General features: G+C 69.9%; 47 protein-coding genes and 7 pseudogenes (2 of these 54 cut by a window edge). 29 read left to right on the forward strand and 25 right to left on the reverse strand.

Features of this window, described 5'->3' with window-relative positions; genetic code table 11:
• Both ACIBJB_RS12660 and ACIBJB_RS12665 read left to right on the forward strand, forming a co-directional pair.
• A protein-coding gene (locus tag ACIBJB_RS12660) for a hypothetical protein (RefSeq protein ID WP_398929522.1) crosses the window boundary here: on the forward strand, positions 1-871 show its 3' portion. 470 nt of this gene lie to the left of the window's left edge; 871 of the gene's 1,341 nt are visible here — the last part of the coding sequence; the start codon falls outside the window, past its left edge; the stop codon is at positions 869-871.
• Positions 871-2,247 carry an acyl-CoA reductase gene (locus ACIBJB_RS12665; protein ID WP_398929524.1) on the forward strand — a complete coding sequence of 459 codons (1,377 nt, stop codon included), beginning with the start codon at positions 871-873 and terminating at the stop codon, positions 2,245-2,247. Before ACIBJB_RS12660 ends, ACIBJB_RS12665 begins: the two co-directional genes overlap by 1 nt.
• A gap of 831 nt (positions 2,248-3,078) precedes the next feature.
• Here ACIBJB_RS12665 and ACIBJB_RS12670 read toward each other — a convergent pair.
• Positions 3,079-4,128 carry a LacI family DNA-binding transcriptional regulator gene (locus tag ACIBJB_RS12670; RefSeq protein WP_398929526.1) on the reverse strand — a complete coding sequence of 350 codons (1,050 nt, stop codon included), beginning with the start codon at positions 4,126-4,128 and terminating at the stop codon, positions 3,079-3,081.
• 98 nt (positions 4,129-4,226) lie between these two features.
• On the opposite strand from ACIBJB_RS12670, the gene ACIBJB_RS12675 reads away from it, so the two are divergent.
• The 6 genes from ACIBJB_RS12675 (at position 4,227) to ACIBJB_RS12700 (ending at position 14,191) form a co-directional block, all read left to right on the forward strand.
• Complete coding sequence (locus ACIBJB_RS12675; RefSeq protein ID WP_398929528.1) at positions 4,227-5,537, forward strand: ABC transporter substrate-binding protein; 1,311 nt, start codon at positions 4,227-4,229, stop codon at positions 5,535-5,537.
• On the forward strand, positions 5,534-6,478 hold the full coding sequence (locus tag ACIBJB_RS12680) for a carbohydrate ABC transporter permease (protein WP_398929530.1): 945 nt from the start codon (positions 5,534-5,536) through the stop codon (positions 6,476-6,478). Before ACIBJB_RS12675 ends, ACIBJB_RS12680 begins: the two co-directional genes overlap by 4 nt.
• Before the next feature lie 7 nt (positions 6,479-6,485).
• Positions 6,486-7,352, forward strand: a complete 867-nt coding sequence (locus tag ACIBJB_RS12685) for a carbohydrate ABC transporter permease (protein WP_280882359.1) — start codon at positions 6,486-6,488, stop codon at positions 7,350-7,352.
• On the forward strand, positions 7,352-9,118 hold the full coding sequence (locus ACIBJB_RS12690; protein WP_398929532.1) for a DUF2264 domain-containing protein: 1,767 nt from the start codon (positions 7,352-7,354) through the stop codon (positions 9,116-9,118). The genes ACIBJB_RS12685 and ACIBJB_RS12690 overlap by 1 nt, the downstream gene beginning before the upstream one ends.
• Positions 9,115-11,772 (forward strand): discoidin domain-containing protein, encoded by a 2,658-nt coding sequence (locus ACIBJB_RS12695; protein ID WP_398929534.1) that lies wholly within the window; start codon positions 9,115-9,117, stop codon positions 11,770-11,772. The genes ACIBJB_RS12690 and ACIBJB_RS12695 overlap by 4 nt, the downstream gene beginning before the upstream one ends.
• A 241-nt stretch (positions 11,773-12,013) precedes the next feature.
• Positions 12,014-14,191: a glycosyl hydrolase family 95 catalytic domain-containing protein gene (locus ACIBJB_RS12700; protein ID WP_398929536.1), complete on the forward strand. Its 2,178-nt coding sequence runs from the start codon at positions 12,014-12,016 to the stop codon at positions 14,189-14,191.
• A 580-nt stretch (positions 14,192-14,771) separates the two neighbouring features.
• Here ACIBJB_RS12700 and ACIBJB_RS12705 read toward each other — a convergent pair.
• Entirely contained in the window at positions 14,772-15,341 is a 570-nt protein-coding gene (locus tag ACIBJB_RS12705; protein WP_398929538.1) for a TetR/AcrR family transcriptional regulator, read from the reverse strand.
• Between the two features lie 109 nt (positions 15,342-15,450).
• Between ACIBJB_RS12705 and ACIBJB_RS12710 the strand changes: the two genes are divergently transcribed.
• The 5 genes and pseudogenes from ACIBJB_RS12710 (at position 15,451) to ACIBJB_RS12730 (ending at position 20,154) form a co-directional block, all read left to right on the forward strand.
• On the forward strand, positions 15,451-16,371 hold the full coding sequence (locus tag ACIBJB_RS12710; RefSeq protein ID WP_398929540.1) for an NADP-dependent oxidoreductase: 921 nt from the start codon (positions 15,451-15,453) through the stop codon (positions 16,369-16,371).
• Between the two features lie 449 nt (positions 16,372-16,820).
• Positions 16,821-17,063 (forward strand): annotated as a pseudogene (locus ACIBJB_RS12715) (transposase); the annotation flags it as partial.
• Between the two features lie 248 nt (positions 17,064-17,311).
• Positions 17,312-18,523 (forward strand): PP2C family protein-serine/threonine phosphatase, encoded by a 1,212-nt coding sequence (locus tag ACIBJB_RS12720; protein WP_398929542.1) that lies wholly within the window; start codon positions 17,312-17,314, stop codon positions 18,521-18,523.
• Between the two features lie 264 nt (positions 18,524-18,787).
• Positions 18,788-19,276 carry an SPW repeat protein gene (locus ACIBJB_RS12725; protein WP_398929544.1) on the forward strand — a complete coding sequence of 163 codons (489 nt, stop codon included), beginning with the start codon at positions 18,788-18,790 and terminating at the stop codon, positions 19,274-19,276.
• Positions 19,277-19,581: 305 nt separating this feature from the next.
• Positions 19,582-20,154 (forward strand): hypothetical protein, encoded by a 573-nt coding sequence (locus tag ACIBJB_RS12730; protein WP_398929546.1) that lies wholly within the window; start codon positions 19,582-19,584, stop codon positions 20,152-20,154.
• A 225-nt stretch (positions 20,155-20,379) separates the two neighbouring features.
• On the opposite strand, the pseudogene ACIBJB_RS12735 reads toward ACIBJB_RS12730, so the two are convergent.
• The 6 genes and pseudogenes from ACIBJB_RS12735 to ACIBJB_RS12760 all read right to left on the reverse strand — a co-directional run.
• Positions 20,380-20,853, reverse strand: a pseudogene (locus ACIBJB_RS12735) (MBL fold metallo-hydrolase); the annotation flags it as partial.
• A 132-nt stretch (positions 20,854-20,985) separates the two neighbouring features.
• On the reverse strand, positions 20,986-21,543 hold the full coding sequence (locus ACIBJB_RS12740) for a DUF1097 domain-containing protein (protein ID WP_398929548.1): 558 nt from the start codon (positions 21,541-21,543) through the stop codon (positions 20,986-20,988).
• Positions 21,544-21,545: 2 nt separating this feature from the next.
• The gene (locus ACIBJB_RS12745; RefSeq protein ID WP_398929550.1) at positions 21,546-22,580 is read right to left on the reverse strand and encodes an alpha/beta fold hydrolase; all 1,035 of its coding nucleotides are present in this window, start codon (positions 22,578-22,580) and stop codon (positions 21,546-21,548) included.
• Positions 22,581-22,608: 28 nt separating this feature from the next.
• Positions 22,609-23,856, reverse strand: a complete 1,248-nt coding sequence (fmdA, locus tag ACIBJB_RS12750) for a formamidase (protein WP_398929552.1) — start codon at positions 23,854-23,856, stop codon at positions 22,609-22,611.
• Between the two features lie 58 nt (positions 23,857-23,914).
• On the reverse strand, positions 23,915-24,196 hold the full coding sequence (locus tag ACIBJB_RS12755; RefSeq protein WP_398929554.1) for a zinc ribbon domain-containing protein: 282 nt from the start codon (positions 24,194-24,196) through the stop codon (positions 23,915-23,917).
• Between the two features lie 102 nt (positions 24,197-24,298).
• Positions 24,299-25,396 carry a substrate-binding domain-containing protein gene (locus ACIBJB_RS12760; RefSeq protein WP_398929556.1) on the reverse strand — a complete coding sequence of 366 codons (1,098 nt, stop codon included), beginning with the start codon at positions 25,394-25,396 and terminating at the stop codon, positions 24,299-24,301.
• A 108-nt stretch (positions 25,397-25,504) separates the two neighbouring features.
• Between ACIBJB_RS12760 and ACIBJB_RS12765 the strand changes: the two genes are divergently transcribed.
• The 3 genes and pseudogenes from ACIBJB_RS12765 to ACIBJB_RS12775 all read left to right on the forward strand — a co-directional run bounded on the left by ACIBJB_RS12765 (position 25,505) and on the right by ACIBJB_RS12775 (position 27,773).
• On the forward strand, positions 25,505-25,945 hold the full coding sequence (locus ACIBJB_RS12765) for a MarR family winged helix-turn-helix transcriptional regulator (RefSeq protein ID WP_398929558.1): 441 nt from the start codon (positions 25,505-25,507) through the stop codon (positions 25,943-25,945).
• Between the two features lie 451 nt (positions 25,946-26,396).
• A pseudogene (locus ACIBJB_RS12770) lies at positions 26,397-26,663 on the forward strand (DUF3291 domain-containing protein); the annotation flags it as partial.
• A 183-nt stretch (positions 26,664-26,846) separates the two neighbouring features.
• A complete protein-coding gene (locus tag ACIBJB_RS12775) occupies positions 26,847-27,773 on the forward strand; it encodes an ArsR/SmtB family transcription factor (RefSeq protein WP_398929854.1) in 927 nt (308 codons plus the stop codon).
• 71 nt (positions 27,774-27,844) lie between these two features.
• On the opposite strand, the gene ACIBJB_RS12780 is transcribed toward ACIBJB_RS12775, so the two are convergent.
• Positions 27,845-28,351: a hypothetical protein gene (locus ACIBJB_RS12780; RefSeq protein WP_398929560.1), complete on the reverse strand. Its 507-nt coding sequence runs from the start codon at positions 28,349-28,351 to the stop codon at positions 27,845-27,847.
• A 698-nt stretch (positions 28,352-29,049) separates the two neighbouring features.
• Between ACIBJB_RS12780 and ACIBJB_RS12785 the strand changes: the two genes are divergently transcribed.
• The 6 genes from ACIBJB_RS12785 to ACIBJB_RS12810 all read left to right on the forward strand — a co-directional run bounded on the left by ACIBJB_RS12785 (position 29,050) and on the right by ACIBJB_RS12810 (position 35,336).
• Positions 29,050-29,472, forward strand: coding sequence for an Hsp20/alpha crystallin family protein (locus ACIBJB_RS12785; RefSeq protein WP_398929562.1), 423 nt, complete (start codon positions 29,050-29,052; stop codon positions 29,470-29,472).
• Positions 29,473-29,978: 506 nt separating this feature from the next.
• Positions 29,979-30,347, forward strand: coding sequence for a J domain-containing protein (locus ACIBJB_RS12790; RefSeq protein WP_398929564.1), 369 nt, complete (start codon positions 29,979-29,981; stop codon positions 30,345-30,347).
• 49 nt (positions 30,348-30,396) lie between these two features.
• The gene (dnaK, locus tag ACIBJB_RS12795) at positions 30,397-32,268 is read left to right on the forward strand and encodes a molecular chaperone DnaK (protein ID WP_398929566.1); all 1,872 of its coding nucleotides are present in this window, start codon (positions 30,397-30,399) and stop codon (positions 32,266-32,268) included.
• Positions 32,269-32,270: 2 nt separating this feature from the next.
• Positions 32,271-32,810 carry a nucleotide exchange factor GrpE gene (gene grpE, locus ACIBJB_RS12800; RefSeq protein ID WP_398929568.1) on the forward strand — a complete coding sequence of 180 codons (540 nt, stop codon included), beginning with the start codon at positions 32,271-32,273 and terminating at the stop codon, positions 32,808-32,810.
• A 209-nt stretch (positions 32,811-33,019) separates the two neighbouring features.
• Positions 33,020-34,639: a chaperonin GroEL gene (gene groL / locus ACIBJB_RS12805; RefSeq protein WP_398929570.1), complete on the forward strand. Its 1,620-nt coding sequence runs from the start codon at positions 33,020-33,022 to the stop codon at positions 34,637-34,639.
• Between the two features lie 301 nt (positions 34,640-34,940).
• Positions 34,941-35,336, forward strand: coding sequence for a DUF2267 domain-containing protein (locus tag ACIBJB_RS12810; RefSeq protein ID WP_398929572.1), 396 nt, complete (start codon positions 34,941-34,943; stop codon positions 35,334-35,336).
• A 22-nt stretch (positions 35,337-35,358) separates the two neighbouring features.
• Here the strand turns inward: ACIBJB_RS12810 and ACIBJB_RS12815 are convergent, their stop codons facing one another.
• The 7 genes from ACIBJB_RS12815 to ACIBJB_RS12845 all read right to left on the reverse strand — a co-directional run bounded on the left by ACIBJB_RS12815 (position 35,359) and on the right by ACIBJB_RS12845 (position 39,634).
• Positions 35,359-35,736 carry a hypothetical protein gene (locus tag ACIBJB_RS12815; RefSeq protein WP_398929574.1) on the reverse strand — a complete coding sequence of 126 codons (378 nt, stop codon included), beginning with the start codon at positions 35,734-35,736 and terminating at the stop codon, positions 35,359-35,361.
• 115 nt (positions 35,737-35,851) lie between these two features.
• Positions 35,852-36,118 carry a DUF4235 domain-containing protein gene (locus ACIBJB_RS12820; protein ID WP_398929576.1) on the reverse strand — a complete coding sequence of 89 codons (267 nt, stop codon included), beginning with the start codon at positions 36,116-36,118 and terminating at the stop codon, positions 35,852-35,854.
• Positions 36,115-36,585 carry a DUF3618 domain-containing protein gene (locus tag ACIBJB_RS12825; RefSeq protein WP_398929579.1) on the reverse strand — a complete coding sequence of 157 codons (471 nt, stop codon included), beginning with the start codon at positions 36,583-36,585 and terminating at the stop codon, positions 36,115-36,117. Before ACIBJB_RS12825 ends, ACIBJB_RS12820 begins: the two co-directional genes overlap by 4 nt.
• Positions 36,582-37,001, reverse strand: a complete 420-nt coding sequence (locus ACIBJB_RS12830) for a phage holin family protein (protein WP_398929581.1) — start codon at positions 36,999-37,001, stop codon at positions 36,582-36,584. Before ACIBJB_RS12830 ends, ACIBJB_RS12825 begins: the two co-directional genes overlap by 4 nt.
• Before the next feature lie 105 nt (positions 37,002-37,106).
• A complete protein-coding gene (locus ACIBJB_RS12835) occupies positions 37,107-37,490 on the reverse strand; it encodes a hypothetical protein (RefSeq protein ID WP_398929583.1) in 384 nt (127 codons plus the stop codon).
• Positions 37,491-37,586: 96 nt separating this feature from the next.
• Positions 37,587-38,645, reverse strand: coding sequence for a YihY/virulence factor BrkB family protein (locus ACIBJB_RS12840; RefSeq protein WP_398929585.1), 1,059 nt, complete (start codon positions 38,643-38,645; stop codon positions 37,587-37,589).
• 92 nt (positions 38,646-38,737) lie between these two features.
• Entirely contained in the window at positions 38,738-39,634 is an 897-nt protein-coding gene (locus ACIBJB_RS12845; RefSeq protein ID WP_398929586.1) for a helix-turn-helix transcriptional regulator, read from the reverse strand.
• Between the two features lie 137 nt (positions 39,635-39,771).
• On the opposite strand from ACIBJB_RS12845, the gene ACIBJB_RS12850 reads away from it, so the two are divergent.
• Both ACIBJB_RS12850 and ACIBJB_RS12855 read left to right on the forward strand, forming a co-directional pair.
• A complete protein-coding gene (locus ACIBJB_RS12850) occupies positions 39,772-41,010 on the forward strand; it encodes an MFS transporter (protein WP_398929589.1) in 1,239 nt (412 codons plus the stop codon).
• A gap of 92 nt (positions 41,011-41,102) precedes the next feature.
• Positions 41,103-42,125, forward strand: coding sequence for a zinc-dependent alcohol dehydrogenase family protein (locus ACIBJB_RS12855; RefSeq protein WP_398929591.1), 1,023 nt, complete (start codon positions 41,103-41,105; stop codon positions 42,123-42,125).
• Positions 42,126-42,206: 81 nt separating this feature from the next.
• Here ACIBJB_RS12855 and ACIBJB_RS12860 read toward each other — a convergent pair.
• Positions 42,207-42,624: pseudogene (locus ACIBJB_RS12860) on the reverse strand (GTP 3',8-cyclase MoaA); the annotation flags it as partial.
• A gap of 170 nt (positions 42,625-42,794) precedes the next feature.
• Positions 42,795-43,559 carry a VOC family protein gene (locus tag ACIBJB_RS12865; protein ID WP_398929593.1) on the reverse strand — a complete coding sequence of 255 codons (765 nt, stop codon included), beginning with the start codon at positions 43,557-43,559 and terminating at the stop codon, positions 42,795-42,797.
• Positions 43,560-43,739: 180 nt separating this feature from the next.
• Between ACIBJB_RS12865 and ACIBJB_RS12870 the strand changes: the two genes are divergently transcribed.
• Complete coding sequence (locus tag ACIBJB_RS12870) at positions 43,740-44,654, forward strand: GNAT family N-acetyltransferase (RefSeq protein WP_398929595.1); 915 nt, start codon at positions 43,740-43,742, stop codon at positions 44,652-44,654.
• A gap of 110 nt (positions 44,655-44,764) precedes the next feature.
• Here the strand turns inward: ACIBJB_RS12870 and ACIBJB_RS12875 are convergent, their stop codons facing one another.
• From ACIBJB_RS12875 to ACIBJB_RS12885, 3 genes are all read right to left on the reverse strand, one after another.
• A complete protein-coding gene (locus ACIBJB_RS12875; protein WP_398929597.1) occupies positions 44,765-45,400 on the reverse strand; it encodes a hypothetical protein in 636 nt (211 codons plus the stop codon).
• On the reverse strand, positions 45,390-46,016 hold the full coding sequence (locus ACIBJB_RS12880) for a hypothetical protein (RefSeq protein ID WP_398929599.1): 627 nt from the start codon (positions 46,014-46,016) through the stop codon (positions 45,390-45,392). The genes ACIBJB_RS12875 and ACIBJB_RS12880 overlap by 11 nt, the downstream gene beginning before the upstream one ends.
• Positions 46,017-46,258: 242 nt before the next feature.
• Positions 46,259-46,627, reverse strand: a complete 369-nt coding sequence (locus ACIBJB_RS12885) for a VOC family protein (RefSeq protein ID WP_079661999.1) — start codon at positions 46,625-46,627, stop codon at positions 46,259-46,261.
• A 63-nt stretch (positions 46,628-46,690) separates the two neighbouring features.
• Between ACIBJB_RS12885 and ACIBJB_RS12890 the strand changes: the two genes are divergently transcribed.
• Positions 46,691-47,143, forward strand: coding sequence for a MarR family winged helix-turn-helix transcriptional regulator (locus ACIBJB_RS12890; RefSeq protein ID WP_398929602.1), 453 nt, complete (start codon positions 46,691-46,693; stop codon positions 47,141-47,143).
• A 150-nt stretch (positions 47,144-47,293) separates the two neighbouring features.
• The gene (locus ACIBJB_RS12895) at positions 47,294-48,283 is read left to right on the forward strand and encodes an SDR family oxidoreductase (RefSeq protein WP_398929604.1); all 990 of its coding nucleotides are present in this window, start codon (positions 47,294-47,296) and stop codon (positions 48,281-48,283) included.
• 678 nt (positions 48,284-48,961) lie between these two features.
• Here ACIBJB_RS12895 and ACIBJB_RS12900 read toward each other — a convergent pair.
• From ACIBJB_RS12900 to ACIBJB_RS12910, 3 genes and pseudogenes are all read right to left on the reverse strand, one after another.
• Positions 48,962-49,067, reverse strand: a pseudogene (locus tag ACIBJB_RS12900) (XdhC family protein); the annotation flags it as partial.
• A 205-nt stretch (positions 49,068-49,272) separates the two neighbouring features.
• Positions 49,273-49,465, reverse strand: a pseudogene (locus ACIBJB_RS12905) (hypothetical protein).
• Between the two features lie 1,654 nt (positions 49,466-51,119).
• Entirely contained in the window at positions 51,120-51,470 is a 351-nt protein-coding gene (locus ACIBJB_RS12910) for a VOC family protein (RefSeq protein WP_398929606.1), read from the reverse strand.
• Between the two features lie 791 nt (positions 51,471-52,261).
• Here ACIBJB_RS12910 and ACIBJB_RS12915 point away from each other — a divergent pair.
• Complete coding sequence (locus ACIBJB_RS12915) at positions 52,262-52,477, forward strand: hypothetical protein (protein WP_398929608.1); 216 nt, start codon at positions 52,262-52,264, stop codon at positions 52,475-52,477.
• A 933-nt stretch (positions 52,478-53,410) separates the two neighbouring features.
• On the opposite strand, the gene ACIBJB_RS12920 is transcribed toward ACIBJB_RS12915, so the two are convergent.
• Positions 53,411-55,123, reverse strand: a complete 1,713-nt coding sequence (locus ACIBJB_RS12920) for a SulP family inorganic anion transporter (RefSeq protein WP_398929610.1) — start codon at positions 55,121-55,123, stop codon at positions 53,411-53,413.
• A gap of 193 nt (positions 55,124-55,316) precedes the next feature.
• On the opposite strand from ACIBJB_RS12920, the pseudogene ACIBJB_RS12925 reads away from it, so the two are divergent.
• Positions 55,317-55,745, forward strand: a pseudogene (locus ACIBJB_RS12925) (glycine radical domain-containing protein) (its annotated part continues 30 nt past the right edge of the window); the annotation flags it as partial.

The raw sequence follows: 55,745 nt of genomic DNA on the forward strand, positions 1-55,745 counted from the left end.
CCTCACCTGCTGGCCCGACCCCCTGCCGCCGAAACCCACCCGCCGCGGCTATCTGCTCGCACCCGCGAGCGGCCCGATGCGCTCCATCGACGGCTTCCGCCGGCACGCCGACGTCTTCGCCCAACCCGGCGAGACCCGGCTGCTCACCGAGGACCCGATGCGGGTGTCCGAGCTGCTGAGCAGCGCGCTGCTGCGCCGCCGGATCGCGGAGGGCGCCGCCACCCCGCAGGAGATCAGCGCCTTCGAGTCCGTGTCCGAGTCCCGCGAGGGGGAACTGGGCACGGCCATGACCGCGATCGTCGACGACATCGCCGCACACCGCGACGAGCCGCTGCTGATCGCCGGCATGAACAACCAGCAGTTCACCCTCATCCAGGCCCTGCGTGCCCGCGGCGTCCCCGACGGCAGCCTGCACCCGGACACGCTGGTCCTCAGCGGCGGCGGCAACAAGGGCCGCGCCCTGCCCGACGACTACCAGCAGCAGCTCACCGCCTTCTACGACGGTGTCCGCCGCGTCCGCAGCTACGGCATGACCGAACTCCAGGGCTCCTGCCTCGCCTGCGAGCAGGGCAACTACCACGTGCCGCCCTGGGTGATCCCCCTGGTGCTCGACGAGCCCGGCGAGAGGCTCCTCAACCCCGAACACGGTGTCGTGGAGGGACGGTTCGCCTTCCTTGACGTCTCCCTGGAGGGCCGCTGGGGCGGGCTGATCAGCGGCGACCGGGTCTTCGTGGACTTCTCGCCGTGCGCCTGCGGCCGCCCGGGACCGGCGGTCCTGCCGGACATCCGGCGCTACGGCGACCTCGGCGGCGACGACAAGATCACGTGCGCCGCGACACTCGACTCCTATGTGCGGGGGATGATCCACTGATGAGCGGCACCACACTCGACGACACCACGGCCGTCGTCCACGTGATCCGGGGCGAGGTCGATCAGAGCGCCCCGGTCGATCTCGGCCGGTTCACCGCACCGGCGCTCGACCTGGACCGCCTCGTGTGGCCCCGCACCGAACCGGGCCCCGCCTTCCACGTGCCCGTGGCCGAGATCGTCGACCTGCTCGTGGAGACCGGCGAGGCCCTCAAGGCGGACCGCGACGGCCTGCTCGCCGAGGCCCTGGAACGGATGGTCCCGGTCAGTCCGCTGCCCGCGGAGGTGCTGGAGCGCGCCTACGCCGTGCTGTGGCGCAGCTTCCAACGCCCCGGCCTGTACGCCCAGATCGACCACGAACTCGGCGGTGCGGACGTGCTCGACGGCTGGCGCGAGGTACGCCTGCCCGACGACCGCATCGCGGCCACCCGCGCGTTCCCGCCCCGCCTGGTGCACATCATCGCCGGCAACGCACCCGGAGTCGCGGCGATGTCCGTCGTGCGCGGCGCGCTCACCAAGGGCGTCAACCTGCTGAAACTGCCTTCGAACGACCTGTTCACCGCGACCGCGATCCTGCGGACCATGGCCGCGGTCGCCCCCGGTCACCCGGTGGTGCGCTCGTTCTCCGCGGTGTACTGGCGCGGCGGTGACGAGACGGTGGAGAGTGCGCTGTTCCGACCGCAGTTCTTCGACAAGCTGGTCGCCTGGGGCGGCGAGGCCACCATCCGCAGCGCGGTGAAGTACGTCGGCCCGGGGTTCGAGCTCGTCTCCTTCGACCCCAAGACCTCCATCTCGATGATCGGCCGCGAGGCGTTCGCGTCCGAGGAGTCCCTGGCCCGGGCGGCCGACGCGGGCGCGGCCGACGCCACGTTCTTCAACCAGCAGGCCTGCGTGGCCAGTCGCTTCCAGTTCGTCGAGGGAACCTGGGACGACGCCGACCGCTACGCCGCCCTGCTGTGCGAACGGCTGGGAGTGGCACGGGAGTTCAGCTCGGCCGGCGGTCCACGGGTCGCCGGGGAACTCCGCGAGGAGATCGACGTCCTGCGCTCGATGGATCCCGAGTACCGGGTGTGGGGCGGCTACGACGGCCGGGGCCTGGTCATCCGCTCACCGGAACCCGTGGACTTCCACCCCGACGGAAAGATCGTCGACGTCGTCCCGGTCGCCGCCCTGGCCGACGCGGTCACCCACGCCGGCGTCGCCACGCAGACGGTCGGCGTGTACCCCGACGCCCGCAAGGCGGAACTGCGCGACGCCCTCGCCTGCGCGGGCGTACAACGCGTGGTTTCCCTCGGCAAGGCGGGCGGCATGCCGCCGGGCCTCTCCCACGACGGCTTCTATCCCCTGCAACGGCTCATGCGGTGGGTGAACGACGAGTGACGGCTTCCGCCGCGGAGAACCCGGCGCCCTGCGGTACACCCGGACCGCGAGACCGGCCGGCCGGACGAGACCGGACAGCCGGAAGAACGCGACCACCGGCGCCGGTCTGACCTTGCGCGGGGCGAAGAGTTCTGGACGACCGCGGGACGGGTACCAGTAGGCGGTCGATCCGGTGGGGAGGGTGCCTCCAGCGCCCACACCGGCGATCCGACGCGGTGAGGGCTGTCTGCCCGCCTCGCCCGTCGCAGGGCGGCCCTCGGTCAGAGGTCGAGCGCCAGCCGCAGGTCGAACCTCCCCGTCGCCGGGGCGGCGCTCATGACCCGGCGCCTCGCCAGCTGCCGACCCGAGCCTGGGCCCGCGGTCAGAGGTCGAGCGCCAGCCGCAGGTCGAACCTCCCCGTCGCCGGGGCGGCGCTCATGACCCGGCGCCTTGCCAGCTGCCGGCCCGCCTCGCCCGTCGCCGAGCGAGCCTCGGTCCGCGGTCAGAGGTCGAGCGTCAGCGGCAGGTCGAACCTGCCCGTCGCCGGGGCGGCGCTCATGACCCGGCGCCTCGCCAGCTGCCGGCCTGCCCCGCCCGTCGCCGGGCGGGCCTGGGCCCGCGGTCAGAGGTCGAGCGTCAGCGGCAGGTCGAACCTGCCCGTCGCCGGGGCGGCGCTCATGACCCGGCGCCTCGCCAGCTGCCGGCCTGCCCCGCCCGTCGCCGGCCCGCCTCGCCCGTCGCCGGCCCGCCCCGCCAAGGTCAGAGGTCGTGCACCAGCCGCGGGTCGACCCCCATCACCGGGACCGGACCGAGCACCACCTCGCCGAGTGGACCCGCGCCCGCACAACCGGCTCACTGCGCCGGACGGCGTCCGCTGCTCTCCCGCACCACCAGTTCCGTCGCCACCTCCACCCGCGTCGTCTCCGGCTGCTCCCCGGACAGCAGCCGCAACACCATCCGGGCCGCGAGTGCCGTCATGTCGGCCAGGGGAGTGCGGACCGTCGTCAGGCGTGGGGTCACCCAGTCCGCGAACGGCAGATCGTCGAAGCCGACCACACTGACGTCGGCCGGGATGCGCAGGCCCAGTTCGGCGGCCGCCCGGTAGGTGCCCAGCGCCTGGTGGTCGCTGCCGGCGAAGATCGCCGTCGGACGGTCCGGCAACGCCAGGAGCTCCAGGGCGTGTTGGTGCGCGAGGTTGTGGGTGAAGTCGCCGTAGCGCACCAGCTCGGCGTCGAAGGGGAGACCGGCCTCGGCCAGCGCGGAGCGGTAGCCGTCGACCCGGGCCCGGGAGGTGAGCCGGCGCTCCGGACCGCTGATGATCGCGATGCGCCGGTGGCCCAGCTCGATGAGGTGGCGGGTCGCGGCCAGTCCGCCGGGCCAGTTGGTCGCACCCACCCACGGCGTGCCCGGAGCGGGCTCGTCGATCGGCATCACCAGCGCGAACGGGATGCCGAGCCGGCTCAGCTCCTCGTGCTGCTCGGGCGTCAGTTCGGGCACCACGAGAATCGCCCCGCGCGTGGAGCGGGTGGCCAGCGAGTCCAGCCACTGACGGGCGCGTTTCGTCCGGCCGTGGGTGGAGGAGACGACCAGCCCCATGCCCGCGTCGTGCAGAACGTCCTCCGCGCCCCGGATCAACTCGACCGCCCAGGGGCTGTCCAGTTCGTTGATGACGAAGTCGATCAGCCCGCCGGGCGGGGCCGCGGTGGCCGCCAGGCGGTGTTTCGCCAGATAGCCGTGCTGCCCCAGCAGACGCTGCACCTTGGCCCGCGTTTCTGCCGATACATCGGATCTGTCGTGGAGAACCTTGGAGACCGTGGACACCGAGACGCCTGCCTGATCGGCGATTTCGGCCAGGGTGCGCCGTCTTGCCTCACCGGATCCTGTCCGAACCGTTGACGTCATCGGATGAATCTCCTACGTTGCCGGGCGATCGAGGTTTGCGAAAACTATCGCAATCCATGCTCCCGACGTAAGACTCCTCGGCGAAAAGGCGGTCCCCCATGAAGAGATGGCGCGCGGCTTCCCTGACCACGGCCGCCGCGGCCCTGGCTCTGGTCCTCTCCGGCTGCGGAGGAACCGGCGGCGGTTCCGGCGGCGGATCGGGTGGCGGCAAGGGCGAGTTGCTGGTCTGGGTGGACAACACCCGGATGCCCGCGGCCCAGCAGTACAAGAAGGCCCACCCCGACCTGAAGATGCGCATCGTCACCATCCCGCCCGACGCGGGCTACGTGCCCACCAAGATCTCGCTCGCCAACCGCACCAAGAGCGGCTGGCCCGACGTCGTCTTCCTGGCCAACCCGGCCGAGGCGGCGACCCTCGCCAGCGAGAAGTTCGGCTACGCGGCCCCGCTCGACGACCTCGTCCCGAAGCCCGTCCGGGACGGCTTCACCCCCGGCTCCCTCGACACCTGCACCTTCGGCGGCAAGACGTACTGCCTGCGCAACGACATCGCCCCCACCGTTCTCTGGTACGACGCGACGCTGATGAAGCGCTACGGCTACCAGGTCCCCAAGACCTGGGCCGAGTACCAGCAGACCGGTCTGAAGGCGGCCCAGGAACACCCCGGGACCATCGTCGGAGCCGTCAACGGCAAGTACGGCGCCGGCATCTACTTCGGCAGTAGCGGCTGCGCCACCCGCGACACACTCAGCCTCACCGAGGTCCACATCGACCTGGGCCAGGCCAACTGCACCCGGGTCGCCGATCTGCTCCAGCCGCTCGCCCGCGAGAAGGCCGTCACCACCGTCGTGCCCATCGACCCGGGCTTCGCCAAGTTCGGCAAGGGCGACAAGATCCTGATGCTGCCCGCCCCGGCCTGGTTCGGCGACTTCATGTTCGCACCCGCCTTCAAGGTGCCCAAGGGCCGGATCGCCGCCGCCCCCATGCCCACCTGGCCCGGCGAGAACAAGCCCTACGCCGGACAGGTCGGCGGCGGCGCCTTCCTCGTCTCCGCACACGCCGGCGGACGTACCAAGGAGGCGGCGGACCTGGTGCGCTGGATGACCACCGACGTGACCCTCCAGGCGAAGCAGCCCACCTACCCCGCCTTCACGGCAGCCGCGACGAAATGGGGCGAGGCCAAGTCGAAGGACCCGTACTACGCCTCCGACCCGATGCCCGCCCTCAGCGCGGCCGCGAACGCCCTGCGTCCCGGTTTCGGCGCGGTCCGCTACGAGGCCGACTGGCAGAGCAGCTTCAACGACACGCTCGTCAAGGCGGTCGACTCGGGCGGCAACCTCCGCAGCGCACTGGCTAGTTGGCAGGACAAGCTGGAGGCGGCGGCCAAGACCACGGGGTACACCGTCGGATGAAAACGCTCACGACACCCCGCCCGCCCACCGTCGCGGCCACACAACCGGTGACACCCCGCCGTCGGCGCCGCCCCGCCCGCAGGGCCGCCGTCTGGATCCTCGTCGGCCCGTACACCGTGTTCCTCGTGGTGTTCGGGCTCGCACCCGCCGGATACGCCCTGTGGACCTCGTTCGTCGATAACGGCTCCTTCACCGGCGGGCGGGACTGGGCGACCGTGTTCGAGGACTACCGGCTTGCCGACGCGGCCGCCAACGTGGCGACCTATCTGCTGCTCTGGCTGCCGATCCTGCTGCTGACCGTCCTGTCCCTCGCCTTCACCCTGCACGCCCGCCCCGGCCGCACGACGAGCGCGCTCCAACTCGTCTACTACCTGCCCGGCGCGGTCACCGGCTCGGCCGCCGCCCTGCTCTGGCTGTTCATGGTCAGCCCGGACAGCAGCCCGTTCTCACCCCTGCTCAAGCTGCTGGACGTCCAGAGCGCCACGGACGCGCTGTCCGGCGGCAGCGTCATCGCCGTCCTCACCGTGATGGGCGTCGCGGTGCACGCCGGCGGCTGGATCGTCGTCCTGTACGGGGCGCTCAACGCGCTCCCGCGAGACGTCCTGGAGGCCGCTCAGGTCGACGGCGCATCGGCCTGGCGGACCATGTGGCACGTCAAGCTGCCGATGGTCCGCACGTACGTCGCCTTCGTACTGATCTCCAGCTTCGCCTCCGGCAGCCAGGTGTTCGTCGAGCCGACCGTGCTGTCCACCGGCGCCCCCGGCCAGATCAGCCCCACCTGGTCCGTCAACCAGCTCGCCTACACCTACGCCACCCAGGACGGCGACTTCGGCAAGGCCGCCGCGCTGTCCCTGGCCATGCTCGCGGTCGGCGTACTGGCCGCCTGGATCGTGATCACCCGCACCCGTATGTACGCCACCGACTCCTCCGACTCCCGGTGAGTGAGGCATGACCGCACTGTCACGCGGCGCCCGCGCCCTGTTCCTGCTCGGCGCGGCCGTCTTCTTCGGACTGCCCCTGCTCTGGCTGCTCCTCGCGCCCACCCGCACGGCCGACGACCTGACCACCGGCTCACCCCTCGGCTTCGGCTCGCTCGGCAACGTGGGCGACGCCTGGTCGCACCTGACGTCGTACAACGACGGCCAGATCACCCTGTGGATCGGCAACTCGATCATCTACGCGGCGGCCAGCGTCGCCATCTCGCTGCTGCTGTGCGTCCCCGCGGGCTACGCACTCGCCAAGCACGACTTCGCCGGCCGCCGGGCCCTGCTCACCTTGTCGATCGTGACGATGATCCTTCCCCCGGCCGCGCTGGTGCTCCCGCTGTACCTGGAGATGTCGGCACTCGACCTCACCGGCACGGTCTGGTCGGTGATCCTTCCGCTGTCGTTCTACCCCTTCGGCGTCTACCTCGCCTTCCTGCACTTCCAGGCGAACCTGCCCGACAGCCTGCTGGACGCCGGACGCGTCGACGGGGCGAGCGAACTGCGGCTGTTCTGGTCCGTCGCGGTGCCGCTGGCCCGCCCCGCCATCGCGCTGATCGCCTTCTTCGGCTTCGTCCGCTGCTGGACCGACTTCTTCCTGCCCTTCGTGATGCTCTCCGACGACCGCACGTTCACCCTCCAGCTCGGCCTGATGTCCCTGCTGCAGTCCACCGGCGCGGTCAACAACTCCAGCGGCTTCGCCGACCTCGACATCCATCAACCGGAGGCGGCCCTGGCCGGACTCGTGGCCTGCGCGCCGCTGCTGATCGGTTTCGTCCTCGCTCAGCGCTTCCTGCGGACTGGGCTGCTGGCAGGAGCGGAGAAGGGCTGATGGACGACGACGCACGCACTGAAATGGCCTTGGAAGTAAGCGACGTGGTGGATCCTCTGGTGTCCCGCTTCAGCGCGGGCCGGGCACGCGTACGGCTCGGCGTGAACACCGCGATCCACGACGACACGGCCGCCGAACTGGAGGCGTTCGCCCGGCCGCTGTGGGGACTGGCGCCTCTCGCGGCGGGCGGACAGGCCGTACCGCACTCCGAGTTGTGGGTCCAAGGGCTCGCCCACGGCAGCGATCCCGCGCACCCCGAGTACTGGGGCGAGCCGGTCGACCACGACCAGCGCATCGTCGAGATGGCCGCCATCGGCTTCGCGCTCGCCCTCGCCCCCGAGCAGTGGTGGGACCCGCTGAGCGGCCCTGAACGCGACCGGCTCGCACGCTGGCTGCTCAGCGCGCTGCCCCGGGAGACCACCGACAACAACTGGCTCTTCTTCCCGGTGCTGATCGGCCTCGGCCTCGACCGGGTGGGCGTGCCCTACGACCGCTCGCTGATCACCACACGCCTCGACCGCCTGGAGACCTTCTGGCTCGGCGACGGCTGGTACGCGGACGGCCCCACCGAACGCCGTGACTACTACGTCCCGTGGGCCATGCACTTCTACGGGCTGCTCCACGACACGCTCACCGGCGGCGGCCGATTCAAGGAGCGGGCGGCCCGGTTCGCCGGTGACTTCCGGCACTGGTTCGCCGACGACGGCGCCGCCGTCCCGTACGGCCGCAGCCTGACCTATCGCTGGGCGCAGGCCGCCTTCTGGGGCGCGCTGCCCTTCGCGGGCGTCGACGTACTGCCGTGGGGCGAGGTGAAGGGGTACCTGCTGCGGCATCTGCGCTGGTGGCAGGGGCGGCCGGTGACCGGGCCCGACGGACTCCTGTCCATCGGATACGGCTATCCGCAGCCCGCGCTGGCCGAGCAGTACAACGCGCCGGGCTCGCCCTACTGGTCGCTGAAGGCGTATCTGCCACTCGCGCTACCGGAACAGCACGCGTTCTGGACCGCGAAGGAGGAACCGGCACCCGCCGCCCTGCCTGCCGTCACCGCCCAGCCGCACGCCGGGGCGGTGCTGATGCGCACACACGGCGACGTCACCCTTCTCGCCGGACGCCAGCACCACCCGTGGGTACGCCATGGCGCCGAGAAGTACGCCAAGTTCGCGTACTCGACCCGCTTCGGCTTCAGCCTGCCGAACGGCACGCTCGGGCTGGAACAGGGCGCGTACGACTCGATGCTGGCGCTGAGCGACGACGGCGGGGCGCACTACCGGGTGCGAGAGGAGCCGGCCGCGCACTACGTCACCGGCGACACGGTCCTCAGCACCTGGCACCCGTGGCCCGACGTGGAGATCACCACCTGGCTGACGGCCGCCGCGCCCTGGCACGTGCGCACCCACCGCGTCCGCACCGCTCGCGCCCTGCACACCGCCGAGGGCGGCTTCGCCGTCGACCGGGACGCGGGCACGGACCGCGGGACCGGGCCGGCGTACGCGCGGGTGTCGGCGCCCGCCGGACTCACCGGACTGCGCGACCTCGACGGCCGGCGCGAGGGCGAGGTCGTCGACTGTCTGCCCGGCACGAACGTCCTCGCCCGACGCACCGCCCTGCCCGTACTCGTAGGCCGACTCCCGCCCGGCGAGCACTGGTTGAGGTGTGCCGTGCTCGGTGCCCCGGCCGGAAGCGAAGCGGAGACGGCGTGGCGAGAGCCCCCGCCCCTCACACACCCGACGACCACCGCACATCCGACGACTGGAGACGGGACTTGAGACTCAGACATCTGTCCGTACTGGCCGCCGCGGCCGCGCTGCTGACCACCCCGGTGCAGGCGCAGGCGGCACAGTCCGGCCACACGTACCACGTCGCCCCGCAGGGCAGCGACCACGCCCACGGCACGCAGGCAAGCCCGCTGCGGACCATCGGCGCCTGCCTCGACCTCGTCCGCCCCGGCGACACCTGCCTGATCCACAAGGGCACCTACCGCGAACAGCTCACCCCTCCCTCCGGTACCGAGGGTGCCCCGGTCACGATCGCCGCGTACGGCGACGGCCCGGTGACCGTCGACGGGACCGAGAAGGTGACCGGCTGGAAGGACGCGGGCGGCGGACTGATCGCCGCCGACACGGACCTGCCGCCCGACCCCGACTTCAACGCGGTGTTCGTGGACAACGCCCGCGCAGCGGAAGGCCGTTGGCCCAACTCCGGCGCCGATCCGCTGAACGCGACCTGGGCCGAGGCCGACACCACCTCCACCGACCAGCACATCGACGACACCGACCTGCCCGACGCCGACTGGACGGGCGCCACCGTGCACCTCTGGGCGGGCTCCAACCCCTGGGCCCAGCAGACCGGCACGGCCAAGGCCTCGGCACCCGGCAAGCTGGACTTCAAGGGCGGCAACTACCGCTGCACCCCGTTGTGCATGGGCAACCAGCCCTACCGCAACTACTACCTCGTCGGGTCGAAGGCCGCCCTCGACCAGCCGGGGGAGTGGTATTACGACAGGACCGCGCACCGGCTCTACCTGGTCCCCCCGAAGGGCGGCATCGCCGGACACACGGTGACCGCCAAGCACCGGCTGTGGGGCGTCGACCTGAGCGACAGCTCGTACGTCACCCTGCGCGGCCTGGACCTGTGGGGAACCTCCCTGCGCACGGGCAAGTCCAGTACGGGAGTCGTGGTCGACCGACTGCACGCCACGTACATCTCCGAGTACTCCACCCTGCCCATGCCGCCGGACAGCGACCTCGCGATCGAGCCGGCCGAGGGACACATCGTCGCCTCCCGCATCCTCGACTCCGGCGTGCAGATCCTCGGCACCGGCAACACCCTGAAGAACAGCGAGATCGCGCAGTCGGCCGGTGACGGCGTCCTGGTGCGCGGCAACGGCAACACCGTCACCAACAACTACATCCACGACGTCGGCTGGATGGGCAGCTACACACCCGGCATCGAGATCAACGGCAACGGCCATACGGTCACCCACAACACGATCCGCCGCACCGGACGGGCGGCCATCGACACCGCCTACCAGATCAACGGCACCGAGTACCACGACAACCGCATCGCCTACAACGACATCTCCGAAGCGATGCGCACCTCCCGCGACGGTTCACCCTTCTACGTGTGCTGCTACCTGAACGGCACCGGAAGCTCCATCGACCACAACACCGCGCACGACTCCAGCGGCCAGAACGGCTACTACGTCGACAACTACTCCGGCCACTTCAAGCTGCACCACAACGTGGCCTGGAACACCGGCGCCCGTGGCGTCTACTTCAACGGCCACACCGGGCCCAGCATCGCCAACGAGGACCACAACTCCAGCTACGGCGTGGGCATCGGTACCGCCTCGTCCGCCCTCGGCGGCGCGACGGACGCGTCCGGCTCGTACTTCAGCAACATCATCGGCCCCAAGCCGGTCACCGCGACCCAGACCGGCAACCCGCTGCCGATCGTCCGCTCCAACCTGATCAGCGCCACCCCCGGCTACACGAACGCCGTCAACGGCGAGCTGTGGCTGACGCCCGGATCGCTGGCCATCGACGCGGGTGAGGTGGTCGACGGCATCACCACCGACACCCTGGGCACGGCTCCGGACCAGGGCGCCTACGAGTACGGCGCGCCCATCTGGTCCACCGGCTGCGACCTGCCCGGCTGCCAGCAGCGGGTGCGGCACGGCAACTGGAGCGCCACCGCCAGCGACGGAAGCAACGCCGCCGTCACCGTGGACGGCGACATCAACAGCCGCTGGACGGGCACCGCCCCGCAGGCCGCCGGCCAGTCCCTGACCGTCGACCTCGGCGAGAGCAAGACGTTCAGCCGGCTCTCCCTCGACGCGGGCCGCGACACCGGCGGCCAGCAGCCATACGGCTTCACGGTCTCCGCCAGCACTGACGGCACGCACTGGGGCGAGCCGCTCGCCCGTGTCTCCGGCCGCTCCTTCACCCAGGACGCGGTGTTCCCCCGGCAGACCACCGCCCGCTATGTGCGCATCACGCTCACCGCGAGCGGACCCACGCCCTGGGTCGTCAACGACATCCGGCTGTACGGCGACGGGCCCGACGCCGCCTCGACGCTCCAGGCCGAAAAGGCCACGACCGTACACGGCGTGGGGCGCGGAACGGCGGCCACCGGAGTCCTCGGCTCCGGTGACTGGGTGGCCTTCCGCAAGGCGAACATCAGCGGAAAGCACCTCACCGTACGACTCAACTCCACCTGCACAAAGGGCTGCTCGCTCCAACTGCGCCTGGACGCACCGGACGGCCCGCTGGCCGCATCGGTGCCCGTCACAGGCACGGGCGACTGGCAGGAGCAGACCGTGACCCTGAAGCGCGAGGTCACCGGCACGCACGACCTCTACCTCGTGGCGAAGGGCACGAGCCGGGTCGCCGCGCTCGACTGGCTGACGATCAGGCCCTGACCCCCGACGACCGGCCGGGCAGCGGGATACGCAATCCCGCTGCCCGGCCACCCCGCCGAATCCGTATCCACGACCAGAAATGGGAGGCAGCCAGGTGACCGCGCCAACAGGGAACGGGATCTCTCGAAGAGGTGTGATCGGCACGGCAGCCGCAGTCGCCGCCGCCGGCTGGACAACAGGGTCAGGCACCGCCTGGGCAGCGCCACCCTCGCCCGAAGGCGCGGAGGATGTGTACGAACGCATGGCCAGAGCCGCCGCCCTGCGCTGGCGGCGGATGCCCGGCGACTGGAAGGACGGCCCCTTCCTCGGCAACGGTCTGCTCGGGGTGCAGGTCTACCGAGGCGCGACGGCCAACTCCGTGAAGGTCATGGTCAGTCACAGTCAGGTGCAGGACCAGCGACCTCAGTGGCGTGCCCCGTACGGCTTCTCCCGTCTGCCCATCGGGCATTTCAACCTCACGCTCGCCGGTGAGGTGACCGGAGTCGACTGGACCCTGGACCTCTGGGACGCGGAGCTGCGCGGCACCGTCACCACCACCCGCGGCAGCGTCCGCTTCTCGATGCTGGTGCACAACGCCCGTACCGCGCTGCTGATCTCCACCCGGCCCAGCGCCGGCGAGGAGACCGCGGCCTGGTCGTTCACGTGGCTGCCCGCCATCTCGCCCCGCGAGAAGGACAAACCCGCCGACTACACGGGCAACCCGGACCCCAGCACCGGATCCGCCGGCACCACCCACTACGTCGAGCAGCCGCTGATCGCGGGCGGCGGATGGACCACCGCCTGGCGCGAACGGCGCGTCGGCAGTGGCAGGTTGCTGGCAGCGCACATCGTCTACGGCTTCCCCGAGGCCCTCTCGCGCACCACGGAGCGGGCCGTCGCCGACGTAGGACGCACGCTCTCCGCGGACCCGGACGAGCTGGTGCGCGTCCACCGCGCCTGGTGGCACCGCTTCTACCGGCGCAGCCTGCTGTCGGTACCGGACAAACGCATTCAGGACTTCTACTGGATCCAGCTCTACAAGGCTGCCTGCGCCACCCGCGCCGGCGGGCCCTCGATGTCCGAGTGGGGACCGTGGTACCCGGAGACGGGCGGCAGTTGGAGCGCCGTCTGGTGGAACCTCAACGTGCAGATCGCCACCTGGCTGATCCAGGGATCCGCTCACCCCGAACTCGACTCCGTCACCTCCACCTTCAAGAACTTCGAGAAGTACCTGCCGCAGTCCGTCCCGCCGGAGTACCAGGACGGCGACACCTACGCCCTCGCCCACCCCTCGGACTGGATGCTGCGCCCCGGCGCCAAGACGGTCGGCATCCCCGGCACCGCCACGAAGACCGACAACAACGGCAACCTCATCTGGGCCATGCACAACGTCTGGCTCAGCTACCGCCACACCATGGACGTGTCGATCGTGCGTGACGTCCTCTACCCGATCCTCGCCAAGGCGGTGAACTTCTACGACCACTTCCTGTACGAGGGCGGCGACGGCAAGCTGCACCTGCCGCTCACCCGGTCGCCCGAGTGGGCCGACGCCACCGACTGCACCTACGACCTCTCCCTGATCCGCTGGGGCTGCGCCACCCTCCTCGACTGCCTGCGCATTCTCCGTACGGACCATCCGCGCGCCGGACGCTGGCGCGAGATCCTCCAGCGCCTGGTGGCCTACCCGCGTGATGAGACCGGCATCAACATCGGCGCAGGCAAGCCGCTCACCGAGTCGCACCGGCACTTCTCGCACATGCTGTGGCTCTTCCCGCTGCACGAGTTGAACTGGGACCGCCCCGCCGACCAGGACACCATCCGGACGACCTTCGACCACTGGGTCAAGGACCGGAGCCTGTGGGCCGGTTACAGCTACGCCGCCGCGTCCTCGATGGCCTCGTTGCTGGAACGGCCGGAGGACGCCCTCGACTTCCTGACCTTCTTCACCGACGGCAACCTCATCAAGAACGCGTGGATGACCCCGAACACCATGTACGTGGAGGGCGGCAACCTGGCCATCGAGAGCCCGCTGACGGCGGCCCAGTCCGTCCTCGACATGGCCGTGCAGAGTCACGGCGGCGTCGTACGGACCTTCCCCTCCGTGTCACAGCGCTGGCCCGACCTGTCGGTCCAAGGCCTGCGTACCCAGGGAGCGTTCCTCGTCGACGCCGACCGATCAGGTGGCCGGACCCGATGGGTGCGCGTCCACAGTGAGGTGGGCGCGCCGCTCGTTCTCGACCACGGCATCGACGGTGCCATCGACGTACGGGACGAACGCGGGCGGCGGCTGCGGTACCGGGAGACGGGACCCGGTCGCATCGAGATCCCGCTCGGCCGAGACGAAACGGCCGTCGTCCTGCCGCGCGGCACAGACCCGGACCTGCGTCCGCGGGACGTGCCGGCCGTCGGCGACGCAAAGCCGTGGGGGCTGCCGGACTGAGTCGTGGCAGCCACGTCGGTGTCGGCCTGTCGTACAGGCCGACACCGAAGAGTTCTGCCGATCATCGGGTGGATCGGCGCCTTCTTTCACCACGTGAGGGCGCACGTCGACGGGCCGAACAGCAGCACTACGCCGAAGTACCCTCAGGGGCTCGGCTCCTCGGGGCGGTCGGACCGTTCTGTTCCCTGATTCAGAGGGGGCCAGGGTGGGGGCGTCCAGGAATCTTGTTCCGGGCAACGCCGCCGGCCTGATCCCGCACCTGCTGGCGGATGGTGGGCAGCCGCAGAGTGCGGCATGCCTGGACCCCATGCCGAGCAAACCCCCGGATCAGGTCGAACCCGTGGGTCATCTCCATGGATGCCAGCGGCGGCGTAGTCGTCGGTGGCCGGCTTCCAGGGACGCCCCGCACCACCGGTAACCCACGCTGACGGCACAGGCCTCGAGCACCACGAGGACCCTGCATGATCGACCAGGTGCCGCCCGGCCACGCCTGCGAGACCACCTCGGCGCGCAGTCGGCCAGGCGGCACGGTCTGCGCGTCACGGCACCCGCCTCCGGCCGGTGCGAGGCAGTCGCCGCCTCAGCACGACGCTGTGGACGTTTGTACGTCGGCGAGCGCTTGGCGCGCGATCTCGCTGAAGTCGTCGCCGGCGGTCGTCTGGCTCCAGCGTTCGAACGCGATGGCGGCGGCGAGCGCGCCGAGTTCTGCGGCCACGCGAGCGGTCAGGTCGGGAATGCCGCGCTCTTTGAGCGCGTCGGTCATGGAGGCGATGAGGGCGAGGTTCTTCAGCGCTTCGCGTTCCTGCAGTTCGGGGTTGGCGGCGATCACCGCCTGTCTACGGGCGATGAGTTCGCGGCGTGCGGGCGTGAAGACTTCCCTGCCGGCCGCTTCCAGCGCGTGAGCGATCGCTTCGAGTGGAGTGGCCGTTTCCGGTGCTGCGGCAATCGCTTCGGTGAGCAGTCCGCTGATCGCGCGGCCGCCGAAGAGTACTTCTCTCTTGTCCTGGAAGTGCCGGAAAAAGGTGCTCTTCCCCAGCCCCGCACGCTGCGCGATGTCGATCACGGTCGTGTTCTCGTAGCCGCGCTCGGCAAAGAGGTCAAGGGCGGCGTGAGCGAGCCGTTCTGCCGCGTTCGGTTCCCAGCGAGCCATGAAAACAGTGTACGGGACTTGGTCCCATCACCCGTGCTACCGTGATGGGACTAAGTCCCGTCATGTGCCCGCCATGTGTCCCGCCATCTCTCTCGTCAGGAGTCCGACAGTGAGCCGAGCTGTGATCTACGAAGCGTTCGGTGGCCCCGAAGTACTGGAGCTGCAGGAAGTTCCCGAGCCGCATGCCGGCCCGGGTGAGGTGCGCGTGCGCGTGACGGCCGCCGGGCTGAACCCGATGGACTGGGGTATCGCCTCGCGACCGGAGGCGGCGGCGCGGTTCGGTATCACCGTGCCGTCCGGCTTCGGGTTCGATTTCGCCGGTGTGATCGACGAGATCGGTGACGCCGCCACGGGCTTTGCCGTGGGTGACCGTGTCTACGGCGGCGCCCTGGGCCGGGCGGTCGCCGACTTCGTGGTGCTGAGGCCCTCTGCCGATTCTCTGTGGCTTACGCCCAAGGGCATCAGCGATGAGGTGGCGAGCACGCTTCCGGTGGCAGGCCAGACCGCTGCCGCCGCCTTGGCGGCGATCGACCCGCGCCCCGGCGACACCGTCCTGATCGGGGGAGCCGCCGGCGGCGTAGGCGTGTTCGCCGTGCAGCTCGCCAGGCTCGCCGGTGCCACCGTGATCGGCACCGCCTCGCCGGGAACCTTCGCGTTCCTGCGGCAGCTGGGGGCCGAACCGGTGGCCTACGGCGCCGGGCTGGCGGACCGGGTCCGGGCAGTGGCGCCCGGCGGAGTGACAGCCGCTACCGACCTGTTCGGCACGGAGGCGGCCGAGGCCGCGCTGGCGCTCGGCGTGACACCCGAGCGCATCTCCACGGTCGCCGCGGGTCCCAACCCTCCCGGCGGCGTACGCGCCACCGGCGGCATCGACGCAGCGCCGGACGCCTCTCAGCTGATCACTGACGCGATCCTCGCCGGCAAGCTCACCGTCCCCATCGCCGCGTCCTTCCCGGTCGAGAAGATCCGCGACGCCGTGACGCTGCAGGCCGGACGCCACGTCCACGGCAAAGTCGTGGTCACGCTGTGACCCACCTCGAAGACCTCATAGGCAAGCGATAAAGGGGTGACGAAGAAGGGGTGACGAAGAAGGGGTTCGGAGATCTCAGGGACAGCAAGCGACTGTCTGCGTCCGGTCCTTGTTCCGACCCGTCAGCAAGGCGCGGCCCAGTGCCGCGGCGACGACCTGGCAGGCCGCTGTGCCCAGCAGCAGAGAGGTGGCCCCCTGGCCGTTGAGGGCACCGGCCGCCGCCCCGGCAGCGGCGAACGTACTTTTGAGACCCGCGTGCTGCGCTTCGGCTGACGGGCCACCGGCGTCAGGTGTCAGGTGTCAGGCATGAGGGTGTCAGGCATGAGCATGCTGACCTCCTGCCCGTTCAGCGATCAAGGCACGTTGGCGACGGCGTTGCGGATGCGGCAGCAGTGGTTACTGCCAGGAACGCCGGCAGGAGTGCTGCGGCTGTGCCGGGGTTCCCCTTGAAGATCATTCCCGGCCGGCTGGAGTCGTTCGTGGCCGCGCTGGAGGCGGGCCGCACCTCGTGGTGCCAGCCGCTGGACGCGGTCCGTCTCGGCCTCGACGATGATGTCGCCGAGGCCACCGCCCGGCAGGCCCGCCGCGTCGTGAACCACTTGATCGGCCAGGGCCAGTGGGAGGACGGCGACCCGGACATCCTGGTCGTTTTCGACGTCGGTCCAACGGGTGTCGCCGTGCTGCTGAGCGGCTGGTGTCTGCGCTCGGAAGCTCTGAGCATCCCCTGCACGACCGCGCCGAGCGAGTGGGTTCAGGGGGTTGCGAGATTTGTGCACCTCTGCGCTGAGTGTTCGAGTGTGGATGTCCGCCACGGGGATATATGTGGTGGCGAATGTCCGTTTCGGGCTTCTCGATGCGTCGGCCGACGCAAGGGCCTCTCGGGGCAGTGGGTCGGTGGGGATGGCGGCTGCGGGAGGTCCCCGCCTGTCAGGTTGACCGCATGGCTTCGCTCGAGGACTCGGCCCGCATGCTCCACGCCTTGCTGCGGGGAAGTCACCTGTCCGCGTTCGAGGAGCTGCCGGGCCTGGTGGCCCACCACGCCGACGAGGCCGGGCTGCGCCGGGCAGGTATCTACGTGGCGGACATCCAGGAACTGGTGCTGCGGGAGGCCACCGGGCAGGGCCTGGACGCCGGAGCGGGTGGGCGGGAGCTGCGGATCGACGCCACGCTGGCAGGCCGGGTCTTTCGCGATGCGCAGTCGTACTCCACGCCCGTCGACGACCGGATGCAGCACTGGCTGCCGGTGCTGGACGGCACCGAACGCCTCGGTGTCCTGCGCGTCGAAACTGACGATGAACCGGACGAGCCCACGCGGGCGGCGATGGAGGGCCTGGCTTCGCTGGTGGGCCTGCTGCTGGTCTCCAAGCGTCACCACAGCGACTCCTACGCCCGTCTCACCCGTATCAGTCCGATGACGGTGTCCGCGGAGATGCAGTGGACACTGATGCCACCCCGGGCGTTCGCGAACAAGCGGGTGACCATCGCCGCGACGATGGAACCGGCCTACGCCACCGCCGGTGACGCCTTCGACTACGCCCTGGCCGGAGACACCGTTCACCTCGCGGTCTTCGACGCCATGGGACACGACACCTCAGCCGGGCTGACCGCGAACCTCGCCATGGCCACCTGCCGCAACCAGCGACGCCAGGGCAACAGCCTCGCCGAAGCCCGGGACGCCATCGAAGCCACGCTGATCGAGCAGTTCGCCCAATCCCGCTACGCCACCGCGGTGCTGGCCGACCTCGACCTCAACACCGGTGTCCTGACCTGGGTCAACTGCGGCCACCACCCGCCGGTCCTGATCCGCGGCCGACGCTGGACCACCCACCTGACCTGCACCCCCACCCACCCGGTCGGCACCAACCTCGGCCTTCCCGCGACCTTGTGCCGCGAGCACCTGGAGCCCGGCGACCAGCTGCTTCTCTACACCGACGGCATCATCGAAGCCCGTGACGCCAAAGGGCGCGAGTTCGGCCGTGACCGTTTCGTCGACTTCGTCATCCGCCACCAGGCCGACGGTCTGCCGGCCCCTGAAACCCTGCGCCGTCTGGTCCGGGCTGTGCTCGAGCATCACGACGGGCACCTCAGTGACGACGCCACCGTCCTGCTGTGCGAATGGCACGGCGCCTCTGAGACGGCGGCACCCGTATAGGCAGAGGCACATGTGACGTACGTTCGGTACGTCGGCCTCCGGTAGCCCTGGGGCCGTTACGGTTGTCGGTGGCGCGGTGGAGTGTCGCGGGGTGCCGAGCCGAAGCGGAACCGCCTGATGGGTGTCGGCCATGACGGGGAGAGCCCTTCGCGTGGGGGCGGCCGCGAACCGTTGCCGACATGATGCGAAATCGACGGTTGATCCGGTCGCCGGGGTACTCGCGGCTGACCATCAACCATCAGTCCACTCTGGGAGGTGGCGGGAATGACTACCTCGCCTCACTCGTCGATGGAAACGCATCCCGACATCCTGGACATGCACTGGCGCCACGAGATGGCGGAGCGTGCCACCACTACTCCGCAGGCGCAGGCGGTCGAAGCACTTGCCTTCCTCACGGGGGTGTACCTGGCGGCTTCCCCGTGGATCGCGGGGTTCAACGGCCTGTCGACGCTCGCCGTCAACAACCTGATCGTCGGCATCGCCTACGCCCTCCTGCTGAGCGGAGGCTTCGGCCGCGCCTACGAACGCACGCACAGCATGGCGTGGGCCGCCTGCGCCCTCGGGGTGTGGACCATCATCGCCCCATGGGCGGTGGCCGGTGACGTCAGCACCACCAGGTCGGTGGTGAACAACATCATCGTCGGTGCCGTCGCCCTGCTGCTGGGCCTGGCGGCCAGCGCGCTCGCCGGCCGTGGCACGCCGGCCGGCGCGGAGCGGGGCACGTCGGCGCCGTATGGAGTCGGCCGGAGCTGACTCCCGGCCGGGTCCAGGCCCTGGGCAAGCGCCGTGGGCGTCCGAACACACAGGGGGCTGGTGCCTGCGGGCCCGCAAACAGCGCGCGGCGCCCGGGCACCGGCCGTACCGGCGCCGGGAACGAGCCCCAGGCGGTTGAGAAGGACACAGAACCCCGTCGGGGCAGGTGATCTCCTGTGATCCGTTTGGTCGACGACGCGGCGGGCACCCGGCACGCCCACACGAGGATCCGCACGCACCGGTCCCGGCACTCGTGCCCGGCGGATCACCCTGCCGTGACGCCTGATGATCCTGTAGGGGCCCCGATGAGCGAGTACACACCTTCCCAGGCCGAGGGCGAACGGGACGAGGACACGTCGACCGATCCCGCCCGGACCACGCCCTCTCAGGCAGAGGGGGAACGCGAGGACGCATCCGAAGAGGGACGACCGCTGCCCGGCGCCCCGGACCGGTACGCCCGGGCGCGCGGCGAGGAGGAGCCGGGAGCCCACTCCGGTGGGGAGAGCCAGGCCCGCAGCCGGCTGGTGCCGGGTACGGCAAGTGCCGTCGAGGGCTACGGAACGCGGGGCGGCACGGCCGACGACGAGCCCCTGGCCGGAGTCGAGAGCACCGACGATCCCGAGACGCCCGGCCCGGTCACCCGCGACCACGTACGAGAACTGCTCGCGGCGCCCGACTCCTCCACACTGGTGGTTCTGGAGGGCCGTGCCCAGGTGATCGCCACCGAGGAGACGAACTCCGACCGGTACGCGGGAGCCATGGACGTCATCTCCGGCGAGGAACTCGCCCGCCGGATCGACACGGGCCCTCCCACGGACCGGGAACTCGACGCGCTGGCCGGAACGCTGAACACCACGGTGGCCAAGCTCGGGGCCTGAGCCGACAGCGGCGACGGCGCGGCCCAGCTGAGAGCCGGTGCGGTACACGCCTGCCCGGCGGTTTTGTGGTGACCATGGACGGCGCCCAGGGAGCGGAACTGGCCCGGCGCCTCGACCCCCGGCTGATCCTTCCCGTCCATTACCACGACTACACCGTGATGCGCTCCCCACTCGACGCGTTCCTCGCCGAGGTCGACGCCGCCCGCGCTCGGCGAACGACTCGTCCACTGCCGTCACGCCCAGGTGCAGTACGGCCAGATCGGCGGCCGGGAACCGCCGGGCGACCTCGTTCAGGCCGTCGTACGCCAGTGTGTCGCCCGAGATACAGCCGCAGTCGAGGTGGGCTTCCCGTGGGGCCGAACTCGAGCATGCTGCCCATCACCGGGGGCAGCAGGCCAGCAGGGGATGTCCGGCGTGCCGGCCGGGCAGCGCGGTGACACGGACCTGTACGTCGCCGCGCCGGAGGGTGTGGCCCTGCCAGGTGCACAGCCCCGCCGTGCGCCGGAAGCCGTGCAGCGTCCTGAGACGGCGCGCGGCGTGCGGTGTGGTCAGCACCGGAACCGTGTGGTCCAGGTGCCGTCGGGCCTGCCGGTCTCAGTGGTCGCCGTGCAGGTGGGACAGGACGACCGCGTCCAGCCGGGGAAGGCCGCCGAGGTCGAAGGCCGATTGGGTCAGACGGCGGCTGAGCAGCCCGTTCCCGGACCATCGCGAAGTGGGCTGCGCCGCGTGCGGTGACAGGCCACGCAAGAGCCCCGAACGGCTCGGGAAGGGCCGTCCGGGGCGATATACCCCGATGCACCGGCCGCACGGGAGGTGCGGTGGTGCCGGTGCTTAAGTTGTCGATGGCGCCACCTCCTCGGTCAGGTGCTGCTCCGGCTCGGGGGCGGGAGGCGGCGCGAACATCAGGCGCAGTCCCAGGACGGCGCAGAGTGGGCCGAGGGCGCACATCGCGGCGGCGCTGACGAAGGCGGCGCCCAGATTCCCCGCGTCGTAGCCGAATCCGCCGAAGTACGTGGCGAAGGTCGACGCGAAGCCGAAGAACATCCCCGGGATGAGAGCGAACGGCTTCAGCCGGCCGGCCGCCAGCAGGGTGCCGTTGACGAAGAAGATCACCACGCCCAGTGCCATGGTCTGGGCGAACTCCCCGGTGCCGAACATGGTGCCCGTCTCCCGGTTGAGGAGTACGGCCGCCACCGCGAACCCCGCGCCCGTCGTGGTGGCGGTGATCATGGAGATGGCGTTGGCGATGCTCGGGCCGCCCTGCAGGAACGTTCCGGCCCAGGTGATGAAGATGGCCCAGGTCGGCATGTGGAGCGGGCTCAGGAGCAGGAGGACCGTGGCGAAGGCGACGATCGAGGCGCTGACCTCGTGCGGCAGTCTGCCCTTCATGGCTACGCCAACCCGCCGGGCTTGGCGAGCAGTTCCCTGATGCCCGTGTCGATGAACGCGGTGTCCGCGGGGCTGCTGCCGCCGCCGGCGAAGTGGCCCCAGATGCCCGGGATCACGCGGAGTTCGGCGCCCGGTATGTGGCTGACGGCCCAGGCCTCGTCCTCCGGTGGGAAGTAGAGGTCCTTCTCGGCGGGCATGTCGAGCGTGGTCGCCTTGATGGAGCCCAGCGCCGCCTCCGTGTCCCCGTCGAAGCCGGGGGTGAGTCCGACGTCGCCGTTCTGCCAGGTCCAGAGCATGGTGAGCAGGTTGTTGGGGTCGCGGCCGTCGAGGAAGAAGCCCTCCCAGAAGCCGACCAGGAAGTCCTCGAGGGAGGTGTAGCCGAGCTTCTCGTACTCCTTCTCCCAGTAGAACGCCTGCGAGAAGCCCCACCCCGCGTACACCCGGGCGAGCGCGCGCAGTCCGGTGGTCGGCCACTTGTCCTTGTCGTACCAGCCGCCGTTGAAGACCGCGTCGGCGGTGAGCGCGGCCTTGACGCCCTCCAGGAAGACCTTGTTGTGGGCGCTGGTGCGGGGGGAGCCGCAGAAGGGGGCGATCCGTTCGACCATCTCCGGGTGGCTGACGGCCCACTGGAAGGTCTGCCCGGCGCCCATCGACCAGCCGGTCACGAGGGCGATCTTCTCGATGCCGAACTCTTCGGTGACCAGTTTGTACTGGGCCTCGATCTGGTCGTACACCGTGATGTGCGGGAAGCGGGCGCGGTCGTACGGCGGCGGGGTGTTGCTCGGCGACGTCGACAGGCCGTTGCCGAGCATGTTCGGGACGATGATGAAGTACTCGGCCGGGTCGAGAGCCATGCCCGGGCCGATGAGCCACTCGTTGTCCCAGTGCCGGCCGGAGTACCAGGTGGGGTAGACGATCGCGTTGGACTTGTCGGCGTTGAGTTCGCCGTACGTGGTGTAGGCGAGGTGGGCGCCGCGCAGGGTGGCGCCGTGCTGGGTGGTGAAGTCGCCCAGGTGGAAGGTGAGATGGTCGCTCATGGGGCTGCCTTTCGGAACGTACGGGCTCTCAGGAGGTGACGGCGCACTGGCCGCGGTCGGCTTTTCGCGGGCCCTCGGCGGTCGGCCGGATGTCGAAGTCGAAGATCGCCGTAGGGAGGTAGAGGGTGCTGCACGCGTTCGGGATGTCCACGACGCCGCTGAGGCGGCCCTCGATCGGGGCGGAGCCGAGCAGCAGGTAGGCCTGTTCGCCGCTGTAGCCGAAGGTCTTCAGGTACTCGACGGCGTTGAGGCAGGCGTTGCGGTAGGCCATGGTCGCGTCGAGGTAGTGGTTGGTGTCGCTGGCGTGGTCGACGGAGATTCCGACGAACGAGATGAACTCGGTGTACTGCGGGGCGACGTTGCCGGGCATGAAGATCGGATTGGTCGTGACGCCGTACTTCTCCATGCCGCCCTTGATGAGGTCGACATGCAGATCGATGAAGCCGCCCATCTCGATGGCGCCGCAGAAGGTGATCTCGCCGTCGCCCTGGCTGAAGTGCAGGTCGCCGCCGGAGAGCAGGGCACCGGGGACGAGGACGGGGTAGAAGACCCGGGAGCCGCGGGTGAAGTTCTTGATGTCGTGGTTGCCGCCGTTCTCGCGGGCCGGGACCGTGCGGGCGCCTTCGGCGGCGATGAGGGAGGCGGTCTCGCCGGTCGCCGTGCCGGCCAGCGCGTTGTCGGCGAGCGGGGGCAGGGCGAGGGCCGGCACCCGGTGCGGGTCAGTGTCGATGAGGGCCTGCTCGCGGGCGTTCCAGCGGGCCAGCAGCTCGGCCGAGGGGGCGGTACCGAAGAGGCCGGGATGGGTGATCCCGGTGTAGCGGACGCCGGGAATGTGCCGGGAAGTGGCCTGCTGGCCGTGGAAGTCCCAGACGGCCTTGTACGAGTCGGGGAAGTGGTCGGTGAGGAAGCCGCCGCCGTTGTCCTTGGCGAAGACGCCGGTGTAGCCCCAGCCCTGACCCGAGCCCTCGCCCTCCGCCTGCGGCACGGGGCCCAGGTCGAGGATGTCCACGACGAGCAGGTCACCGGGTTCGGCGCCCTCTACGGCGATGGGGCCACTGAGCATGTGCGCGTGGGTGAGGTCGACGTCGCGGACGTCGTTGGCGGAGTCGTTGTTGCCGATCTGGTTGTCGGTCCAGTCCCGGCACTCGATACGGAACTCCGAGCCGGGCCGCACGGTGACGGCGGGCGGGATGTCGGGGTGCCAGCGGTTGTGGCCCGGCACTTTCTGGTCACGCATGGACAGGGCCTGGTCGACACTGAAGACGACTTCGGGCATGGACTGCCTCCGTAATCCGGTACTTCCGTGATCGGGTACTTCGCGGTGCGGGTGGGGATCAGCGCTTGGGGAGCCCGGCCTGCCGGGGGTCGGCCGGCGGGGTCGGCCGACGGCGGGCCGGGGGTACGCCGGTGACGACCCGCGGCTCATGTGCGCTGGCCTCCTGGGCGTGCAGGGCACGGGCCAGGGGAGCGGAGGTGCGGGCGAGCATCGGGGCGGTGAAGACCCGGCGGGCCGGGCCTGCGCAGCTTCCGCACGGCTCCTCGGCGAGAGCCCGGCCCATCGGCCGGATCACGTCGAAGGGGCCGCAGCCCGCACAGCGGTACTGATAGGTGGCCATGGGCTATCAACCTCCAAAAGCTTCGAGAAAAAAGTATTTCTAGCCGAAGCAATTGGACAAGGGTCGAGTGTTACGCACAGGTAAAAAAGAACTCCCCGCGGGTCAGGGAAGTTGCTGCAGCACATCCCACTGCAGCCCGTCGGCCGCCGCGAGGAAAACCCGCTGCTCGAGGTGGCGGTCACGGATCTGGACCGTGCCGCGGGGGCTCTCGTACTCCAGCCCCTCGGCGGTCGCCTGGATGCGCCGGACATCCGTGTCGCCGGCCCGGCGCAGCAGTTCGGTGAGCATGCGCACGCCCTCGTAGCACGACTCGCCGAGGCTGTTGAGCACCGGTGCGCCGGGGCCGAACCGGCGGAAGTAGGCGGCGGCGAAGTCGAGCCCGGACGCGGTCGGCAGGTCCTCGAAGTAGCCGGCCGAGGTCATCAGGCCCCGGGTGTTCTCCGGTCCGGTGGCCAGCAGGACGTTCTCCTCGATGAGGGAACTGAACCGGACGAGGTCGCGGTCCAGCCCGGCCGCGGTGAACGCGCGGTTGAAGAGGACGGCGTCCTGCCCGATCAGCAGCATCAGCACGGCCTCGCAGCCGCTTGCCGCGACGCGCGCGAGGACGGGCCCGAAGTCCTGGGTGCCCAGCGGCACATACATCTCGTCGCAGACCTCGCCGCCCAGTTCGCGCAGATAGCGGTGGGCGGCGCGGGCCGACGAGCGGGGCCAGACGTAGTCGTCGCCGACGATCGTCCAACGGCGGATGTCCAGTTCGCTCGCGAACCACCGCAGCGCGGGCCGCAGTTGACGGTTCGGAGTCTCACCGGTGAGGAACACGCCCGGGGAGCGCTCGCCGCCCTCGTACAGCGCCGTGTAGACGTACGGCACCCGGCCGTCGATGCGCGGGGCGACGACCTCGCGGACGGCGGAGATGTGCCAGCCGGCCACCGCGTCGACGACGCCTCCGGAGATCAGTGCGTCGACCTCCATGGCCACCTGCTCGGGCGGCGCGCCGCCGTCGACGAGCACCAGGCGCACCTCGCGGCCCAGCACGCCCGACTCGGCGTTGACCTCCTCGGCAGCGAGTTGGGCGCAGCATTCGCAGGAGGGGCCGAAGATGCCGGCCGGGCCCTGGAGCGGTATCACCAGGGCGACATCCAGTGCGTCACGGGCCCGGCTCGCCGGGGCGCCGATCCGGACAGACGCCTTCTCGATCATAGGCGCTCACCCTAGCCATTGCTTGCTACGGGAATATTTCACAGCGATAAGGAAAGACTGTATCGTGGAATCACTCCACCCGTAGATCACGACGACTCTGGCAGGGCGATGACCACGACCACCCCGGCGGCCGTAGCCGATCTCGACCTCGCACGTGCGCTCACACTCGTCGAGCGCAGCGTCGTCCTACGGCTCGGTGAAGCGCTGAAGGCCGAGGGCGGCACGCTCGAGGAGTGGCGGGTGCTGTCGTTCCTGGGCGACGGCGAGGGTCGTGCCATGACCGAGATCGCCGAGTTCGCGCTGCTGTCCGCGCCCACCCTGACCAAGGTCGTCGACCGCATGGTCTCCCTGAACCTCGTCCTGCGCCGGGTCGACGACCAGGACCGGCGGCGCGTGCTGGTCTTCGCGTCCGAGCGGGGCAAGGAGGCACTGACCCGCTGGACGGCGGCGGTCGACCAGGAGCAGGAGAGCATCGTGTCCGCTCTCGGTGCGGAGGAGACGGCCCTGCTGAGGGCACTGCTCCAGCGGGCCTCCCGACGCCTCGGCTGAACGGTGGCGCCGCGCCGGAGGTCTTCTCGGCCTCGCTGATCACGTACCCGTCATAACCGAGCTGTTCGCCCTGCCAGGTGGGGCGTACATGTCCAGCACCCAGGGGCCTTCAGCTGGAAGCCGGGGCCGCCGGGTGACCTCGCGGGCCAGGTCCGGGCACGACCAGCGTGAGTGCGGTGCTTCACTCTCGGCAGGCAGTCGGCAGGCCAGCGGTGTGACGAGGCGGGACCGCCGCAACGCTGACGGTCTTTGAGCCGGGCAGGCCCGCTGGGCGGAACGGCCGCGCCGGCGGGGCACGGTGTCCGAACGCAGCCCCGTCTCCGGGGCGATGCATGCGTTGGAGCGTCCACGCGCGATGTGCAGCACGACCTGCGCGTGCCCCGCCCGTCACCGCCCCAGCCCCGCAAATGACCGGTGCAAGAGGCCACTTGCACAAGGAAAACGCAACTTATACCTCGCGCGTGCTGAAGCGGCGGACGGTGACCGGGACATGCTCTTCGACGCGGACTGGGGTGCATGGGGAGAGTTCGCCGTACCGACCTGATACGGCAAAGGTCGTACGGTGGAAACCACCGCCCTGTTCTGGTGGGTCTCCGACGGCGTGATCCCCACCTGGCAGGACGGGGTTTCCAGGCTGGAAGACCTCCACGACCACGGCTCCGCGCCGCACGCCTTCACCTTCCACCACTCGTTCGCCCCGGACGGAACTCCGACCAGACTTGATGCCGCAGCTATTCGGACAACTCCTGCCGCCTCCGCAACCGTCCGCCCGCGCCTGCCCGTCTGCCCCAACGGCACGTCCTGGGGGCGGACGTATCACGGGGAGCGTGGGGACATGCTGCGTATCGGCTTCGGCACGGACGACCTCAGTCGGCTGCGGGTGGCGGCGGGCAGCGACTTCATGTGGGAGGTGGTCCTCAGCCTCCACCTGCTCCAGAACCGGCACGCTGCTTTGGTCTTCGACCCCTGGCGCAGGCAGGTGCGCGAGGATCTCGCGCGAGCGGGGCTGATCCGGACGACCCGGGCGCTGATCGAGGTCAACCCGTGCGCCGCCTACTTCCCGGACTTCCTCACCCCCGGCCTCGGCAACTCCGACCCGGACGCCGGACTGGACGCGGTGCTCTCCACCCCCCGCAGACGCCTACGGTACGAACTCGCCCGCCTCTACCCGAACCGGCCGATGCCCTCGGGCGCCCGACGGCTCGCGGAGGGCGGAAGCGAGGCACTGCACCGGTTGGGGAGGGCGGTGCGCGCCTATCACGCGGTGGCTGTGGCGCCGTACAGGACGGTCATCGACCGGGCCGTCGGCGCGGACCTGGTCAGACGCGCCGACGCGGCGCTGGCGGCGGGGGCGGAAGGGCTGCTGGGCAGCTACCAGCCGGATGTGCTGTCCTGGCGGGACGGCCGGCTCGAATGCGGCTACCCCTTCGACCGGGGCCTGGAGCTGAACGGCCGCCCGCTGACCCTGATCCCGTCCTTCTTCTGCGTCCGGCAGCCCGTCGCCCTCACCGCCCGCGAACTCTCTCCGGTACTGGTGTATCCGCTTCCGCTCGCGCCGGGCTGCCTCACGGTGGCCGAGCCCGGCGGCCCACCAGGCCTGCACCGATTGCTGGGCCCTACCCGGGCTCGCGTGCTGGAGCTGCTCGGCCGTCCGATGTCCACCAGCGGCATCGCTGCCGCCCTGCACCTCTCACCGGCCAATGCCAGCCGCCACGCCACCGTGCTGCGGGAGGCGGGGCTGATCGGCTCGTTCCGGGACGGGCAGCGGATGCTGCACCGGCGCACGGGGCTGGGAGAAGCATTGCTGAACGGGAACGCGGGCGTGTGAGGGGCGCGGGAGCGCCCGCCTCGGGCCGGCGGACGGCCGTGCGGCGGGCGCAGTGTGGCGCGGTACGTGGATCAGCAGTTCTTGATCTTCCAGATCGGGTCCCAGGTCCACGACGCGGGGGCCACGCTGTACGCGGTCGAGCTGTGGACGACTCCGCCGCTCTGGTTGTAGAACCGGGCCACTGTGCCAGTGGTCTGGTTGTTGTAGAAGCCACCGCCGTCGCCGCCCCCGCCCCAATAGGACAGCGAGTAGGTGCGGCAGGCATACAGGTCGAACACCTTGTACCTGCCGACGGTCGGATCCCACACGCGGGCGCACAGCCGTCCGTAGGAGCAGTCGTAAGTGTCGCCGTCGACGTACCGAATGCGTTCGGCGGCCGGCGAGATTCCCGGTGAGTTCGCCAGCACACCAGCTTCCGCGTGCGCGCCCACCTGCTGCGCGGTGGAACCGACCGCCCGGGGAGCCGAGTCGGCCGCCTGCGCCGGTGCTGCACCCAGCAGCATGGTGAGCACCAGACCCGCCCCTGCGACGAGTCCCGCCAGCTTTCTGGGCATCAGATGTGTCAGACGTAAGTGCATGTACTGTCCTCCGTGTCCTGGTCCCGCTCCGCGAAGCGAACGGCCGTCCGCCCGCGCCCCATGGTGGGGCGGTTGGCACCGTGCGGACGAACCATTCGACGGACACGCAATCAAGGCGGCGGATACGAGGTCGCCGAGGACGGTGTGTTCAGGTTCCGGCTCGCTGTCGGGGTACTCAGCACGGTTCGCAGCCGCTGATAGCGGTCGAGGTCCTCCCAGGTGTGGTGACCGGGCGGGCCGGGATGGCGGCGTCCGGTCCACCAGGCCCAGACACTGGCGGCGGTGCCGGCGCAGAGAGGGAAGAGCAGCCACAGCAGGGCGCCCGCGAGTGAGCCTCCTTTCGTAGCTGTGCCGAGCGACGGTCGTCACGGCGTGAGCTGCTGGTAGGTGTGGCTCTGCAGGAACCGCATATCTATATAGTCGATCGCAAAAGTTTGACAATCTAGGACTGGATTAAGTTGACGCTAGTCGACTCAATCTTCAGGCCTGTGCGGGCACCGGTGCACTCGGCATCGTGGCCGGACTGGTCACAGCTCACAGAACCTTCATCCCTGGCGAGCCCGACGATCGGTCGTCGTAGTGTCGATCGTCGGCCGACCGCCCCGCAAAAAGTTGAGCCGATGGCTGTCAACTTTCCGGTGGGGCGGTATAGCATAGGTGCAGCGAAGGACCTGGAGACGATGACAGGAGGGATGAACATGCTGATGCGTACGGATCCCTTCCGCGAACTTGACCAGCTTGTCGAGCGGGTCTGGGGCACGGCCGCGCACCCGGCCGGTATGCCGATGGATGCCTGGCGTGAGAACGACACGTTCTTCGTCGAGCTGGATCTGCCGGGCGTGAACCCGGATTCCATCGACCTCGATGTCGAGCGCAACGTCCTGACCGTCAAGGCCGAACGCAAGCCGACGTACGGCGAGGGCACCGACACGGTGATCACTGAGCGGCCTGCGGGGACGTTCAGCCGGCAGCTGTTCCTCGGGGAGACGCTCGACACCGAGCGCATCGAAGCCGCCTACGAGGCAGGCGTTCTCAAGCTGCAGATCCCGGTCGCCGAGCAGGCCAAGCCTCGCAAGATCGCGATCAGCGGCGGCGGTGACCGCAAGGAACTCGGCAGCTGAGCCCGCGACCCGTCGCCTCAGGCCCCGGCGCCCAAGCCGGGGCCTCGCTCTGTCCGAGGCCTGGTGCGGCGCTTGGGAACAGGATGCGGCCCGGTCGGGTTACTCCGGCTCCCCGCCGTCGGCGTCGAACACCTTGGTGAACGTGGCACCGCACCGGCACCGCGAGTACTCGACCAGTTCCCCTTCTTCGGACACGCTCAGCCCCTGACTGAGTCTCACATGCACATGATCACCCATGACAAGCTGCTTTCCTTGACGCCTGCAGTCCGCCTCATCGTGTGGGCCAACCGCTCCCACCCGCAATGCCGCAGCTCACACAGTTCGCGGATGCGACGCCCATGCCGGCCGAAGTCGCCTGCCAGGCGGGCTCCGGGACCCCCGAATGCCTCTCCGAACCCCTGCATCTGCCCGAGCCAATCTTGACAATAGGCGACTCAAGTTTTATCTCATTGGTAGAGGCATTCGAGCGCGAAGTCGCAGCTCGCAGCAGGGGAGGAGGTGGTGAGATGCAGGCGCGCGGCGAGGGCGCGGACCTGTATGTGGTGCTGGGAGTGGAGCCTTCGGCGACGGCCGAGGTGATCACCTCGGCCTTCCGCGCCCGGGTGCGGGAACTGCGCCCCGACACCCGCGTGGACGCGGCTACCGCCGAGCGGTTCGGCGAGGTGCGGGCAGCGTACGAGACGCTCCGCGATCCGGTCCTGCGCGCGGCCTACGACCAGACGTACCAGCGGACGGCCGAGCGGACAGACGACCGCGGGCCCGTCATTACGCCGACGGTCAGGCTGGCGCCTGGCTACCTCGCGGTGCTCGGGGGCGCCCGTCCCGAGCCGCCGCTGCGGGCCGGTCCCGTCCGGTGGCAGCGGACATTTCGATGAGGCCCGACCAGAAACGTGAAGCAGAGCATGGCTGAGGAGGGAGAACCAGATGGCGCGCTCGGTCGGTATCGACCTGGGAACGACGAACTCGGTCGTCTCGGTCCTCGAGGGCGGCGAGCCCACGGTCATCACGAACACGGAAGGCGCTCGGACCACCCCGTCGGTGGTGGCTTTCGCCAAGAACGGCGAGGTGCTGGTCGGCGAGGTCGCGAAGCGGCAGGCCGTCACGAACGTGGAGCGCACCGCGCGCTCCGTGAAGCGGCATGTGGGCGACCACAGTTGGCGATTCCCGGAGCACGGCAGCATCGACGGCAAGCGGTACACGGCACAGGAGATCTCCGCGCGCGTGCTGCAGAAGCTGAAGCGGGACGCGGAGGCGTACCTCGGCGAGGACGTCACGGACGCGGTGATCACCGTACCCGCGTACTTCGACGACGCCCAGCGGCAGGCGACGAAGGAGGCCGGTGAGATCGCGGGCCTGAACGTCCTGCGGATCATCAACGAGCCGACGGCGGCCGCGCTGGCCTACGGGCTGGACAAGGAGAACGACCAGACGGTCCTCGTCTTCGACCTGGGCGGCGGCACCTTCGACGTGTCGCTCTTGGAGATGGGCGAGGGCGTCATCGAGGTGAAGGCCACCAACGGCGACACGCACCTGGGCGGTGACGACTGGGACCAGCGGATCGTGGACCACCTGGTCAAGCAGGTCAAGAACCACTACGGCGTCGACCTGTCGAAGGACAAGATGGCGCTCCAGCGGCTGCGGGAGGCGGCGGAGAAGGCCAAGATCGAGCTGTCCTCCTCGTCGGAGACCACGATCAACCTGCCGTACATCACGGCGTCCGCCGAGGGGCCGCTGCATCTGGACGAGAAGCTGACCCGGGCCCAGTTCGAGCAGCTGACATCCGATCTGCTGGAGCGGTGCAAGGCGCCGTTCCACAACGCGATCAAGGACGCCGGGATCAAGGTCTCCGACATCGACCACGTGGTCCTGGTGGGCGGCTCGACCCGCATGCCTGCGGTGACCGGGCTGGTGAAGGAGCTGACCGGCAAGGACCCGCACAAGGGCGTCAACCCGGACGAGGTGGTGGCCGTCGGTGCCTCGCTGCAGGCCGGTGTCCTCAAGGGCGAGGTCAAGGACGTCCTGCTGCTCGACGTCACACCGCTGTCCCTCGGCATCGAGACCAAGGGCGGCATCATGACCAAGCTCATCGAGCGCAACACCACGATCCCCACCCGCCGTTCGGAGATCTTCACCACCGCCGACGACAACCAGCCGTCGGTGACGATCCAGGTCTACCAGGGCGAACGGGAGATCGCGGCCTACAACAAGAAGCTCGGCATGTTCGAGCTGACCGGCATCGCACCGGCTCCGCGCGGGGTGCCGCAGATCGAGGTGACCTTCGACATCGACGCCAACGGCATCATGCACGTCTCGGCCAAGGACCTCGGCACCGGCAAGGAACAGAAGATGACCGTCACCGGCGGCTCCGCGCTGCCCAAGGACGACATCGACCGCATGGTCCGTGAGGCCGAGCAGCACGCCGAGGAGGACCGCCGGCGCCGGGAGGCGGCCGAGACCCGCAACCAGGGGGAGCAGCTCGTGTACTCCACCGAGAAGCTCCTCAAGGACAACGCCGAGCAGATCCCGGCGGAGGCGAAGAGCGAGACGGAGGCGGCGCTGGCCGACCTGAAGGAGAAGCTGAAGGAGGAGAGCGCGGACACGGCGGCGATCCGGCAGGCGATCGACCGTACGGCGCAGGCAGCGCAGAGGATCGGCACGGCTCTGTACGAGAAGGCGCGGGCCGAGCAGCCGGCGGGTGCGGCCGGGGCGTCCGCGGGCGACACGTCCGGCGGCTTGTCCGAGGATGAGGTGGTGGACGCCGAAATCGTCGACGAGGACAAGGCGGAGGCTGGCTGACGATGACCGGGAGTGGGCCGCAGAGCACCGAGCTGGAACAGCTGCGGCGCCTGGTGGAGGAGCGGACCGCCGACCTGCATCGGGTGAAGGCCGAGTACGACAACTACCGCAAGCGGATCCGGCGGGACCGCTTGGCCGTCCGCGAGATCGCGGTGGCCAACGTGCTCCGGGCACTGATGCCCGTGCTGGACGCCGTGGACCGGGCGTGTGCGCACGAGCCGCTCACGCCCGGTCTGAAGGACATCGCCGACAGCTTGCGGGACCAGCTCGGTTCGCTGGGCGTCCGGTCGTTCGGCGAGGTGGGTGATCCGTTCGATCCCGCCTGTCACGACGCCCTGGCCCACCACGTCTTCCCCGGCCAGGACGGGCTGGTCTGCTCGGCGGTCCTGCGTCCCGGCTACCGCCTCCGTGATTGTCTGCTGCGCCCGGCCACCGTGGAGGTCACCGGCCCGGCCCCACCGGCGAGGAACCCACTCGACAGTTTCCGGCCCCCCGGCCCGCCACCGGATGTGCATGGCCCTTCGCTGACCGGGCGCAGCTGACCGGGACCCCCCGGCGGCCGCTTGTCCGCGGGCAGGCCTGGGTGCTAAAGAAGAATTGGCACTCTCCCATCGAGAGTGCCAACGGCTGGGTCGGGTGGCGTACTCGCGCGCCGGTGGGTGAATCCCCTGGCCGCGCGGGTGAACGTCGCGGGCGTCACCCCGGTCCACCGTCATCGGCTCAGAGATGCGATGCGGAGGAGACCGTACCGATGACTGCGAAGATCATCACGTACGAGGAGGAGGCGCGCCGCGCGCTGGAGCGCGGCATGAATCAGCTCGCGGACGCCGTCAAGGTGACGCTCGGTCCCAAGGGCCGCAACGTGGTTCTGGACAAGAAGTGGGGCGCTCCCACGATCACCAACGATGGTGTGTCCATCGCCAAGGAGATCGAACTGGAGGACCCGTACGAGAAGATCGGCGCGGAGCTGGTCAAGGAAGTCGCCAAGAAGACGGACGACGTCGCCGGTGACGGTACGACCACCGCGACCGTGCTCGCCCAGGCCCTGGTCAGGGAAGGCCTGCGCAACATCGCGGCCGGTGCCAATCCCATGGCCCTCAAGCGCGGTATCGACAAGGCCGTCGAGGCGGTCTCCGCGGCCGTGCTGGAAGAGGCCAAGGAGCTGGAGACCCAGGAGGAGATCGCCAACACCGCGGCCGTGTCGGCGGGCGGCGACCGGATGATCGGTGAGCTGATCGCCGAGGCCATGGACAGGGTCGGCAAGGAAGGCGTCATCACCGTCGAGGAGTCGAACACCTTCGGCCTGGAGCTGGAACTCACCGAGGGCATGCGCTGGGACAAGGGCTACATCTCGCCCTACTTCGTCACCGACACCGAGCGTATGGAGGCGGTCCTGGAGGACCCGTACATCCTGCTGGTCGGCTCCAAGGTCTCTGCGGTGAAGGACCTGCTGCCCCTGCTGGAGCAGGTGATGCGGGAGAGCCGACCCTTGCTGATCGTCGCCGAGGACGTCGAGGGCGAGGCGCTGGCGACCCTGGTCGTCAACAAGATCCGCGGCACCTTCAAGTCGGTTGCCGTCAAGGCCCCGGGCTTCGGCGACCGACGCAAGGCCATGCTCGGCGACATGGCGGTCCTCACCGGCGCCACCGTCGTCTCCGACGAGGTCGGCCTGAAGCTGGAGCACGCCGGCCTGGACGTACTGGGCCGCGCCCGCAAGGTGGTCGTCACCAAGGACGACACCACCATCGTGGAGGGCGCCGGGGACGCCGCCGCGATCGAGGGACGGGTGAAGCAGATCCGCGCCGAGATCGACCGCTCGGACTCCGACTACGACCGCGAGAAGCTGCAGGAGCGCCTGGCCAAGCTCGCCGGCGGGGTGGCCGTGATCAAGGCCGGTGCAGCCACCGAGGTGGAACTGAAGGAGCGCAAGCACCGCATCGAGGACGCCGTGCGCAACGCCAAGGCGGCCGTCGAGGAGGGCATCGTCGCCGGTGGCGGGGTGGCCCTGCTGCACGCGTCGGAGACGGCGTTCGAGAAGCTGGAGGTGGACGAGGAGGAGTGGACCGGTGTGGAGATGGTGCGGCGCGCCCTGAGCGCCCCGCTGAAGCAGATCGCCCACAACGCCGGGCTCGAAGGCGGCGTGGTGGCGGAGAAGGTGCGCACCCTGCCCGTCGGCCACGGCCTGAACGCCGCGACCGGTGACTACGTCGACATGCTGGCCGCCGGCATCATCGACCCGGCGAAGGTGACCCGCTCCGCCCTGCAGAACGCCGCTTCCATCGCCGGCCTGTTCCTCACCACCGAGGCGGTCATCGCCGACAAGCCCGAGGAGAAGGAGATGGCCGCCGCGGGGGCCGGCGCCGAACTCTGATCGCCGCGGCCCTGCGGACGGACCGAGGCGGGCGCCGGTGGCCTCAACGGCAGACTGCCGGCGCCCGCCCGGCGGCGCACATCGGTACTGGGGGGCTCGCCTCCCCGCCCCCGCGCCGTCCCACACCCCGGACGAAGGCGGGCACCTGCTACTCGTCGGGACACTCTCCAACCGTTGGGGGCCCGCCACACCCCCAGCGGAAAGACCGTCCGGACTGACCAAGGACATTCGCTTCACGCCGCCACTGCCCCCTGACACCAGCGGGCATCCGCCGGCGGCCGGTTACGTTACGGAGGACGCCATGCGCATGCACTGGGACGCCTTCATCGCCGCCGTCCGAGAGCGCGGTGAATACCCCACGCGGGAGGAGGCGGAACGAGTCTCCCGGGTCGTGCTGGCCCTGCTCGGCGCTCATCTGGTGGGCGAGGTGCGCGCCGAACTGGCCGCCCGGCTCCCTGAAACGATGGCATTCGTCCTGCTCAACCCGCTCCAGGCACACGAGCCCCTGACGCCCGAGCGGTTCATCCGGGCAACCGCGGCCTGGATCGAAGGCGCCACGGAGACAACCGCCACATGGGACGTCAGCGCTGCACTCAGCGTCGTGGCCGACATCGCGGGGGAGGACCTGATGAACCGCATTCTGCTCCAGCTCCCACCGGGCTACGACCTGCTCTTCGGACACCCGGGACCGAACTGATGCAAGCCGCTTAGCACCCTGGTCACCCGATCCAGCGGGCAGCGGACTCGTAGGTGGTGTCCGGGGTGCTGTTGAACGCGATGGCCGCATCGGGTGCGTGCCGCCGGATCAGGTTGATGACCTGCTCGAGGAGTTCGACCTGGTCGTCCGAGTGCCGCAGGCCACCGCCGACGGTGACGCACTCCCACGGGTGGGTCCGCAGCGCGTTCCCGACGACCGCTTCCACGTCGTCACTTCCATCAAGGCCGATGAGGCAGGTCTCGACGCCCACGCCGTGTTCGGCGAACTTGGTCAGTCCCGCCTCGATCGCCTTGGCCGCCGGCTCGGGATCCCACGGCCCGGGCACCCGATACGGATCAAGTCCGATGACGAGAACGCGGGGTGAAGCAGTGGTGTCCATGTCTGGACGATACGCGCCGAACGACACATGAATCAGAAGGTGACCGGACGTGCCGTGCCGACGGGGGGGGTGGTGGTGAGAGCACTGGCGGTGTGCGGCGGACGCCGACGGTCGGTCAGCCGGGCCAGGCGCCGGTCAGACGGCGGGTGGCGGTGGCGCCACCGCGGTCGACGGCGGCTTTCACACCGGCGAAGATCGCGCCCTGCAGGACGGCCGCGGATACCACCTCGCGCCAGGTGCGGTGCTCATCGGTGGCGTCGGGGGCGTCCTCCTCGTGCCCGAGCTGTTTCCAGACCTGCTTGAACATCGCGCCGGCCAGGATGCCGCTGAGGGCACCCATGGCCATGCCGACCGGCTTGTAGACGACTTTCGAGGCTTTCATCGGTACCTCCTGGCACGTCGGATGACCAGCAGCGCGATGAGCGCGCCGGCTGCGGCAAGCAGCGGGCCGCGGTTGGCCCGCGCCGCCTGCATGCCCTGGTCGGCCTTTTCCCGCACCGGCTGCGGGGTCTTGTCCCGGGCCAGCTCGGCGACGTGCACAGCCCTGTCGTGGACCTGCTCCGTGGCTGCGGCGGCCTTGGCGCGCACCGGCTCCGGTGTCCGGTCCTGCACCGTGTGGGCCGCGTGCGCGGCCTTGTCCTTCAGCTGAGACCTGACCTGTGTGGTCTTCTCGGCGACCTGCTCCTTGACGGCCGTCGTCTTCTCCCGGGCACGGGTCTTGACGTCGGCCTTGGCCGCGAGCGCCTCGACGGTCTCGCCGAGGTCCTCACGGGTCGCCTCCACCCGTTCACGCAATTCCTCGGAGGAAGGGGTCGCCTCATCGCCAGGCTGCGGCTTGTCCTCGGTCATCGCTCTGCCCTCTCCTTGATCTCGGCCACATCGGCCTTGACGCTGTCCACGGTCTGCTCGGGTTTCGGCGGGGACGCCTTGCTGACCTGCTGCTTGCCGAGCGCCGCCATCAGCGCGGTGACGGCGGCCAGGACGCCGGTGACGATCAGCGCCGCCACCCATACGTCCACGGCGAGCGACAACGCGGCGATCACGGTGGCCACCAGTGCCTGCAGGGTGAGCACACCCACCAGGCCGGCGCCGCCGAACAGGCCACCGCCCTTGCCGAACCGCTTGCCCTTCTCGGTCATCTCCGCCTGGGCCAGGCGCATTTCGTCGCGGACCAGCTGCGACAACTGCTGGGAGGCACGCTGCACCAGGTCACCCACCGGTTCCTGCGCCGGGCTGCCCGGGCGGGGGGAGCCATCTGCTGCCATGAGTGCTCACCTTCCCTGCGGCTGCCCGGGTGACCGAGCGGCCGGCTCTGCTTGCATGATCTGATGGGTTGTCCGGGTACCCGTGTCAGCGCGCATCACCGCCCGTCAGGGCATTCGTCGCCACGGCAGACGGGGTGGCCACGGCAGACGGGGTGCGGCCCGGACCAGGGCGGCCGCGGCCGAGACCGATCCTCCGCCGGCGGTCACGCCGGAGGGGTGGTGGGCACCGCTGCCATGGCCGCCGCGGTGTACCTGGAGGGGAAGGATCATCTGCGCCGTCGTCATGGCCGCCGGCCCCGCGGCGGCGGCCGTGCAGCCGCGCCACCCGCCGAAGGTGGCCATCGCAGCGGCTACGGCCCACCACAGCTCGGTGTGCTCGGCCGCCTCCTGCACCGCCGGCGCTGCCCGCCGCACCCAGGGCGGCCCCGACGCCATCGCCCGCTTGGCCGGCCGATGATCCCCGTCGTCCAGATCCGCCGTCGTCCCCATGATCAGCTGCGCTTCCCGTCCAGAGCCCTCGCACACCGGTATGGATCGGCTTCGCCGTCGCCCGCCGCCTCAGGCGAGGCGCCGGGCGACGGCGCCTCAGTCGAGGCGGCGGTGGTCCTCCTCGTCCCACTTGCGGGTGTCCCGCGGCTCCACGTACGGCTCCTGTTGGGCCGGGTGACCGCCGGTCACGGCGCGCTGGCGGTGCATTTCGGCGTCGAATTCCAGGCCGAGCAGGATCGCCAGGTTCGTGATCCACAGCCAGACCAGGAAGATGATCACTCCGGCGAAGGTGCCGTAGGTCTTGTTGTAGGAGGCGAAGTTCGCCACGTACAGGGCGAACCCGGCCGAGGCGACCATCCAGATCACCAGTGCCAGGAAGCTGCCCGGGGTGATCCACCGGAAGCCGCGCACCCGCGCGTTCGGCGTCGCCCAGTACAGGATCGCGATCATGGTCGTGACGAGGACCGCCAGCACCGGCCACTTCGCGATCGACCACACCGTCAGCGCCGTGTCGCCCACCCCCAGAGCGGAACCGATCTGCTGGGCCAGGCCGCCGGTGAACACGACGATCACCGCGCTGACCACGGCCAGGACCATCAGGACCACCGTCACACCGACGCGCACGGGCAGCACCTTCCACACCGGGCGGCCCTCCGGGATGTCGTACACCGCGTTGGCGGACCGGATGAACGCGGCGACATAGCCGGAGGCCGACCACACCGCGAGCACCAGACCCACGATCGCCATGACCGAGCCGATCCCGGCGTTGCCCTGCATCTGCTTCACCGCGTTGCTCAGCACATCCCGCGCCGCGCCCGGAGCCAGTTTCTGGATGTTGTCCAGCACCTGCTGGGACGCAGACTGCCCGACGACTCCGAGTAGCGAGATCAACGCCAGCAAGGCCGGAAACAGCGCCAGGATCCCGTAATAGGTCAGCGCCGCCGCCCGGTCGGTCAGCTCGTCCTTCTTGAATTCCTTCAAGGTGCCTTTCAGCACCGCACCCCAGGAACGCTTGGGCAGATCCGTCGGAGTGTCCGGCGCCTGCCGCTCCACCTGCTCGTTCGGCCCGGCCTCAGGTGCCCGCGCGGTCTCGGCCTTCTGGTCGGTCGCGCTGTACCCGCCGTGCCTTCCATGCCGTTTCAACGTCCGTACCATTCCACCCGTGTATCCGGCTGAGCGTCGCCTATACACGCATTCGCCACATATGCCGCGAGCGGTGCTGGCCTGCGGCGGGCCCGCGCCCACGGTTATGGACAGGGTTTGATGGTGTCCGAGGGGGTGGCCGTCCAGCTGGCGAGGAGTGTGAGTCGTTCTTCGTCGGGGGTGCCCGGCTGGGCGGTGTAGATGGTCAAGGAGTGTGCCTCGTGCGCTGACATGGGCAGGTCCAGCGGCTGGTAGGTCAGTTCCAAGGGGCCCGCGTCGGGGTGGTGGAAGCGTTTGATCCCGCCGTGGTGGATGCGCACGTTGTGGGCGGCCCACCGGGTGCGGAATTCAGTACTGACGGTGGACAGTTCGCCGACGAGTTCGCGCAGCGCCTTGTCGCCCGGGTAGCGGCCGGCTTCGGCGCGCAGCAGTGCGACGGTGGTGTTGGCGGCGCGGTCCCAGTCGTCGACGAAGTCGTGGGAGGCGTCGTCGAGGAAGTAGTACCGGGCGAAGTTGGCGCGATGGTGCCCGCCGGTGGTGTGGCTGTCGAACAGCGGCGCGAACAGGGCGCGGGCGAGTGCGTTGGCGGCCACGATGTCCAGGCGGCTGTTGCTGACGAACGCCGCGGACAGCGTCATGGAGTCGAGCAGCCACTGGACGCGGGGCGGGACGTCGACGGGCTTGCGGCGGCGCCGGGTGGCGGGGCTGGGATGGGCGGCCTTGGCCAGGTCGAACAGGTAGGTGCGTTCGTCCTCGCTCAGCTGCAGGGTGCGGGCCACCGCGTCGAGGACATCCTCGGACACGCCGCTGATGTGGCCCTTCTCCAGCCGTGTGTACCACTCGGTGCTCACCCCCGCGAGGACGGCGACCTCCTCGCGGCGCAGCCCGGGGACCCGGCGCCGGCCGCTGGTGGGCAGGCCGACCTGTTCGGGGGTGAGCTGGGCGCGCCGACGGGCGAGGAAGTCACGGATGTCGGCGCGGTTGTCCAAGCGGCGTTCCATGCGCTCCACGCTACGGCCGGCGACCCCGGGCAGGGGGGTTGAGCTTGTACCCCCGATAAACGCAGCCTCCCGCGCGGGTGACGAGAGCGGTTTTCGTGGGATGCGCACCCAGATCTCGATCCCTGCGGAGATGAAGCATGGCCACGCGAGGAGGAAACCTCCACGCCCCCGCCGATGTACGCGTCGGTGACCGCGAACGTCCGGCCACCCGGCTTCCGCTCGTCGTGTACGTGCTAGCCCTGGGTACGTTCCTGATGGGCACCACCGAATTAGTGGTGACGGGCCTGCTGCCGGAGATCGCGGGTGACGTACAGGTCAGTGTGGCCCGGGCCGGCCTGCTGATCACGGTCTTCGCGGTCGGGATGATCGTCGGCGCACCGTTGATGGCGATGCTGACGCTGCGGCTGCCCCAGCGGCTGACGCTGATCCTCGCCCTGGGCGTCTTCGCGGCCGGCCACGTCATCGTCGCGCTCGGCTCCAGCTTCGCGCTGCTGCTGGCCGCGCGGTTCCTGACGGCGTTGGCGACCGGAGCGTTCTGGGCGGTGGCCAACGTGGTGGCCGCCCGCGCCGCCGGTCCCGCCGCGAGCTCCCGCGCTCTGGGGGTCGTGGGCGCAGGCGCCATGCTCGCCAGCGTCGTCGGTGTGCCGCTGGGTGCTTTCGCCGGACAGGTCATGGGCTGGCGGGGACCGTTCTGGGCCCTGGCCGTCTTGGGAGCGGCCGCCGTGGCACTCATCGCCCGCCAGGTCCCGCGCGACGCCGGCACCGACGGCGGCCAGGCGATCTCCGTGCGCTCCGAGCTGTCGGCTCTGCGCTCGGGGCGTCTGTGGCTGGCACTGGCGGCCTGCACGACCACGACCGGCGGCGTGCTGTCGACGTACACGTACATCTCGCCGTTGCTGACCGACCGGGCCCATCTGGCGGCTCGCCTCGTGCCGCTGGTGCTGGTCGGTTTCGGTGTCGGTGCCCTGGCAGGTTTCCTGGTGGGAGGCCGCCTGGGGGACCGTCGTCCGCACGCGACGACGATCCTGGCTCCCGCGGTGACCACGTTCCTGCTGCTGGCGGTCTGCCTGCTGTCCGCCCACGCCGTACCCACGGTCGCACTGATCGCCCTGCTGGGACTGTTCGGGCTGGGCGCGAACCCGGTCCTCATCTCCCTGGGGGTGCGCTTCGCAGGCCGGGCACCCACGCTGGGATCAGCACTGACCGTGTCGGCGTTCAACCTCGGCACCGCCATCGGCTCCTGGATCGCCGGACTCGCCCTCGCATCCCCCTTGGGGGCCACCGGTCCCGCCCTCTTCGGCACCGCCATCGCCGCGCTGACCCTGATCCCCACGATCGCCATCGCCCTCATCCAGCGCCGGCGTCCGGCGGCGTGAGCCGCGCAGACCGTGGAGGTCGCGGTGCTGCCGTCCCCCTGAACACGAACCGGCGCCGCAGGTGCCGGAACAACCGAGCAAGGAGAATCACCATGCGTGGAGTAGTGATGTACACGGCCGGCGACGTCCGCGTGGAGGAGCGCGAGGATCCGAAGATCATCGAGCCCACCGACGCGATCGTGAAGCTGACCGCGACCTGTATCTGCGGCTCCGACCTGTGGCCGTACCGCGGCATCGAGCCCGCCGACCACCAGGTCATGGGACACGAGTACGTCGGCGTCGTCGAGGATGTCGGCTCCGAGGTCAAGAACGTCAAGGTCGGCGACTTCGTCGTCGGATCGTTCGTCATCTCCGACAACACCTGCGAGATCTGCCAGGCCGGCTTCCAGTCCAAGTGCGTGCACGCCGAGTTCGTCGCGCAGACCATCGGCACACAGGCCGAGAAGGCCCGCATCCCGCACGCCGACGGCACCCTCGTCGCCACCCCCGGCCAGCCCGATCCCGAACTGATCCCCTCCCTGCTGGCCGCCTCCGACGTGCTCGGCACCGGCTGGTACGCCGCCGTCGCCGCCGAGGCCGGGCCCGGCAAGACCGTCGCGGTCGTCGGCGACGGGGCGGTCGGCCTGATGGCCGTCCTCGCCGCCAGGCAACTGGGCGCGGACCGCATCATCGCGATGTCCCGCCACCCCGAGCGGCAGAAGCTGGCCCGCTACTACGGTGCCACCGACATCGTCGAGGAACGCGGCGACGACGGCGTCGCGAAGATCAAGGAGCTCACGGGCGGCCTCGGAGCGCACTCCGTGGTCGAGGCCGTCGGCACGCAGGAGTCCTTCATGCAGGCCGTCGGCGCCACCCGCGGCGGCGGGCACCTCGGCTACGTGGGCGTCAACTACGACGTGAAGATCCCCGGCATCGAGCTGTTCTTCGCCGGCATCCACACGCTCGGCGGTCCCGCCCCGGTGCGCCGGTTCCTGCCGGACCTGATCCAGCTCATCTGGGACCGCACCATCGACCCCGGGAAGGTCTTCGACCTCACCCTGCCGCTGGAGCAGGCCGCCGAGGGCTACAAGGCGATGGACGAGCGACGCGCCACCAAAGTGATCCTCACCTTCTGACCGGACTTTCGCCTCTCTCTGCCCGCTCCACATCGCCGCAGCAGCCGGGGCGGGCTGAGGAGACGGCGGTCAGGTCGAGGCGCGCGGGGAGGTGACGATGTCGTTGGCCGTGATCATGCCGTCGCGCTTCCAGCCGTGCTGGGCGTCCAGGGGCATCGGCTCGATGAAGCGCAGCTTGCAGTCCAGGACCGAGTTGACCTCGACCTAGGTGAGGCCCGCGCCGCGGGCGCGTGCAAGCCCTCGGTGACGTCGTGGTGGCGGTCGCTGCGGGGGCGGGGCTTGAAGACGTCCGGACGGAGTGTGTCGAGGGAGACGTTGTCCCGGTCCAGGCCCGCCACCTTCGCAGGGGTTCGCCGCCGGTGAAGCGGATCTCCTCGATCCTGAGGAACCTGACCGCGATGTCGATCAGGCGGACGGTCTCGTCGTCCGTGAGCAGGGCGGGCTTGGCCGGCCACAGCAAGCCCTCCTCGGGCATGCAGCACGTGCAGCACAGGTGCAGTGGTCGGTTAGAAGTCGCGGACCGACCTTGCCGTCGTTCCGACGAGAGGTGGCCGCTTCGTCCGCGGCGGTCGTGTGCCGCCGTACCGAGGATCAACGCACGCCTGGGACGCCATACCGCCCCGGTGACCGTCCGCGTATCGCCATTCCGTTGCCGCGTGTGCCCGTCTCTCAGCCGTCGTCCCCCGCGAGGTACACGCCGAACACCGATCCCTGCGGGTCCCGCAGAACGGCGATCCGCGGGCCGTCGGGGACCGAGGTGGGTTCCATGAGGACCGTGCCGCCCGCTGAGGTCGCGGTGGCCGTGGTGGCGTCCACGTCCTCGACGGCGAAGTAGGGCAGCCAGTGCGGCGGCACCTCGGGCGGGAACTTCTCGTCCATGGTCACCATGCCGCCGAAGTCGGCGCCGTCCAGACCCCACTGCGTGTAGTGCTCCGAGGCGTTGACGCTCCAGCCGAACACCGTCGTGTAGAAGGCCTCGGCCCGCTCGGGAGCCCGGGTCATCAGCTCCACCCAGCCCAGCGAACCGGGCGCGTTGAACAGTCCCGCGCCCGGGAAGGACCGGGCCTGCCAGAGCTGGAAGGCCGCGCCCGCCGGATCGAGGGCCACCGTGAAGCGGCCCACGTCCAACACGTCCATCGGTCCGACCAGGACCGTGCCCCCGGCCTCGGTCACCTTCCGCGCGGCGGCGTCGGCATCCGTCACCGCGAACGACACGTTCCAGGCCACCGGCTGCGACTCCTGGTACAGCGGGGTCAGTGCCGCGACCGCCGCGTCACCGAGGTGCGCCACGGTGTAGCCCCCGGCCTCCGCGCGCGGATCCGTCTCGGGGCGCCAGCCGAACAGCTCCGCGTAGAAGCCCTTGGCCGCCTCCACGTCGTCGGTCCCCAGCTCCGTCCAGCAGGGGCCACCGGTCACCGGCTTGTCGAACTTCATGGTGTTCCTCCCGGAGCGAGTTGCTCTGCGGCCCCCTCCAGCACGCTAAGCCCGGGCCAAGGTCCCGGCCATCCGGCGGCAACGGGGTGGCGCGCGGCGCGCGGACCGCCGTACCCTCGCCCCGTACCGCACCGCATGGCGGCCTCCAGCGCACACCACTCATCACCCGGAGGTCCCCGCATGTCCGCGCTCACGGTGCGCCCCTTCCGCCGCGACGACCGCGACCAGCTCACCGACCTGGTCAACGCGCATGTCGCCGCCGTCGTCCCCGGCGTCTCCGCCTCGACGAACACGGTACTGAGCGCCCTGGAGCGGCAGCCCGACGAGTTCATCACCGACCCGTGGGTGAGCGAACGCGTCACTCTCGTCGCCGAGCAGCGCGCCTACGTGGTCGCCGCCGCGCATCTGCTGCGCTACCGGTCCGACCCGGAGGTCGGCGCGGCCTACCGGGACGTCGGTGAGATCGACTGGTTCGTCTGCCATCCGCCGGCTTCCTTCTGGCCGGACGCCGACGAGGCCGCCGACCTGCTGATGGGCGCCTGCCTGGCCCAGCTCGCCCGGTGGAACGTACGGGCCCGGTACGCCGGCGGCGAGGTGCCCGCCCCCGCGGTGTACGGCCTGCCCCGCACCTGGCCCCACATCCGTGCCGCCTTCGAACGCGCGGGCTTCAGGCATGTCGGCGACACGGAGGTCATCCTGATCGCGCGGGTGCCCGACCTGCCGCCCGCCGAGGCCCGCCCAGGCATCACTGTCCAGCGCACGCTGGGGGAGTGCGGTACCCGTCTCACGGCGTACGCCGAAGGGCGCGCCCTCGGCTTCATCGAGGTCGACACCTCCCTGGCCCGCCCGGAACGGCACGCCCGCGCCGCAGGCCTCGCCGACATCGGCAACCTGCATGTCGACCCGGGGGCGTACGGCACCGGCCTGGAGCACTGGCTCGTCGCCCAGGCCGCCGACTGGCTGCGCCTGTGCGGGGTGGACCGTCTCCTAGCCTGCGAACCCTCGACCGACAAGACGGCGATCGACCATCTGACGTCGGCCGGCTTCCGTGAACTGACCCGCACCGACCGCCACTGGGAGCATCGGCCGGGCTGAGATCGTCATGCTCGTGTCGGCGTACACATCAACGTGCTCAGCCGCGTACGGACGTACGGGCTCAACTCCTGGCCAGACTGATCAAGAGAGGCTGAGGGTCGGTTGCGCTCTCAGTGACCGGCTCTCGTGGCCCGGTGATGGGTCGAGCGGATGAGGACGGAGACCAGGGCAGCCAGGTCTGCCGCGCCGGCGGCGTCGTCCGCGTAACGCGTGGTCTGCAAGGGGCCGGCCTGATCCAGCCGGACTCCCTCCAGCTCCAGGACATAGGCGAGGGTGAGCATGGCAAGGCGGGCGTTGCCGTCCGGGCACGGGTGAAAGAAGGCCACGTCCAAGTAGGCCCTGGCCGCACGGGAGGCCAGCGGGACTCTCGGATCAGCGATCTCGCGCAGGCAGTGCTCGAAGTCCCGCCGGGTGTGCGGCGTCAGTGCGTAGCGTTCCCGGCCACCCTTGGCGAATGCATCGCCTTGTCGGAACGCAACCTCGGGCATGCCAAGAACAAGCCGCTGCCATTCAGTCAGAAGCGCCCAGGTGAGGGGGCGCTTACGAGAAGCGTCTGCGCGCGACTGAGCCAACGCCGTGAGCAATCGGTCGCCCCGAGCAGGATCCGCGTAACGGTTCCCCGCATCGCACCAGATGCCGAAGCCGTCCACGGCCGCCTCAACCGGGGCCGGCGTCTCACCGGCCGCGGAAGCCCAGTCGATCTGGTTCCTGACATGGCACCAGGCAGCCAAGGCGTCAGCGGTCAAGGTAAGGCTGCTCTCCGGTCAGGCCTACGGCAAGGTCCTCTCCGACCGCGTCGACCAAGGTCCGCGACGGTGTCGTCCAACTCTCGAACCGTCCGCCAATCGCGGCGTCGACCGCGTCCTTTGCGGTCTCCGGCCCCATGCCCGTGGACGAGAGGAACCACGTCAGCACCGTGCGGCAGAGCCCGTACCAGCCGCATTCGGCCCCCGTGCGGTCCACGACCACCGTCACCAGCCGGGTAGTCGCCCGTTCCAGGTGCCAACTGCGTTCCTCGGCATTCGCCCCGGCGGGCGGCGCCAACTGCGCGAACCGCTCGGCCAGCTCCTCCAGCCAGTCGCGCCACTCCAGCAACGACGCGACCACGTTGGCGGCCGTCGCTTCGGACTCGCCCACGGAATGGGAGTCGCAGCACCAGCTGGTGACGACGCCACCGCCGCCGCCCTCGCCGACCGCCCAGTGCCATCCGCAGGCCCATCGGCCGTATCGGGCTGCGAGAAGTGCCGTGACCTCGGTGGTGAAGCGATGTCTCTCCTCCCACCCGGCACCGGTAGGAGGAATCATCGAGGCGATCACTGCGGCGAGCTGAGAGGCCTCCTCATCGTCCCAGTCGAAGGCCATGCGGTCGGGATCGACGGCAGACCACGGCAACCAGGCCGGAGCGAGCTCGTAATTGACGGCCGTGGCGTTCCTCCAGACGGGCAGGGCAGGACAACTCACCGATCATGCACAGGGATTGAGCCTTTGTCACACAGGTTTCCGGCGCCGCGGATCTGTCGTGGCTCAAGCCTCGGGCACGACCGCGACCGCGACGGCGACCGCGATCGTGGCGGGCCGTTGATCGTCCGGGGGTGTTCGGCCTGTCAGGCGCGGTCGTGGAGTGTGACCTGGTAGCCGTCGGGGTCGGCGAAGGTGAAGGTCCGACCGAAGGGGCCGTCGATCGGTGCGGAGACGATGGTGTGACCGTCGGCGACGAGCGCGTCGTGGATGGCCTGGACGTCGGTGGCGTGGAGCCAGATCGCGGCACCGATACCGGGCTGAGCGACGGATGCGAGGTCGGTGCCGGGAATGACGTCGCGGAGTGCGAACGCGATCGGCTTCGTCTCGAAGACCACGGCGTGCGGAGGTCCGGCCGGCGAGCGGACGAGGCCCAGGTACTGCTCGTAGAACGCCTGCGAAGCGTCGAGGTCGCGCGCTTGGAGCGAGATGAAGTCGGGGCCGGTGGCGGGCATGATGATGCTCCTTCCTTTCGTGTCAGTTTTCTGACACAGGTCAACCTATGTCAGAATGCTGACATGAATCAAGACGGTGTCGACCTCGAGACGTCACTGGGCTACCTGTTGAAAGAGGCGTCGAGCGCGCTCCGCGCAGCCATGGAGGAGGTGCTGCGGCCGCTCGGGATGAACGTGACGCGCTATTCCTGCCTCGAACTGCTGGCTCAACGACCGGGCTTGTCGAACTCCGAGCTCGCGCGGGGCGCGTTCGTGACACGACAGTCGATGAACGTGCTGCTCCAGGCCCTGGAACGAGAGGGCTACGTGACCAGGCCCGCGGAGGCACCCGTCGGAAAGGTTCTCCCCACGCGGCTCACGTCTCGCGGCCGACGGAGCCTCGAGAAGGCGAGCGCGGCCGTCCGGTCCGTAGAGATCAGAATGCTGGCCGGCATGACCGAGACGGAGCGGTCAAACGCGTTCCGGAGCCTGCAGAGCATGATCCATTCCCTGCGCGAGGGCAACGACGGCGCGTAGCCGGTTCCCCGGCGCACTCAGGCAGGTGGTCACGTGCTGAAGGGCTCGCGTGTCACCGGCCTCGTAGGTCGGTTCGGTGTCAGCCGGGTACCCGTTCCGCCACGGAGGCGGGCACAGGGCGCCCGGCTCGGCAGACCTGAGGAGGTACCCATGGGACTGCGCGATCACGTCGTGGTGGTGACCGGAGCATCCAGCGGCATCGGACGGGCCACAGCCGACGCCTTCGCCCGCAAGGGCTGCGCCGTGGTCCTCGCCGCGCGCCGCGAGGAGGCACTGGAGGCGGCGGCCAAGGAGTGCGAGAAGCATCGCGGGGCACGGACGCTGGTCGTTCCGACGGACATGACGGACGCCGCAGCGGTCGAGAACCTCGCCCGGCGGACGGTGGCGGAGTACGGCCGGATCGACGTCTGGGTGAACAACGCGGCTGTCAACGCGTTCGGCCGCTTCGAGGACGTGCCGCTGGAGGACTTCCGCAAGGTCCTGGACGTCAACGTGATGGGTTACGTGCACGGAGCCCGGGCCGCGCTGCGGGTGATGCGGGAGCAGGGGACGGGCACGCTGATCAATATCTCGTCCATCGCGGGTGCCGTCTCCCAGCCGTACAGCCACCCGTACAGCATGTCCAAGCACGCCGTCCAAGGGCTCGGTTCGAGCCTGCGGCAGCAGCTGCGGGTCGAGGGGATGAAGGGCGTGCACGTGTGTACGGTGATGCCCGCGACCATCGACACCCCGCACTTCCAGCAGGCGGCGAACTACACCGGGCACAAGGTCGTCGCCATGCCCCCGGTCTACACCCCGGAACGCGTCGCCGACGCGGTCGTCGACCTCGTTCGCCATCCTCGCCGCGAGGTGGTGGTCGGTCCGGCGGGCCGCGCTCTGGTACGTCAGTCCCGGATCGTGCCCGGGCTCGCGGAGCGGACCATGGCACGGCAGACGGACAAGAGTCATCTCGATCACGACGAGCCGGTCCCGGCCACCCACGGAGCGCTGCACGTACCGGCTTCCGGGGAAGGCGCGGTTCACGGCGGCTGGCACGGGCGGCGGCGCACCGCAATGCGCAGGACTGCCGTCGCCGCCGCACTGGCCGGAGCGGCCGTGACCGCCGGGCGCAAAATGACACGCGGCGCGGCAGCCGCCTGAGGGGTGATCGCGTACGGGCCCTGACACGGTGAGGGGGTCAGGGCCCCGTGCCGGCGCAACGTTGCCCGCCCGGTGCGATACCGGGACCGCACGGGCAACGTGCGTCCGGCCGGCGAGACTGCTGAAGGCGCCATACCTCTGAAGACCTGCGGAACGGACCACTGGCCTGGTCCGGCGACACGCCCCCTCCCCCGAGCCCTGAGCCCCCGCCGGAGCGCGGGTCCGGACGGCCGGGATGACGAATCCGCTGCGCACACGCGCCGCCATCTCTCGGCGAGAAGGCTCCTGGGCCGCCTCCCAGGACGGCGTCTCCCCTGCCGATCGCCCCTGATTCGGGTGACGCCACGCATGACCTCAGCAAGCGGCGGGCACACCCGGCCCTTCCCTCCGCCCACGCCGCCACGTCAGCGGACCCCCCTGAAGGGAGAAGGGCAACGCCGACGGACAGCTGACGGTCAGGGCGTCCCGACCGGCGACGTGGGACGATCGGCCCGGTGGGTGGTGGCTCGGCATGCGAGGAGACCGCAGTGCGCGTTCTGGTCATCGGTGATCGACGCATCCCTGCCGGGTACGTCGAGCCCCTGGCAGAGGCGGTCGGCCCGCGCTTCGGATCGGGCACGGCCTTGAGTGACCTGGAACCAAGGGGTTCAAGCGCTGCGTTCGGCGCGGCTCGTCGCCACCGATGGGCAGGGGTGCGCTGCCGGTGACGTCGACGACGGTGGCCAGGGCGAAGGGGCGTGCCTCGCGGCACCCAGGGGTGCAGTGTGTCCGCGATGTTCAGCATGGGGCTCCAGAGGAGACGGTCGCTGTCGCAGAAGGTGAGCGGGCCGCCGCCGCGTCGACGGGGGCGCATGCGCGGCGACGGCCCGGGGTGGTCCTGCAGCCCTGCAGGACCCGGCCAGGGAGGCGGTGGTGTCAGAGCAACGCCTCGGCGGTAATGGGGGGGGCGGCCGCCGATGGGATCCGGTTCAGTGCGTCACGGGATGTGGTTACCCGCCGTGACCGCAGTCGGAACCGATGTCGGTGCTCTGTGCTCCCGGGCTGCCTTCGCCATTGAGCAGGTTGCCGCCAAAGCCGTTGAGGATGCCCACTGCGCCGAGGATGTCGATGTTCAGGTCCTGGGACTTGCACCCGCCGCCATGCGTGTCCCGCAGCCTGGGCGGTGGCAGGGCCGGTGCCCATGAAGGTGAAGCCACTGATGATGGCGACAGCGACAGTTGGCTCGAACCGGCACGGTGACTTGGGTGGTGCAGGTGCGAAGTCCTCCAGGGGCGCAGACAGACGGTCGGTTTGGGAGGGGCTCCCGGGCCGACCCGTCATCGTGAACGGGGGCGGGACCGCCGAAAGGGGGCTCGGGTTCGAGCGCCTCAACAGGTGTGAGGGCGCAGTTCTACAGGTGGGGGCGGGGATTGTCGCGTCGGGGGCGGCCGGGTGCACCCGCGCAGGCACGGTGCGTCCTGTGGGCACCTCGCGGTCGTGGAACGGCGGCGTCCACCCGGCGGCGAGCGTTGGCGGCTGCAGTTCCTGCCCGGTACACCTTGGCCAGGGCGTATGCGGCCTGACGCTCACGGGCTGTGGCAAGGAGGGGGGTTCGATCTGCGCGCTGTTCCTCCGGCACCGGGGCGGAGTCCGGCGCGACCTGCGGACGCACCGCCCGGACGGCGGGTCGGGCTGTCGAAGCCCGTCAGCAGCCTCTTGCGGGTGATCCGAACTTCCTCGGTGGCCCGGTCGAGTTCGTCGGTACGTGCGGTCAGCTGCACGATGTTCCCCCGGGCCCGCCTCCTCCCTGCTCGTCTGGGACTTCACCACAGCCCTCCGCCGACCGCGTGGTTTCGTGAAGGCAGCAATCCAGGATCGCGTGAGTCCGGCTACGGCAATCGCCTGAGCCACCAGAGGGCAAGGCGGTAGGCGCCAGCAGCCACGATGAGGTGCACCAGCCCGGAAGCCGTGTACGCCCAGTCGGGCAGCACCTGCCTGTAGATCTCGAGTGCGATGCCGCGAGAGAACTCGAATGCAGCGGCAGCGGCGAACATCGCGCCCGCTGACTGCTTGGTCCACTGACGCCCTTTCGCGGCCGGACGGAGCGCAAGAGGTTCTGTCACTCGTCCGTTCTGCAGGCACCTGATCCAACTCATCCATGGCCACGTGTCCCCTGCGTGCCCGACCAGTCGGCGACCGGTGGGGAACCACGGGGAACGTCGGCGCCCCTCCCGACAACGTGCAGGTCACCGTCTGGCCGGTTCAGCCGCCATCCGCATACGCGATCTTCAACTGGGGCCGGTCACTCACGGAACCGTCGCCAGGGATAGCCTTCCGGTCCGGTTGGACCGCTCCGGGAGGCTCCCTGTGCATACTGCCGTCTTCCTGCTGAGAAGCACGCTTGGCCTGGGTGGCGGTCTCGTGTCCGCATGGGAGCTCAACCGCCAGGCTTCAGGGCCCGGTTGGAGGAAGCCTCGGGTCCTCGCTGCGATGGCGGCTTTGTTTCTCGCCGTTCTGCTCGCCACCTAGGGAGAACGGCGGCCGGACGCCGGCGAGCAGAACCCGCTCGCGTACAGCTTTGAAGTACAGCAACCCCACCGACCGGTGTTGACCACCCGCGCCTCTGGTGGGCCGTCTGACCGGCCCACCAGACCTCAGCGACCGAGCGTCGGCTGTGGCGCCTTGACCTGCGGCGACCTGAGCTCGACGACACAACGTCCCAGCGTCGCGCACTGGGCTGTTTCGTTGCGAACCGCGCGAACGCGATGTCCGTTGCGGACTGCCTCACTGTGGTGGCAAAGCCACGAGGCACCGTGGCACCTGTGACCTTCGTCAGGGTGAGCTGAGTGCTGTGGGGTCACAGGCTGTGGGCGATGGGGTGCAGCGGCTCGTACAGCGGCAGTTCGGCGCCGCTGGGGAGCCGGATCGCAGTCACTTTGCCCCAGCGCTGCTCGCTGACCGGGCGGGTGATCTCGACCCCCTGTGAGCGGAACTCGTCGAGCTGAGCATCAAGGTCGTCGCACATCAGGAAGAACTCGTGCTGCGGCGGGCCGTCGGTCGGGTGTACGGCCACCTCGGCCGGTGGCAGCTTGAAGATGAGCCAGCCGCCGCCCGCGTCGACGCCGGGAAAGCCGAGGACGTCACGGAGAAAGGCGCGGTCCGCTTCGGCGTCCTGGCTGTAGAGGATGGCATGTGCACCGCTGATCATGGTTGACTCCTGCCCCGTCGACGTGCCGGCGGTCGTACCCTCGGCATCTTGGCACGCTCAGATCCCAGAAGACGGTCGACTGCATGTGATGACACGCCGACTGAGTTGCATGACGACGGACACGAACCGGTGAATGAACGAGCTTGTGCGAGCTGAGATTCCGTTCCCGAGTCTCACGGCCGATGGCCCCCCGATGGCCGGTCGGCCACGAAACTGAGGCGGGCCGGTCGGAGCGCTCACCCCGTGGCTGACGAAGTGCCCAGTCGCGGTCGCTCGGCGCCTGCTCGGTTCGCCAACGAGCTCGTAGGACTCCGTCGTTGCCCGGCATGACAGCAGTGCACAGAGGCGCACTTTCATCCGCGTATCCAGACAGGAGCGCGGCGGCATGGGCACGGGATATCCGAGTACGCGATGGCGGCGTTCTGGGAACAGTCCGAGCTCGCGGGTGCGGGCCGGCGCTTCCTCGCGAGGCCGGCTGCTGCTGAGGTAGAGGTAGTGATCCCACCCCGCATGGACCGCGAACATGCCTTCCTTTTCCAGTCGACAACAGGCCCGCTGTCGCCCGGCATGACCTTCACCAGCGTCAGCGCGATATCGAGCGATGTCTGTGCCCCATCGTGAAAACCGCTTGGCCGGACGGGAAGAGCCGGGCCGACCTGAAGCCGGCCACCGCAGGCTCGACCAACGCCCCGAGACGGCCGCCTGCACAGCCGAACATCTACACCGGGGAGCATCCCCCAACCGGCGCACCACACCGCGCACCCCACCCGCACCGACGGCACCCTGGCCCTATGTCGTCCGATCAGCCCGTCGTCGTATACCCGCCCACCGAAGACGGAGGCCGACGTGTCCGGATAGGCGACCACTTCGTCGGCATCGCCTACGGTCTCCTCGACGTCGCCGCCTACCTCCAAGAAGCCGGCTTGCAGGACTGGGACGAGATGGACGTTGCCCGATCCGGGCTCATCGAATGGCGCGGTGGCGGGCCCGACGTCTGGGAACACTGACCGGGCTGTCAGTAGTGCATGATCGGGCAAGATCCCGCTGGATGCCGCGCTCGCGGGGGCGCTGGGCGGGGACTGACTGGCCGATGTGGCCATGGTGCGGGCGGAGCCGGCGTGTTTCGGGCCGGTGGCCTCCCCCCGACCCGATGGCCTTGCGGCTGATCGGCAAGCCGGCGTTGGGCGGGTGCTGGCTGCGCTGCGCACCGCTCGGGCTGAAACGCGAACGCGTATGACGCTTGGCCGGGGATGCCGCGCCGGATGCGGACGGGCAGGTGATCGTGGACACGACGGCGTCATCGTCCTGGCGCACTCCGAGAAGCAGGACGGCGCCGCGGACCTGGACGAAGACGTTCGGCAACCGCCCGCTGACTCAATGTGCCCGGCGCGCATGTGTAGCCGGCTTCGGCCGTGCCGCCCGCGTCGAGGCTGCCGAAAATGGTCCGCTGCTCCTCGAAGAGGTGAATGTCCGCTCGGTCGAATCCGCGTGGCGGATCAGGAACGTGGCCGCTGCGAGCGTCGCGACACCGCCGCCCACCAATACGCCTTCGCCAACACACAGCTCCTCCCTGTCACCCGTTTCTGGGAACCGCACACCATGAGCGTTTCCTGCGCCTGTGAGCGCCGTCAGTGGGCCGTTGGTCACCCGTCCGGTCCGAACGGCCCTCGGCCGGGTCGTCGAGAGAGATGTCGCCGAACGGAACGGAGTGTGAGTTCGTCGCCCTCATGGACCTGGTAGTGCAGCAGTTTGAAGACCTCGCCGTCCGGTGCCGCAGCCGGGGGACCCAGTGGGCCTTCAGGACCAGGTCGGGGTCTCGCTGCGGCGCTTGACGACCGTCCATGGCCGCCACGCCTCAGGTCCGCGTCCTTCAACCGACCTGGGCAGGACACGAGGCGCCCTGCGAGCGTCGCGCTGTGCAGGACGGCTCCCCGGGCCGACTACTGATCGCCGCTCCACGTCCTGTAGGCGGTCACGGCCGTCGGCAGCGTCGGAAAGATCCGCTCGCTGCCGACCGTGTCCGCCAGGCCGTACGCCGTCAGGTCGTCCAGCAGGTCCTGCTTGACACGGGCGAGGGCGAAGACGATGCCGCGGTGCGCGAGCCCGCGGCGGAGTTCGTCGACCGCGTCCAGAGCGGTGATGTCGACCTCCACATTTGCCTCGGTGTTGAGGACGAACCAGCGGACCGGTTCCGTCTGTTCGTCGACGGCGGCCAGGGCCCGGCGGCGGAAGTTCTCGGCGTTGGCGAAGAAGAGAGGGGAGTCGTAGCGGTAGACGAGCAGGCCGGGGATGGTGCGGGCCTGCGGGTAGTCGTCGATGTCGTGCATGCCGGCCACACCGGGCACCAGGCCCTCGACGGCGTCGTGAGGGCGGGCCACCCGGGTGAGCAGTTCGGCCACGGACAGACCGACGGCGACCAGCACGCCGTACAGGATGTCGAGGGCGAGTACCCCTGCCAGGCAGCCGAGCGCCAGCAGGAGTTCCCGGCGGCGGAAGGACGCCAGCCGTCGGAAGCCCGCCAGGTCGATCATGCGGACCGCCGCGTAGACGACGAGCGCGCCGAGGACCGCCGTTGGTGTGCGAGACAGCAGGGGGCTCAGGAAGAGCAGGACGGACAGGACGGCCGCGCCGGCCACCAGCGAGTACACCTGGCTGCGACCGCCGGCCGAGGAGGCCAGCGCGGTACGGCTGGCACTGCTGCTGACCGGGAAACCGTGCAGCATGCCCGCGCCGATGTTGGCGGCGCCCAGGGCGAGGAACTCCTGGTTGGGGTCGAGCCCGGAATCACCGTCCTCGTGCTTGGTGAACGCCCGCGCGGTGAGGATGAAATCCGTGTAGCCGACCAGGAGGACCCCCAACGCGGGGAGCACCAGGTGCGGCAACTCGGTCATGTCCGGCACGGCCACGGTGGGCAGGCCCGAGGGGACATCGCCGATCACCTTGATGCCGTATCGGCCGTCGAGGTCGAAGACGGACACGGCGGCCGTGCCGAACACCACGGCGAGCAGGGGACCGGGCACGGTGCGGAAGAAGTGGGCCACCGTGAAGAGGACCCCGAGCGCCGCGACGGCGAACAACACCGTGGCCAGGTGGAGCCGTGGCAAGCGCCCTGCAAAGGACCACAGTTGAGGGAAGAAGGCCGAGCCTGCCGTCCGGACACCGGTGAGTTTGGGGAGCTGGTCCACGATCATGATCAGTGCGACGCCCGCCAGATAGCCGATCAGCACCGGCCGGGACAACAGGTCCGCGACGAAACCGAGCCGGGCCGCCCATGCCACCACACACAACAGACCGACCGCGATCGCGAGCGTGGCCGCCAGCGTCGCGTAGCGCGCCGGATCTCCTGCGGCCAACGGACCGACCACTGTCGCCGTCATCAGCGCGGTCGTCGACTCGGGGCCGACCGACAGAAGACGGGAGGAGCCCAGCAGGGCGTACAGGGCGAGCGCGGGAAGGATCGCCCACAGTCCTGCGACCGGCGGCAGGCCGGCCACGCCCGCGTATGCCATCACCTGGGGCACGAGATACGCGGCCACCGTCACTCCGGCCAGGACGTCGCCCTTCAGCCACGAGCGCCGATAGCCGAGCAGCGCACCGAGCCCGGGCAGGAGACGGCGCCACAAGCGCGCGCTGCCGACCGAGCTCTGGGACATGATCCTCCCCGGGCCGAAGCATCTCATGATCCTCCGGGACCCCCGATGGCCGCGAGATGCCGAACGGCCCGGGGTGCCGCTGCCTCCTCGAAGCTGCTCCCGCAGGCCGGATCCTTGCTCCCGTAGGTGTTCCGCGGGCCCCGCGATGGCGCGGACACCATCGGCCGATGGGGCCTGTCGGCCCCCGACCGGGGTGCTGACCATCACCTCGAACGTGGTGTACGGCAAGCACACGGGCAACACCCCCGACGGCCGCCGTGCCGGACAGCCCTTCGCGCCCGGCGCCAACCCGATGAACGGTCGCGACCGGCACGGAGTGGCTGCCTCCGCGCTGTCGGTGGCGAAGCTGCCGTACGAGGAGGCCCGCGACGGCATCTCACTGACCACGACGATCACTCCCGAGGGGCTGGGGCACAACCCGGACGAGCGGCCGGACCACCTGGTCGGCATCCTCGACGCCTACATGGCCTCCGGCGGCTTCCACATGAACGTCAACGTCCTGGACCGGGCGACGCTGGAGGACGCCATGGAACACCCGGAGAAGTACCCGGAGTTGACGATCCGGGTCTCCGGGTACGCCGTCAACTTCGTCCACCTGACCCGCGAGCAGCAGCTCGACGTG

This window comes from Streptomyces sp. NPDC050759, from assembly GCF_044456945.1.
Lineage (GTDB): Bacteria > Actinomycetota > Actinomycetes > Streptomycetales > Streptomycetaceae > Streptomyces.

Bases quoted from the DNA above. Each gene is read 5' to 3' on its own strand.
- ACIBJB_RS12680 (WP_398929530.1), top strand. From the start codon at position 5,534: ATGAAAACGCTCACGACACCCCGCCCGCCCACCGTCGCGGCCACACAA.
- ACIBJB_RS12730 (WP_398929546.1), top strand. From the start codon at position 19,582: ATGAGCGAGTACACACCTTCCCAGGCCGAGGGCGAACGGGACGAGGAC.
- ACIBJB_RS12760 (WP_398929556.1), bottom strand. From the start codon at position 25,396: ATGATCGAGAAGGCGTCTGTCCGGATCGGCGCCCCGGCGAGCCGGGCC.
- ACIBJB_RS12725 (WP_398929544.1), top strand. From the start codon at position 18,788: ATGACTACCTCGCCTCACTCGTCGATGGAAACGCATCCCGACATCCTG.
- ACIBJB_RS12690 (WP_398929532.1), top strand. From the start codon at position 7,352: ATGGACGACGACGCACGCACTGAAATGGCCTTGGAAGTAAGCGACGTG.
- ACIBJB_RS12775 (WP_398929854.1), top strand. From the start codon at position 26,847: ATGTGGGAGGTGGTCCTCAGCCTCCACCTGCTCCAGAACCGGCACGCT.
- ACIBJB_RS12815 (WP_398929574.1), bottom strand. From the start codon at position 35,736: ATGGACACCACTGCTTCACCCCGCGTTCTCGTCATCGGACTTGATCCG.
- ACIBJB_RS12685 (WP_280882359.1), top strand. From the start codon at position 6,486: ATGACCGCACTGTCACGCGGCGCCCGCGCCCTGTTCCTGCTCGGCGCG.
- fmdA (WP_398929552.1), bottom strand. From the start codon at position 23,856: ATGCCCGAAGTCGTCTTCAGTGTCGACCAGGCCCTGTCCATGCGTGAC.
- ACIBJB_RS12880 (WP_398929599.1), bottom strand. From the start codon at position 46,016: ATGGCCTTCGACTGGGACGATGAGGAGGCCTCTCAGCTCGCCGCAGTG.
- groL (WP_398929570.1), top strand. From the start codon at position 33,020: ATGACTGCGAAGATCATCACGTACGAGGAGGAGGCGCGCCGCGCGCTG.
- ACIBJB_RS12720 (WP_398929542.1), top strand. From the start codon at position 17,312: ATGGCTTCGCTCGAGGACTCGGCCCGCATGCTCCACGCCTTGCTGCGG.
- ACIBJB_RS12820 (WP_398929576.1), bottom strand. From the start codon at position 36,118: ATGAAAGCCTCGAAAGTCGTCTACAAGCCGGTCGGCATGGCCATGGGT.
- ACIBJB_RS12780 (WP_398929560.1), bottom strand. From the start codon at position 28,351: ATGCACTTACGTCTGACACATCTGATGCCCAGAAAGCTGGCGGGACTC.
- ACIBJB_RS12810 (WP_398929572.1), top strand. From the start codon at position 34,941: ATGCGCATGCACTGGGACGCCTTCATCGCCGCCGTCCGAGAGCGCGGT.
- ACIBJB_RS12845 (WP_398929586.1), bottom strand. From the start codon at position 39,634: ATGGAACGCCGCTTGGACAACCGCGCCGACATCCGTGACTTCCTCGCC.
- ACIBJB_RS12705 (WP_398929538.1), bottom strand. From the start codon at position 15,341: ATGGCTCGCTGGGAACCGAACGCGGCAGAACGGCTCGCTCACGCCGCC.
- ACIBJB_RS12910 (WP_398929606.1), bottom strand. From the start codon at position 51,470: ATGATCAGCGGTGCACATGCCATCCTCTACAGCCAGGACGCCGAAGCG.
- ACIBJB_RS12870 (WP_398929595.1), top strand. From the start codon at position 43,740: ATGTCCGCGCTCACGGTGCGCCCCTTCCGCCGCGACGACCGCGACCAG.
- ACIBJB_RS12740 (WP_398929548.1), bottom strand. From the start codon at position 21,543: ATGAAGGGCAGACTGCCGCACGAGGTCAGCGCCTCGATCGTCGCCTTC.
- ACIBJB_RS12885 (WP_079661999.1), bottom strand. From the start codon at position 46,627: ATGCCCGCCACCGGCCCCGACTTCATCTCGCTCCAAGCGCGCGACCTC.
- ACIBJB_RS12835 (WP_398929583.1), bottom strand. From the start codon at position 37,490: ATGGGGACGACGGCGGATCTGGACGACGGGGATCATCGGCCGGCCAAG.
- ACIBJB_RS12895 (WP_398929604.1), top strand. From the start codon at position 47,294: ATGGGACTGCGCGATCACGTCGTGGTGGTGACCGGAGCATCCAGCGGC.
- ACIBJB_RS12670 (WP_398929526.1), bottom strand. From the start codon at position 4,128: ATGACGTCAACGGTTCGGACAGGATCCGGTGAGGCAAGACGGCGCACC.
- grpE (WP_398929568.1), top strand. From the start codon at position 32,271: ATGACCGGGAGTGGGCCGCAGAGCACCGAGCTGGAACAGCTGCGGCGC.
- ACIBJB_RS12830 (WP_398929581.1), bottom strand. From the start codon at position 37,001: ATGGCAGCAGATGGCTCCCCCCGCCCGGGCAGCCCGGCGCAGGAACCG.
- dnaK (WP_398929566.1), top strand. From the start codon at position 30,397: ATGGCGCGCTCGGTCGGTATCGACCTGGGAACGACGAACTCGGTCGTC.
- ACIBJB_RS12665 (WP_398929524.1), top strand. From the start codon at position 871: ATGAGCGGCACCACACTCGACGACACCACGGCCGTCGTCCACGTGATC.
- ACIBJB_RS12745 (WP_398929550.1), bottom strand. From the start codon at position 22,580: ATGAGCGACCATCTCACCTTCCACCTGGGCGACTTCACCACCCAGCAC.
- ACIBJB_RS12755 (WP_398929554.1), bottom strand. From the start codon at position 24,196: ATGGCCACCTATCAGTACCGCTGTGCGGGCTGCGGCCCCTTCGACGTG.
- ACIBJB_RS12850 (WP_398929589.1), top strand. From the start codon at position 39,772: ATGGCCACGCGAGGAGGAAACCTCCACGCCCCCGCCGATGTACGCGTC.
- ACIBJB_RS12865 (WP_398929593.1), bottom strand. From the start codon at position 43,559: ATGAAGTTCGACAAGCCGGTGACCGGTGGCCCCTGCTGGACGGAGCTG.
- ACIBJB_RS12825 (WP_398929579.1), bottom strand. From the start codon at position 36,585: ATGACCGAGGACAAGCCGCAGCCTGGCGATGAGGCGACCCCTTCCTCC.
- ACIBJB_RS12855 (WP_398929591.1), top strand. From the start codon at position 41,103: ATGCGTGGAGTAGTGATGTACACGGCCGGCGACGTCCGCGTGGAGGAG.
- ACIBJB_RS12785 (WP_398929562.1), top strand. From the start codon at position 29,050: ATGCTGATGCGTACGGATCCCTTCCGCGAACTTGACCAGCTTGTCGAG.
- ACIBJB_RS12765 (WP_398929558.1), top strand. From the start codon at position 25,505: ATGACCACGACCACCCCGGCGGCCGTAGCCGATCTCGACCTCGCACGT.
- ACIBJB_RS12675 (WP_398929528.1), top strand. From the start codon at position 4,227: ATGAAGAGATGGCGCGCGGCTTCCCTGACCACGGCCGCCGCGGCCCTG.
- ACIBJB_RS12920 (WP_398929610.1), bottom strand. From the start codon at position 55,123: ATGTCCCAGAGCTCGGTCGGCAGCGCGCGCTTGTGGCGCCGTCTCCTG.
- ACIBJB_RS12915 (WP_398929608.1), top strand. From the start codon at position 52,262: ATGTCGTCCGATCAGCCCGTCGTCGTATACCCGCCCACCGAAGACGGA.
- ACIBJB_RS12790 (WP_398929564.1), top strand. From the start codon at position 29,979: ATGCAGGCGCGCGGCGAGGGCGCGGACCTGTATGTGGTGCTGGGAGTG.
- ACIBJB_RS12890 (WP_398929602.1), top strand. From the start codon at position 46,691: ATGAATCAAGACGGTGTCGACCTCGAGACGTCACTGGGCTACCTGTTG.
- ACIBJB_RS12700 (WP_398929536.1), top strand. From the start codon at position 12,014: ATGGCCAGAGCCGCCGCCCTGCGCTGGCGGCGGATGCCCGGCGACTGG.
- ACIBJB_RS12840 (WP_398929585.1), bottom strand. From the start codon at position 38,645: ATGGTACGGACGTTGAAACGGCATGGAAGGCACGGCGGGTACAGCGCG.